Source organism: Streptomyces sp. NPDC037083 (assembly GCF_055606485.1).
In genome coordinates this window covers 341186-398479 of record NZ_JBVJSQ010000005.1, presented here as the reverse complement: position 1 = coordinate 398479, position 57294 = coordinate 341186, and the positions used below count along the sequence as shown (strand labels likewise).

At 73.0% G+C, this 57294-nt stretch carries 47 protein-coding genes and 1 pseudogene (2 of these 48 only partly in view); 33 read left to right on the top strand and 15 right to left on the bottom strand.

From position 1 onward, the window contains the following. Both ACZ7DE_RS16560 and ACZ7DE_RS16555 read right to left on the bottom strand, forming a co-directional pair. Positions 1–166, bottom strand: partial view of a Uma2 family endonuclease gene (locus ACZ7DE_RS16560; protein ID WP_470761697.1) — the 5' end (the start) only. The gene continues 398 nt to the left of window position 1, outside the view; 166 of the gene's 564 nt are visible here — the first part of the coding sequence; it begins with the start codon at positions 164–166; the stop codon falls past the left edge of the window. A 116-nt stretch (positions 167–282) separates the two neighbouring features. Next, the gene (locus ACZ7DE_RS16555; RefSeq protein WP_470761695.1) at positions 283–957 is read right to left on the bottom strand and encodes an SGNH/GDSL hydrolase family protein; all 675 of its coding nucleotides are present in this window, start codon (positions 955–957) and stop codon (positions 283–285) included. 100 nt (positions 958–1057) lie between these two features. Here ACZ7DE_RS16555 and ACZ7DE_RS16550 point away from each other — a divergent pair, with 100 nt between their 5' ends. Beyond that, the gene (locus ACZ7DE_RS16550; protein WP_470761693.1) at positions 1058–2104 is read left to right on the top strand and encodes a WD40 repeat domain-containing protein; all 1047 of its coding nucleotides are present in this window, start codon (positions 1058–1060) and stop codon (positions 2102–2104) included. Positions 2105–2200: 96 nt separating this feature from the next. Here the strand turns inward: ACZ7DE_RS16550 and ACZ7DE_RS16545 are convergent, their stop codons facing one another. Continuing rightward, on the bottom strand, positions 2201–2962 hold the full coding sequence (locus tag ACZ7DE_RS16545) for a TetR/AcrR family transcriptional regulator (protein ID WP_470761691.1): 762 nt from the start codon (positions 2960–2962) through the stop codon (positions 2201–2203). A gap of 99 nt (positions 2963–3061) precedes the next feature. On the opposite strand from ACZ7DE_RS16545, the pseudogene ACZ7DE_RS16540 reads away from it, so the two are divergent. From ACZ7DE_RS16540 to ACZ7DE_RS16530, 3 genes and pseudogenes are all read left to right on the top strand, one after another. Further along, positions 3062–3478 (top strand): annotated as a pseudogene (locus ACZ7DE_RS16540) (ATP-binding cassette domain-containing protein); the annotation flags it as partial. A gap of 505 nt (positions 3479–3983) precedes the next feature. Next, a complete protein-coding gene (locus tag ACZ7DE_RS16535) occupies positions 3984–5501 on the top strand; it encodes a cellulase family glycosylhydrolase (RefSeq protein WP_470761689.1) in 1518 nt (505 codons plus the stop codon). A 174-nt stretch (positions 5502–5675) separates the two neighbouring features. Beyond that, a complete protein-coding gene (locus tag ACZ7DE_RS16530; RefSeq protein ID WP_470761687.1) occupies positions 5676–7274 on the top strand; it encodes an alpha/beta hydrolase in 1599 nt (532 codons plus the stop codon). A gap of 76 nt (positions 7275–7350) precedes the next feature. Here ACZ7DE_RS16530 and serC read toward each other — a convergent pair whose 3' ends face one another. After that, complete coding sequence (gene serC, locus ACZ7DE_RS16525; protein WP_470761686.1) at positions 7351–8469, bottom strand: phosphoserine transaminase; 1119 nt, start codon at positions 8467–8469, stop codon at positions 7351–7353. A gap of 184 nt (positions 8470–8653) precedes the next feature. On the opposite strand from serC, the gene ACZ7DE_RS16520 reads away from it, so the two are divergent. From ACZ7DE_RS16520 to ACZ7DE_RS16470, 11 genes are all read left to right on the top strand, one after another. Continuing rightward, positions 8654–11668 (top strand): FAD-binding and (Fe-S)-binding domain-containing protein, encoded by a 3015-nt coding sequence (locus tag ACZ7DE_RS16520; protein WP_470761684.1) that lies wholly within the window; start codon positions 8654–8656, stop codon positions 11666–11668. A gap of 206 nt (positions 11669–11874) precedes the next feature. After that, entirely contained in the window at positions 11875–12852 is a 978-nt protein-coding gene (locus tag ACZ7DE_RS16515) for an EamA family transporter (RefSeq protein ID WP_470761683.1), read from the top strand. Positions 12853–13118: 266 nt separating this feature from the next. After that, a complete protein-coding gene (locus ACZ7DE_RS16510; protein WP_470761681.1) occupies positions 13119–13949 on the top strand; it encodes a TIGR03084 family metal-binding protein in 831 nt (276 codons plus the stop codon). Continuing rightward, positions 13946–15634, top strand: coding sequence for an acyclic terpene utilization AtuA family protein (locus ACZ7DE_RS16505; protein WP_470761680.1), 1689 nt, complete (start codon positions 13946–13948; stop codon positions 15632–15634). The genes ACZ7DE_RS16510 and ACZ7DE_RS16505 overlap by 4 nt, the downstream gene beginning before the upstream one ends. Next, a complete protein-coding gene (locus ACZ7DE_RS16500; RefSeq protein ID WP_470761678.1) occupies positions 15631–17229 on the top strand; it encodes an acyl-CoA carboxylase subunit beta in 1599 nt (532 codons plus the stop codon). The genes ACZ7DE_RS16505 and ACZ7DE_RS16500 overlap by 4 nt, the downstream gene beginning before the upstream one ends. Before the next feature lie 5 nt (positions 17230–17234). Further along, entirely contained in the window at positions 17235–19112 is a 1878-nt protein-coding gene (locus tag ACZ7DE_RS16495; protein ID WP_470761676.1) for an acetyl/propionyl/methylcrotonyl-CoA carboxylase subunit alpha, read from the top strand. Between the two features lie 61 nt (positions 19113–19173). Continuing rightward, a complete protein-coding gene (locus ACZ7DE_RS16490; protein WP_470761674.1) occupies positions 19174–20313 on the top strand; it encodes an acyl-CoA dehydrogenase family protein in 1140 nt (379 codons plus the stop codon). Between the two features lie 74 nt (positions 20314–20387). Next, on the top strand, positions 20388–21956 hold the full coding sequence (locus tag ACZ7DE_RS16485; RefSeq protein WP_470761672.1) for a 4-coumarate--CoA ligase family protein: 1569 nt from the start codon (positions 20388–20390) through the stop codon (positions 21954–21956). Further along, positions 21953–22702, top strand: a complete 750-nt coding sequence (locus ACZ7DE_RS16480) for an enoyl-CoA hydratase family protein (RefSeq protein ID WP_470761670.1) — start codon at positions 21953–21955, stop codon at positions 22700–22702. The genes ACZ7DE_RS16485 and ACZ7DE_RS16480 overlap by 4 nt, the downstream gene beginning before the upstream one ends. Continuing rightward, on the top strand, positions 22690–23310 hold the full coding sequence (locus tag ACZ7DE_RS16475) for a TetR/AcrR family transcriptional regulator (RefSeq protein WP_470761668.1): 621 nt from the start codon (positions 22690–22692) through the stop codon (positions 23308–23310). The genes ACZ7DE_RS16480 and ACZ7DE_RS16475 overlap by 13 nt, the downstream gene beginning before the upstream one ends. A 34-nt stretch (positions 23311–23344) precedes the next feature. After that, on the top strand, positions 23345–23893 hold the full coding sequence (locus tag ACZ7DE_RS16470) for a hypothetical protein (RefSeq protein WP_470761667.1): 549 nt from the start codon (positions 23345–23347) through the stop codon (positions 23891–23893). A gap of 37 nt (positions 23894–23930) precedes the next feature. On the opposite strand, the gene pdxH is transcribed toward ACZ7DE_RS16470, so the two are convergent. Further along, complete coding sequence (gene pdxH, locus ACZ7DE_RS16465) at positions 23931–24629, bottom strand: pyridoxamine 5'-phosphate oxidase (RefSeq protein ID WP_470761665.1); 699 nt, start codon at positions 24627–24629, stop codon at positions 23931–23933. Positions 24630–24869: 240 nt separating this feature from the next. Between pdxH and ACZ7DE_RS16460 the strand changes: the two genes are divergently transcribed. Beyond that, the gene (locus ACZ7DE_RS16460) at positions 24870–25970 is read left to right on the top strand and encodes a citrate synthase 2 (protein ID WP_470761663.1); all 1101 of its coding nucleotides are present in this window, start codon (positions 24870–24872) and stop codon (positions 25968–25970) included. 15 nt (positions 25971–25985) lie between these two features. Here the strand turns inward: ACZ7DE_RS16460 and ACZ7DE_RS16455 are convergent, their stop codons facing one another. Continuing rightward, complete coding sequence (locus tag ACZ7DE_RS16455; protein ID WP_470761662.1) at positions 25986–27023, bottom strand: isopenicillin N synthase family dioxygenase; 1038 nt, start codon at positions 27021–27023, stop codon at positions 25986–25988. A 668-nt stretch (positions 27024–27691) separates the two neighbouring features. Here ACZ7DE_RS16455 and ACZ7DE_RS16450 point away from each other — a divergent pair. Continuing rightward, positions 27692–28150, top strand: a complete 459-nt coding sequence (locus ACZ7DE_RS16450) for a GNAT family N-acetyltransferase (RefSeq protein ID WP_470761660.1) — start codon at positions 27692–27694, stop codon at positions 28148–28150. 103 nt (positions 28151–28253) lie between these two features. Continuing rightward, entirely contained in the window at positions 28254–29717 is a 1464-nt protein-coding gene (locus ACZ7DE_RS16445) for a PAS domain-containing protein (protein WP_470761658.1), read from the top strand. A gap of 23 nt (positions 29718–29740) precedes the next feature. Here the strand turns inward: ACZ7DE_RS16445 and ACZ7DE_RS16440 are convergent, their stop codons facing one another. Next, positions 29741–30496 (bottom strand): SIS domain-containing protein, encoded by a 756-nt coding sequence (locus ACZ7DE_RS16440; RefSeq protein ID WP_470761656.1) that lies wholly within the window; start codon positions 30494–30496, stop codon positions 29741–29743. Between the two features lie 300 nt (positions 30497–30796). Here ACZ7DE_RS16440 and ACZ7DE_RS16435 point away from each other — a divergent pair, with 300 nt between their 5' ends. Both ACZ7DE_RS16435 and ACZ7DE_RS16430 read left to right on the top strand, forming a co-directional pair. After that, entirely contained in the window at positions 30797–31489 is a 693-nt protein-coding gene (locus ACZ7DE_RS16435) for a metal-dependent transcriptional regulator (protein ID WP_470761654.1), read from the top strand. Between the two features lie 580 nt (positions 31490–32069). Beyond that, positions 32070–32975 (top strand): alpha/beta fold hydrolase, encoded by a 906-nt coding sequence (locus tag ACZ7DE_RS16430; RefSeq protein WP_470761653.1) that lies wholly within the window; start codon positions 32070–32072, stop codon positions 32973–32975. 76 nt (positions 32976–33051) lie between these two features. Here the strand turns inward: ACZ7DE_RS16430 and ACZ7DE_RS16425 are convergent, their stop codons facing one another. From ACZ7DE_RS16425 to ACZ7DE_RS16415, 3 genes are all read right to left on the bottom strand, one after another. Further along, entirely contained in the window at positions 33052–34686 is a 1635-nt protein-coding gene (locus tag ACZ7DE_RS16425) for a transporter (RefSeq protein ID WP_470761651.1), read from the bottom strand. After that, entirely contained in the window at positions 34683–35453 is a 771-nt protein-coding gene (locus ACZ7DE_RS16420) for an ABC transporter ATP-binding protein (protein WP_470761649.1), read from the bottom strand. The genes ACZ7DE_RS16425 and ACZ7DE_RS16420 overlap by 4 nt, the downstream gene beginning before the upstream one ends. An 80-nt stretch (positions 35454–35533) precedes the next feature. After that, positions 35534–36196 carry a bifunctional DNA primase/polymerase gene (locus ACZ7DE_RS16415; RefSeq protein WP_470761647.1) on the bottom strand — a complete coding sequence of 221 codons (663 nt, stop codon included), beginning with the start codon at positions 36194–36196 and terminating at the stop codon, positions 35534–35536. 333 nt (positions 36197–36529) lie between these two features. Here ACZ7DE_RS16415 and ACZ7DE_RS16410 point away from each other — a divergent pair, with 333 nt between their 5' ends. Together ACZ7DE_RS16410 and ACZ7DE_RS16405 are read left to right on the top strand one after the other, a co-directional pair. Further along, entirely contained in the window at positions 36530–37915 is a 1386-nt protein-coding gene (locus ACZ7DE_RS16410) for a transcriptional regulator (protein ID WP_470761645.1), read from the top strand. Positions 37916–38126: 211 nt separating this feature from the next. Then, positions 38127–40055, top strand: coding sequence for a hypothetical protein (locus ACZ7DE_RS16405; protein WP_470761644.1), 1929 nt, complete (start codon positions 38127–38129; stop codon positions 40053–40055). 67 nt (positions 40056–40122) lie between these two features. Here the strand turns inward: ACZ7DE_RS16405 and ACZ7DE_RS16400 are convergent, their stop codons facing one another. Further along, positions 40123–41487, bottom strand: coding sequence for an ABC transporter substrate-binding protein (locus ACZ7DE_RS16400; protein ID WP_470762052.1), 1365 nt, complete (start codon positions 41485–41487; stop codon positions 40123–40125). Positions 41488–41605: 118 nt separating this feature from the next. Between ACZ7DE_RS16400 and ACZ7DE_RS16395 the strand changes: the two genes are divergently transcribed. Further along, positions 41606–42106 (top strand): SCO4402 family protein, encoded by a 501-nt coding sequence (locus tag ACZ7DE_RS16395; protein ID WP_190150010.1) that lies wholly within the window; start codon positions 41606–41608, stop codon positions 42104–42106. A 99-nt stretch (positions 42107–42205) separates the two neighbouring features. Continuing rightward, positions 42206–43090 carry a formyltetrahydrofolate deformylase gene (gene purU, locus ACZ7DE_RS16390; RefSeq protein ID WP_470761642.1) on the top strand — a complete coding sequence of 295 codons (885 nt, stop codon included), beginning with the start codon at positions 42206–42208 and terminating at the stop codon, positions 43088–43090. Positions 43091–43252: 162 nt separating this feature from the next. On the opposite strand, the gene ACZ7DE_RS16385 is transcribed toward purU, so the two are convergent. Continuing rightward, positions 43253–44737 carry an anti-sigma factor family protein gene (locus ACZ7DE_RS16385; RefSeq protein WP_470761640.1) on the bottom strand — a complete coding sequence of 495 codons (1485 nt, stop codon included), beginning with the start codon at positions 44735–44737 and terminating at the stop codon, positions 43253–43255. Then, on the bottom strand, positions 44734–45324 hold the full coding sequence (locus ACZ7DE_RS16380; RefSeq protein ID WP_470761638.1) for a sigma-70 family RNA polymerase sigma factor: 591 nt from the start codon (positions 45322–45324) through the stop codon (positions 44734–44736). The genes ACZ7DE_RS16385 and ACZ7DE_RS16380 overlap by 4 nt, the downstream gene beginning before the upstream one ends. 325 nt (positions 45325–45649) lie before the next feature. Between ACZ7DE_RS16380 and ACZ7DE_RS16375 the strand changes: the two genes are divergently transcribed. Continuing rightward, positions 45650–46030: an STAS domain-containing protein gene (locus tag ACZ7DE_RS16375; protein ID WP_470761636.1), complete on the top strand. Its 381-nt coding sequence runs from the start codon at positions 45650–45652 to the stop codon at positions 46028–46030. A gap of 214 nt (positions 46031–46244) precedes the next feature. Further along, entirely contained in the window at positions 46245–46757 is a 513-nt protein-coding gene (locus tag ACZ7DE_RS16370; protein ID WP_470761634.1) for an EF-hand domain-containing protein, read from the top strand. On the opposite strand, the gene ACZ7DE_RS16365 is transcribed toward ACZ7DE_RS16370, so the two are convergent. Further along, the gene (locus tag ACZ7DE_RS16365; RefSeq protein ID WP_470761632.1) at positions 46736–48295 is read right to left on the bottom strand and encodes a class I adenylate-forming enzyme family protein; all 1560 of its coding nucleotides are present in this window, start codon (positions 48293–48295) and stop codon (positions 46736–46738) included. The genes ACZ7DE_RS16370 and ACZ7DE_RS16365 overlap by 22 nt on opposite strands. 176 nt (positions 48296–48471) lie before the next feature. On the opposite strand from ACZ7DE_RS16365, the gene ACZ7DE_RS16360 reads away from it, so the two are divergent. The 4 genes from ACZ7DE_RS16360 to ACZ7DE_RS16345 all read left to right on the top strand — a co-directional run bounded on the left by ACZ7DE_RS16360 (position 48472) and on the right by ACZ7DE_RS16345 (position 52793). Beyond that, positions 48472–49668, top strand: a complete 1197-nt coding sequence (locus ACZ7DE_RS16360) for an amidohydrolase family protein (RefSeq protein WP_470761630.1) — start codon at positions 48472–48474, stop codon at positions 49666–49668. A gap of 33 nt (positions 49669–49701) precedes the next feature. Beyond that, positions 49702–50838 (top strand): acyl-CoA dehydrogenase family protein, encoded by a 1137-nt coding sequence (locus ACZ7DE_RS16355; protein WP_470761628.1) that lies wholly within the window; start codon positions 49702–49704, stop codon positions 50836–50838. A gap of 10 nt (positions 50839–50848) precedes the next feature. Then, on the top strand, positions 50849–51730 hold the full coding sequence (locus ACZ7DE_RS16350; protein WP_470761627.1) for an acyl-CoA dehydrogenase family protein: 882 nt from the start codon (positions 50849–50851) through the stop codon (positions 51728–51730). A gap of 550 nt (positions 51731–52280) precedes the next feature. Then, positions 52281–52793, top strand: a complete 513-nt coding sequence (locus ACZ7DE_RS16345) for an ATP-binding protein (RefSeq protein WP_470762050.1) — start codon at positions 52281–52283, stop codon at positions 52791–52793. A 387-nt stretch (positions 52794–53180) separates the two neighbouring features. On the opposite strand, the gene ACZ7DE_RS16340 is transcribed toward ACZ7DE_RS16345, so the two are convergent. Beyond that, complete coding sequence (locus ACZ7DE_RS16340; protein WP_470761625.1) at positions 53181–54107, bottom strand: cyclase family protein; 927 nt, start codon at positions 54105–54107, stop codon at positions 53181–53183. A gap of 102 nt (positions 54108–54209) precedes the next feature. Here ACZ7DE_RS16340 and ACZ7DE_RS16335 point away from each other — a divergent pair, with 102 nt between their 5' ends. The 3 genes from ACZ7DE_RS16335 to ACZ7DE_RS16325 form a co-directional block, all read left to right on the top strand. Then, positions 54210–55124: an SDR family oxidoreductase gene (locus tag ACZ7DE_RS16335; protein ID WP_470761623.1), complete on the top strand. Its 915-nt coding sequence runs from the start codon at positions 54210–54212 to the stop codon at positions 55122–55124. Between the two features lie 102 nt (positions 55125–55226). Further along, positions 55227–56375, top strand: a complete 1149-nt coding sequence (locus tag ACZ7DE_RS16330) for an acyl-CoA dehydrogenase family protein (RefSeq protein WP_470761621.1) — start codon at positions 55227–55229, stop codon at positions 56373–56375. Positions 56376–56394: 19 nt separating this feature from the next. Next, positions 56395–57294, top strand: the 5' portion of a protein-coding gene (locus tag ACZ7DE_RS16325; protein ID WP_470761619.1) for a Zn-dependent alcohol dehydrogenase. Its footprint extends 150 nt past the window's final position; the window shows 900 of its 1050 coding nt (coding positions 1–900); the start codon lies at positions 56395–56397; its stop codon lies off the right edge, out of view.

Here is a 57294-nt window from a genome sequence, read left to right as displayed (position 1 = left end):
TCTCCCAGTGGGTGTCCCGCTGTGGCGACATGAAGACGGTCCCCTCGACGATCTCGACCCTGTATCCCTCGGGGACGGGCATCGTCTCGAGCCGCTCGAACATCTCGTCGAGCGTGATCGTGTTGTCGCTCTCGGCCATCGCGATCCTGTCTTCAAGGACGGTCATCGTGGCGCTCCTGCCCGGCCGCACTCGCTCGAGTGCCGCCGCGCAGTACAACGATACGTACGGCGAGCGGGTCACGGGATGGCGCGCATATGCCAGCAACAAGCGGGGGCGGGCGTTCAGCCCGCGTACTCCCCGCCCAGCTCCCACCCCTGGTGCATCGCCTCCGCGAAGGCCTCCGCCAGGCGGTGCTCGCCGTTCGCGTTCGGGTGGGTGCCGTCGTAGGTGTCGGTGTCGATGTCCCAGGCCGGGGGGATCGAGGCCAGGAGGATGGGGGAGTTCTGTTCGTCCAGGTCGGCTGCCGTCTTCGCCAGGAGTTCGTTGAAGAGGGCGACCTGGGCGGCGAACGGCTCGTCGTTCGCCGCCCGGACGTTGGGGATGACCGGGAGCCACACCATGGCGATCCGGGGGTTCGCCGCGCGGGCCTCGGCGACGAAGGCGCGCGCGTTCGCCGCCGTCTGCTCGGCGTTCGTGTAGAAGCCCAGGTCGATCAGGCCCAGGGAGACCAGCAGGACGTCCGCCCGCGACGTCCGCACCGCCTCCCTGATCAGCGGGGCCATCTGCTGCCAGCCCTCGCCCCATCCCGCCAGGTGGCCGCGGGGGAAGTCGGGGTCGGCGTAGGCGTACGACGTGGGGGCCTGGGCCGTCTTGTCGTAGAGCGTCTCGCGGGGGCCGACCAGTGTGAACGGGCCGCCGTACGTAGCGCACAGGTGGCGCCACATGCGGTGACGCCAGGTGTGTTCGCCCGTGCTGCCGATCGTCATCGAGTCGCCTACGGGCATCAACCTGAGCATCCGCTCATGATGATGGATCAGTAGAGGATCATCGCCGCCGGGGCCGTGTGAGACCGGCCACGAACGGTGAACCACCGGGCGGGATGGCAGTCTTGTGGGCATGCGCCGACCTTTCGCCGTCCGAGCCGGAGCCCTCCTGGCCAGAGCCCTGCCGATCAGAGCTCTCCTGACCGGAGTCCTCCTCTCGGGAGTCTTCACCGTGCTCGCAGGGCCTGCCGCGTCCACCGCGTCGGCGGCCGACGGCGACAAGGGGTTCGCCATCGAGGACCCGCGCATCACAGAGTCCAGCGGTCTCGCCGCCTCGCGCCTGCACCCCGGCGTCTACTGGACCCACAACGACAGCGACGACGGCCCCTACCTCTACGCCGTCGACAGCGCGACCGGGAAGACGGTCGCCCGGGTCACCCTCACCGGCATCGGGACTCCACGTGACGTCGAGGCGATCTCCATCGGCCCGGGCAACGAGATCTGGGTCGGCGACATCGGCGACAACCTCGGCGGCACCTGGCAGTACGTGTGGATCTACCGGCTGGCCGAGCCGAAGAAGCTCGTCGACCAGACCGTGAAGGCCACGCAGTACGTCGTGAAGTACTCCGACGGCCCCCGCGACGCCGAGTCGCTCCTCGTGCACCCCAGGACCGGGCGCGTCTACATCATCGACAAGAAGGAGGACGGCGGGCACCTGTACGAGGGGCCGGCGAAACTCTCCGCCTCCGGGGCGAACGTCTTCAAGCCGGTCGCCGCCGTCGACCTGTGGGCCACCGACGCCGCGTTCTCCCCGGACGGCGCCCGGCTCGCCGTCCGCGGCTACTTCGGCGGCATCGACTACGCCTGGAACGGCGGGAAGATCGAGCGCAAGGGACGGCTCGACGTGCCCCTGCAACGCCAGGGGGAGTCCGTCAGCTACTCCGCCGACGGCGCCAAGCTCATGTACGGGACCGAGGGCTCCGGGAGCACCGTGGTGGCCGAGGACGCGCCCGAGGGCGCCTCGTCCGGCTCCAAGTCCTCGTCCGGGGGCGGAGGTTCCAGCGCCTCGGGCGACGAGGGCGGATCCTCGGCGACCGACGGCGTCAAGGTCGGCGCGCTCGCCGTCGCCGCGGTCTGCGCCGCCTTCTTCGGCCTCCGCCGCCTCCTGCGCCGGAACTGATCCGCGCCGGACACGGCCGAGCCGCGCCGGGACACGGTCGGAGCCGCCTCGCCGGGAGCCGGTTCGGGCAGGGAGGCCGGTTGCGCCCCCTGCGCCTCACTCCTGTCCGGCGCGCCGCACGACCAGGACCTCCAGGCCGTCCAGAATCCGTTGCAGACCGAACTCGAAGTGGTCGAAGACGGGGCTCCAGGTGTCCTCGGCGAGGGAGCCGAGGACGGGGTAGCGGCCGGTGGCCATGATCTTCTCCAGGAACGGTGCCTGCGCCGAGTAGAAGTCGGCGGTCGTCATGCCCGAGGTCCGCTCGGCTGCCTCCTGGTAGACCTGCGTGCGCGCGGCCCCGACGACGTACGCGTCGACCATGATGATCGCCGAGATGAGCTCGGGGTCGGTCAGCCCCATCGGCCGGACGCGGGTGAGCACCTTCTCCATGCCGTCCAGCGCGCTCGGGCCGAGCAGCGGGCGGGTCTGGTTGACCTCCAGCAGCCAGGGATGGCGGCGGTACAGGGCGAGCGTGGCGCGGGCCATGGCCTCCAGGGCGGAGCGCCAGCCGCCGTCGCCGAGGTCGGCCGGGTTCTCGGAGGGGCGCTGGACGCGGTCCAGCATCAGGTCGAGCAACTCGGCCTTGCCGGGGACGTAGCGGTAGAGGGACATCGCGCCCGTGCCGAGCTCCGTGGCGATCCGGCGCATCGAGACGCCGGCGAGTCCGTCCCGGTCCGCGATCTCGATGGCCCGCTGCGCGATCAGGTCCGGCGTCAGGCCCGGTTTGGGGCCGCGGCTCGGCCGCTTGCCGGTGTCCCACAGCAGCTCGAGGGTGCGGTTGATGTCGCCGCTGCCACTGGTGTCCGCACTGCTCGTCATGGGTGCAGCTTAGTTCGGCGGCAAAAAACCGAGTACGGCGTACGCGCAATCGGGTACGGTGTACCCAGTTATAAGGGGAGAGCGAGAGGGAGGGAATCGATGACCGACGGATACGCAGTGCGCGCCGAGGGGCTGGAGAAGCGCTACAGCGACAAGCGCGCCCTCGACGGGTTCGACCTGGCCGTCCGCGAGGGCACCGTGCACGGCCTGCTCGGGCCGAACGGCGCCGGCAAGACGACCGCCGTACGCATCCTGTCCACGCTGGTCCGGCTCGACGGGGGGCGCGCCACGGTCGCCGGGCTCGACGTGGCCCGGCAGCCGCGCGAGGTGCGGGCGCGGATCGGCCTCACCGGGCAGTACGCGGCCGTGGACGAGGTGCTCACCGGCCGCCAGAACCTGGAGATGTTCGGACGCCTGTTCCATCTGGGCGGACAGCGCGCCAGGCTGCGTGCAGCCGAACTGCTGGAGCGGTTCGACCTGACCGACGCCGCCGACAAGGGCGTGGGCGGCTACAGCAGCACGCGCTGCTGATGTCGGCGGTCTGGCCGGCGGCGCTGACGGCCGTCTTCCTGCCGCTGGCCGTGCGCAGGTTCCACCGGCTCGGCCGATGAACGGAGGGCCCCGGGCGGCGGACTCCCTCCGGGGCCCCGGGTGGCGGACTCCCTCCGGGGCCCCGGGTGGCGGACTCCCTCCGGGGCCCCGGGTCGTCCGGTGATCCGAGGCTCCCGGGTGGCGGAGTGCCTCCGTGTCCTGGGACGGGGTGCCTCCGGGCTTCGGGCGGCCGAGTCGCTACAGGCCTCCGGGCCGCGGAGCCCCTGCGGGGCCCTTGGCGGCGAAGCCCCTCCAGGCGCCTCTGGCGGCGCGTCCCTCCCTGCCCCCGCGCGGCAGCGTCCTTCGCGGGGGGCTTCGCCGTTGCCGGAGTTCTTGACGTGGTCATGGAGTGCCAGTTATCTGGGGGTGCGCGGTTATGGGAGCGCTCCCATAAGTTCCGGGCCCGCGCCTCCCGAGAGGAAGCAGCGAGATGTTCCGCAGCTTGCGAAGAGTGCTGTGCGCGGTCGCCGCCGCGCTCCTGATACCGCTGGGCGCCGGCGCGCAGACGGCCCACGCGGCAGACGCCGGAGCCGGGTACTGGCACACCAGCGGCCGTCAGATCCTGGACGCCGCCGGGCAGCCGGTCCGGATCGCCGGGATCAACTGGTTCGGCTTCGAGACCGCCAACTACGTCCCGCACGGCCTGTGGTCCCGTGACTACAAGAGCATGATCGACCAGATGAGGTCGCTGGGCTACAACACGCTCCGCATCCCGTACAGCGACGACATCTTCAAGAGCACGACCGTCCCCAACAGCATCGACTTCTCCGGCGGCAAGAACGCCGACCTGCAGGGTCTGAACTCGCTGCAGATCCTGGACCGGATCGTCGCGTACGCCGGTTCGGACGGTCTGAAGGTCATCCTCGACCGGCACCGCCCGGACTCCGCCGGGCAGTCGGCGCTCTGGTACACCTCCGCCGTGCCCGAGTCGACGTGGATCACCAACCTCAAGGCCCTGGCCACCCGTTACCGGGGCCAGGACGCCGTCGTCGGCATCGACCTGCACAACGAGCCGCACGATCCCGCCTGTTGGGGATGCGGGGACACGGCGACGGACTGGCGGCTGGCCGCGCAGCGCGCCGGCAACGCCGTCCTGTCCGCCAACCCCGACCTGCTGATCTTCGTGGAGGGCGTGCAGACCTTCAACGGAGTGTCCGGCTGGTGGGGCGGCAACCTGATGGGCGTCGGCCAGTACCCGGTGCAGCTGAACGTGCCGAACCGGGTCGTGTACTCCGCCCACGACTACGCCACCAGCGTCGCCCAGCAGAGCTGGTTCAGCGACCCCTCCTTCCCCGCCAACATGCCGGGGATCTGGGACAAGTACTGGGGCTACATCTTCAAGCAGAACATCGCGCCCGTGTGGGTGGGCGAGTTCGGTACGACGCTGCAGGCCACCGTCGACCAGAAGTGGCTGGCGGCGCTGGTGAGCTACCTCCGGCCGACCTCGACGTACGGCGCCGACTCCTTCCACTGGACCTTCTGGTCCTGGAACCCCAACTCCGGTGACACCGGCGGGATCCTCAAGGACGACTGGCAGACCGTGGACACCGTGAAGGACGGGTACCTGGCGAGCGTCAAGGCGCCGGGCTTCCCGGGCGGCGGAGGCGGCGGCGGTGGGGGCGGCGGTGGCGGTGGCGGCGGGAGCACGGCCGCCTGCACCGCCTCCTACACCGTCAGCAGCGACTGGGGCGGCGGCTTCAACGCCGAGGTGAAGGTGACCAACACGGGTACGGCCGCGATCAGCTCGTGGAAGGTGAGCTGGACCTGGAGCGGCTCGCAGAAGATCACGAACATGTGGAACGCCTCGTACACGCAGACCGGCGCGACGGTGACGGCCGTGAACGCCGCCCACAACGGAGCGGTCCCGGCGGGCGGTTCGGCCGGCTTCGGCTTCGGGGGCGCGCCCGGGGGCGGGGGTGCGCCGAGCGTGAGCTGCACGGCGGCGTGACAGCGGTGCCCGGTGGACCGATCACCGGGCACCCCGTCGTAAGTGGCCCGTGACTCAAAGAAGTTCAAAATCTTCGGTCGAAATGCTTCGTGGAGCCGCGCTTCTCCGGAAAGATCCGGCCAGGATCGCGAACCTTCCGGTCCTACCGAACCCCCCATGGTGTGAAGGAACTTCATGAGAAGAAGCACAGCCGTGCTGTGCGGCGCGACCGTCGTGCTGGCCGGGTCGCTCACGGCCGTCCCGGCCGAGGCCACCACGCCCCAGTCCGCGCAGGCCGCCCAGGCGCCGAAGGTGACCTGGAAGAAGTGCGCCACGGAGGACGCTCCGACCCTGCAGTGCGCGACGGTCAAGGTGCCGCTGAACTACGCCAAGCCGCAGGGCCGGAAGATAACCCTCGCCCTGTCCCGTGTCCCGCACACCGCGCGCAAGTACCAGGGCCCGCTGCTGGTCAACCCCGGCGGCCCCGGCGGCAGCGGTCTGTCCCTCGCCGATTTCGTCGCGTCCTCGCTGCCCAAGGCGGTCGCGTCCCAGTACGACGTCATCGGCTTCGACCCGCGGGGCGTGGGCCAGAGCAAGCCCGCCCTGGACTGCAAGCCCGGCCACTTCAACCCGGTCCGCCCGGATTCCGTGCCCAGCACGCACGCGATCGAGAAGGCCAACCTCGAGCGCGCCAAGTCCTTCGCCAAGGCCTGCGGCACCAAGTACGCGGACGTCCTGCCGTACATCAACACGGTCAACGCCGTGAAGGACATGGACGCGATCCGCAAGGCGCTCGGCGCCCAGAAGATCAACTACTTCGGCTACTCGTACGGCACCTACCTGGGTCAGGTCTACGCCAAGCTCTACCCGACCCGGGTGCGCCGCTTCGTGCTGGACTCGATCGTCGACCCCGGTGGGGTCTGGTACGACGCCAACATCTCGCAGGACTACGCCTTCGACGCCCGCCAGAAGGCGCTGATGGCGTGGATCGCCAAGTACGACAGCACGTACAAGCTCGGCACCGACGCGGCCAAGATCGAGGCCAAGTGGTACGCGATGCGGGCGGAACTGGCCAAGAAGCCGGCCGGCGGCAAGGTGGGCGCCTCCGAGCTGGAGGACACCTTCATCCCCGGCGGCTACTACAACGGCTACTGGCCCACCCTCGCCACGGCGTTCGCCGCCTACGTGAACGACAAGAACGCCACCCCGCTCGTCAAGGCGTACGAGGGCATCGCGGCCATCGACGCCTCCGGCGACAACGGCTACAGCGTCTACACCGCCGTGCAGTGCCGTGACGTCTCCTGGCCGCGCGACTGGAACCAGTGGCGCAAGGACAACTGGGCCGTGTACGAGAAGGCCCCGTTCATGGCCTGGAACAACGCCTGGTACAACGCGCCCTGCGCGTACTGGCCCACCAAGCCGATGAAGCCGGTGAACGTCGCCAACAGCAAGCTCCCGCCGGTGCTGCTGTTCCAGGCGACGAAGGACGCGGCCACCCCCTACCAGGGCGGCGTCGCGGTCCACCGTCTGCTCAAGCACTCCAGCCTGGTGGTCGAGCAGGGCGGCGGCAACCACGGCATCACGCTGAGCGGCAACGCCTGCCTGGACACGTACCTGGCCAAGTACCTCACCGACGGCACCGTGCCGCGCGGCAGCGGTGTGGCCGACGCGGTCTGCAAGAAGACCGCCGACCCCAAGCCGGCGGCCGCCGCGGCCTCCGCCCTGGCCGCCGGACAGCCGGCCACCGGGGCACCCGCCGACACCCTGCACGGGCTGCTCGGCTTCCGCGGCTGACCGACCTGCCGCCGAACGGACGACGTGAAGGGCGCCCGGCGATCGCCGGGCGCCCTTCACCTGCGTACGGAAGCGGTCAGAGCTTGTCGATCACGTAGTCGACGCACTTCGTGAGCGCCTCGACGTCCGCCGGGTCGATCGCCGGGAACATCGCCACGCGCAGCTGGTTGCGGCCGAGCTTGCGGTAGGGCTCGGTGTCGACGATGCCGTTGGCGCGCAGGACCTTGGCGACGGCGGCCGCGTCCACGTCGTCCGTGAAGTCGATCGTGCCGATGACCTGGGAGCGCTTGGCCGGGTCGGCGACGAACGGGTTCGCGTACTTGACGTCCTCGGCCCAGCCGTACAGCGTGCGCGCGGAGGTGGCGGTGCGGCGCACCGACCAGTCCAGGCCGCCCTGGCCGTTGATCCACTCCAGCTGCTGGTTCAGCAGGAAGAGGGTGGCGAGGGCCGGCGTGTTGTACGTCTGGTTCTTGCGGGAGTTGTCGATCGCCGTCGGCAGGCTGAAGAACTCCGGGATGTGACGGCCGGACGCGTGGATCCGCTCGGCGCGCTCGATCGCGGCCGGGGAGAACACGCCGATCCACAGACCGCCGTCGGAGGCGAAGGACTTCTGCGGGGCGAAGTAGTAGACGTCCGTCTCGGCGATGTCGACCGGGAGGCCGCCGGCGCCGGAGGTCGCGTCGACCAGGACCAGCGCGCCCTCGTCGGCGCCCTGGACCCGCTTCAGCGGGGCGGCGACGCCGGTGGAGGTCTCGTTGTGGGTGAAGGCGTAGACGTCGACGCCCGCCTCGGCCGCCGGCTCGGGGTGCGTGCCGGGCTCGGAGGAGATCACGGTGGGCTCGGCCAGCCACGGCGCGAGCTTGGCGGCCTTCGCGAACTTCGAGCTGAACTCACCGAAGGTGAGGTGCTGCGACTTGTTCTCGATCAGGCCGTGCGTCGCGATGTCCCAGAACGCGGTGGAGCCGCCGTTGCCGAGGACGACCTCGTAGCCCTCGGGGAGGGAGAACAGCTCGGAGATGCCCTCGCGCACCTGACCGACCAGGTTCTTCACCGGGGCCTGGCGGTGCGAGGTGCCGAGGAGGGACGTACCGGTGGCGGCCAGGGCGTCCAGCGCCTCCACCCGCACCTTGGAGGGGCCCGCGCCGAATCGACCGTCGGCGGGCTTGATGTCAGAAGGAATCCGGATCTCAGCCACGGAAGGGAGGTTAGCCGGTGGGGGAAACCTGGGTGAAACGAAGTCCGTCGGATGAGACGAGTGCGTGTCGGCGCAGGAGGTGCACCCGGCGGGCAGAAGCTGCGGAGGCGCACCCGGGGGCTGAACGTGCGGAGGCGCACCCGGAGGGGCTGAAGGCGCGGGCGCTTGCTGGTTTGCTGAAGCCATGACGGATCTCGAGGCCGAACTGCGCAAGGCCGTCCGGGGTGACGTCGGCTTCGACGTCACCTCCCGGGCGCTCGTGACCATGGACGCCTCCAACTACCGGCGTGTCCCGCTCGGGGTGGTCGCGCCCCGGGACGAGGACGACGTGGCGGCCGTGCTGGAGGTGTGCCGGGCGCACGGCACGCCGGTGGTGGCGCGGGGCGGCGGGACGTCGATCGCGGGACAGGCCACGGGGACGGGCGTCGTGCTGGACTTCACCCGGCACATGAACCGGCTGGTCTCGCTGGACCCGCGGACGCGCACGGCCGTCGTCCAGCCGGGGCTGGTGCTCGACCGGCTCCAGGAGGCCGCCGCCCCGCACGGGCTGCGCTTCGGGCCCGACCCCTCCACCCACAGCCGGTGCACGCTCGGCGGGATGATCGGCAACAACTCGTGCGGCTCCCACTCGGTGGCCTGGGGGACGACGGCGGACAGCGTGCGCGAGCTGGACGTCGTCACCGGGCGCGGGCGGCGGCTGCGGCTCGGCCGGGGGTGGGCGGGAGCACCGGACGGGCTGCGTGCCCTGGTGGACGGTGAGCTCGCCCGGCTGCGCACCGGCTTTCCCGAGCTGCCCCGCCGTATCTCCGGTTACGCGCTGGACGCGCTGCTGCCGGAGAACGGCGCGGACGTCGCCCGCTCCTTCTGCGGCAGCGAAGGCACCCTGGGCGTGCTGACCCAGGCCGTCGTACGGCTCGTCGAGGCGCCACGCGCGCGTGCGCTCGCGGTGCTCGGGTACGCCGACGAGGGCGCCGCCGCCGAGGCCGCGGCCGGGCTGCTGCCGTACGGGCCGCTCACGGTGGAGGGGATGGCCGCCGACCTGGTGCCCCCGGGAACGTCCGGACTGCCGCGCGGCGGGGCGTGGCTGTTCGTCGAGACGGGCGGCGAGTCGGAGGGCGAGGCACGCGCGCGTGCGCAGACGATCGTGCGCGCGGCGGACGTCGTGGACGCGCGGGTGGTCAGGGACCCGGCCGGGCAGCGGGCGCTGTGGCGCGTCCGGGAGGACGCGAGCGGGACGGCGACCCGGATGCCGGACGGCTCCGAGGCCTGGCCCGGCTGGGAGGACTGCGCGGTGCCGCCGGCCCGGCTCGGCGCGTACCTGCGCGACTTCAGGGGGCTGCTCGCGCGGCACGGTCTGCGCGGCGCCCCGTACGGGCACTTCGGGGACGGCTGCATCCACGTCCGCATCGACTTCGACCTGCTGACACCGGCCGGTATCGGCCGCTTCCGCCGCTTCTCCGAGGAACTGGCCGAACTGGTCGTCGCGCACGGCGGCTCGCTCTCCGGCGAACACGGCGACGGGCAGGCCCGCGCCGAACTGCTGCCGCGCATGTACGGGACGGAACTGGTCGCGCTGTTCGAGCGGGCGAAGGGGGTCTGGGACCCGGACGACCTGCTCAACCCGGGGATGCTGGTGCGGCCCGCGCCCCTCGACGCCGGCCTGCGTTTCTCCGTCCTGCCCCGCGAACCGGTGGACGTCGCCTTCGGATACCCGTCCGACGGCGGCGACTTCTCGGCGGCGGTGCGGCGGTGCGTGGGGGTCGCGAAGTGCCGGACGACCACGGCGGCGGGGGCGGGGGTGATGTGTCCGTCGTTCCGCGCCACGGGGCGGGAGGAGCACTCCACGCGCGGGCGTGCCCGTCTGCTGCACGAGATGCTGGCCGGCGAGCTGGTGACCGGCGGCTGGCGTTCCACCGAGGTCCGGGACGCACTCGACCTGTGCCTGTCCTGCAAGGGCTGCCGCTCCGACTGCCCGGTCGGGGTCGACATGGCCACCTACAAGGCGGAGTTCCTGCACCACCACTACGAGGGACGCCGCCGCCCGGCCGCCCACTACAGCATGGGCAGGCTGCCGACGTGGCTGCGGTGGGCGGCGCGGCTGCGGGCGGCGGCCGTGCTGAACGCACTGGCCCGCGTCCGCCCCCTGGCGGGACTGGCCAAACGCCTGGCCGGCATCACACCGGAACGCGACATCCCCCACCTGGCCCGGGAGACCTTCAGCACCTGGTGGCGTCGCCGACCCGCCTCCGACACGGGCACGGGCACGGACACGGACACGGGCACGGGCACGGGCACGGGCGCTGAGCCCGGCGACGGTGCGGGTGGCCTCGTCGTGCTGTGGCCCGACACCTTCACCGAGTTCCTCTCGCCGTCCGTGGGGCGGGCCGCCGTCCGGGTGCTGGAGGCGGCGGGCCTGCGGGTGGCGCTGCCGCCGACGCTGCGGATGCGGGGCCGCCCGGTGGGCGACGGCCGCACGAGGAGCGCTGCCGCGCTGCTGACCGCCCGCCGGGGCCGGGTCTGCTGCGGGCTGACCTACGTGTCCACCGGTCAGCTCGACCACGCGCGCACCGTGCTGCGCCGCACGCTCGACCTGATGGAGCCGGTGCTGGAGACGGCCGCGCCGGTGGTCGTCCTGGAGCCGAGCTGTGCGGCCGCCCTGCGCACCGACCTGCCCGAGCTGCTGCACGACGACCCGCGAGCGGCCCGTCTCGCCGCCCGCGTCCTCACCTTCGCGGAGGTCCTGGAGCGGCACGTCCCCGACTGGAGGCCGCCCCGGCTCGACCGTCCGGCGGTCGGCCAGACCCACTGCCACCAGCACGCGGTCCTGGGCGACGCGGCGGAGCGGCGGCTGCGCGAGGCCGCGGGTCTCACCGGCGGCCTGAGCGGCGGGTGCTGCGGCCTGGCGGGCGACTTCGGCTTCGGGAAGGGCCACTTCGAGGTGTCGGCGGCCTGCGCGGAGGAGCAGTTGCTGCCGGCCGTGCGGGACGCCCCGGCGGGGGCGGTGGTCCTGGCGGACGGGTTCTCCTGCCGCACGCAGCTCGAGCAGCTGGCGGGGGTGCGGGGCAGGCATCTGGCGGAGGTGCTGGCAGCGGGGCTGGAGGCGGGAACGGAGGCCGGGCTGCAGGCGGGAGTGGATCCCGGGCCGGATGCCGGGCTGCAGGCAGGGCTGGAGGACGAGGACGGTTCCGCGTCCGCGTAGGGGAGGCGCGGACGCGGCCGGGCTCCGGACCCGCCGGCGACGACCGTCTCCCGGGCGCCCCAGTGCCCGGGCCCGGCCCCGTACGCGACCGATGTCTCGCAGCCTGAGACAGAGGCAAAAAGGGTTCACACACCTGACGAGGTCCATTAACCTGGACCAGGCAGTACATCGTGATGAACGAACCGAACCGAACACCTGGACCGCCCGTGACCACCCCTGACGCAACAGGCGCAGCCACCACGGCCCCCGTCAGCGCCTCACCGCGACCCTCGGCCGACGCCCCCGCGGGAGGCCCGGGCCGGTTCGGCTCGCTCGGCCCGGTCGGCCTCGTGGTCGCCGGAGGGGTCTCGGTGCAGTTCGGCGGCGCGCTGGCGGTGACGCTGATGCCGAGGGCGGGCGCCCTGGGCGTGGTGTCGCTGCGGCTGCTGGTGGCCGCGGTCGTCCTGCTGGTCGTCTGCCGGCCGCGCCTGCGCGGCCACTCGCGCGCCGACTGGGGCACGGTGGTCGTCTTCGGCGTCACGCTGGCGGCGATGAACGGCCTCTTCTACCAGGCCCTGGACCGCATCCCGCTGGGCGCGGCGGTGACCCTGGAGGTCCTGGGCCCGCTCGCCCTGTCGGTCGTCGCCTCGCGCCGCGCCCTGAACCTGGTCTGGGCCGCGCTGGCGCTCGCGGGCGTCTTCCTGCTCAGCGGCGGGGGCGGCGGAGAGGGCGGCGCGGGCTTCGGCGCCCTCGATCCGGTGGGCGTCGCCTTCGCGCTGGGGGCCGGCGCCATGTGGGCGACGTACATCGTGTTCAGCGTCCGCACCGGCCGCCGTTTCCCGCAGGCGGACGGTCTGGCGCTGGCGATGGCGGTGGGTGCGCTGCTCTTCCTCCCCCTGGGGCTCGCGGAGTCGGGCACGAAGCTGGCGGACCCCGTGACGCTGGGGCTGGGCGCGGGGGTGGCCATGCTCTCCTCGGTCCTCCCCTACACCCTCGAACTGCTCGCCCTGCGACGCCTGCCCGCCTCCACCTTCGCGGTCCTGATGAGCCTGGAACCGGCCCTCGCCGCCGCCGCGGGCTTCCTCGTCCTCGACCAGGCCCTGACCACCACCCAGGCCGCCGCGATCGCCCTGGTCATCGCGGCCAGCATGGGCGCGGTCCGCACCCAGGCGGGCCGCGCGAAGACGCCGACACCGGAGGCGTGAGCCGGGCGCGGCACGCCGACGCGGGAAACCCCGAGACAGGCCGGGAGCGCTGACGCGGACACGCCGAGCGAGGCCGGGAGCGCTGACGCGGACACGCCGAGACGGGCCGGGAGCGCTGACGCGGACACGCTGTCGCGGAAACACCGAGCCAGGCGCGGGAGCGCTGACGGGAAACGCCGAGCGAGCTCCGAGCGGGGGCGCGGCCCTCGCAGAAATTCATGCAAGCATGCTTGATTGTTTATTGGGGCGCTGCCATGCTCCACCCCATGGCCGACCCGACCCCCGTGCTCGACGACCTCCGTGCCGAAAGCGACGAACTCGACCGGCTCGTGGCCGAGTTGAGGCCGGAGCAATGGACGCTCCCGACCCCCGCCACCGGTTGGACCGTCGCCCACCAGATCGCGCATCTCGCCTGGACCGACCACTCCTCCGTGCTGGCCGTGACCGACCAGGACGCCTTCGCCCGCGAGGTCGAGAAGGCGCTGGCCGCCCCCGGGGACTTCGTCGACAACGGCGCCGAGGAGGGCGCGCGCAAGCCCCCCGCACAGCTGCTCGCGGACTGGCGGACCGGGCGCGAGGCTCTGGACAAGGCGCTGCGGGAAGCGCCGGCCGGGGCGCGTTTCCCCTGGTACGGCCCGCCGATGGCCGTCGCCTCCATGGCCACCGCCCGCCTCATGGAGACCTGGGCGCACGGGCTGGACGTGGCGGACGCGCTGGGCACGGCGCCCGTGCCCACCGACCGGCTCCGGCACATCGTCCGCCTCGGCGTCCGTACCCGTGACTTCGCCTTCGGCGTGCACGGACTGCCCACGCCGTTCGAGGAGTTCCGCGTCGAACTCCGCAGCCCTTCGGGCCGGTTGTGGACGTTCGGACCCGAGGACGCCACGGACCGCGTCACCGGCCCCGCCCTCGACTTCTGCCTCCTGGTCACCCAGCGCGCCCACCGCGACGACCTCGCCCTGCGGGCCGAGGGCCCCGACGCCGACCGCTGGCTGGACGTCGCCCAGGCCTTCGCCGGCCCGCCCGGCAGCGGCCGCCCGCCGAAGGAACCGAACGAACCGAAGGAGCCGAAGGAGCCGAAAGGGCCGGCGTCGTGAGCGTGCTCCGCGTCGGGAACGCCTCCGGGTTCTACGGCGACCGCTTCGACGCCTTGCGCGAGATGCTCACCGGCGGCGAGCTCGACGTCCTCACCGGCGACTATCTCGCCGAGCTGACCATGCTCATCCTCGGGCGCGACCGGTTGAAGGACCCGGCCGCCGGGTACGCCCGCACCTTCCTGCGCCAGCTGGAGGAGTGCCTCGGCCTCGCCCACGACCGCGGCGTGCGGATCGTCACCAACGCCGGCGGTCTCAACCCCCGCGGACTCGCCGACGCCGTGCGGCGGTTGGCGGACCGGCTGGGCGTCCCCGTGCGCGTCGCGCATGTCGAGGGCGACGACCTCGGCCCCCGGTACCCGGACAGCCTCACCGCGCACGCCTACCTCGGCGGCTTCGGCATCGCCGCGTGTCTGCGCGAGGGCGCGGACGTCGTCGTCGCCGGGCGGGTCACCGACGCGGCTCTCGTGACCGGCCCCGCCGCCGCCCACTTCGGCTGGGAGACGACGCAGTACGACCGGCTCGCGGGCGCCGTCGTCGCCGGTCACGTGCTGGAGTGCGGGACGCAGGCCACCGGCGGCAACTACGCCTTCTTCGCCGAGGACGGCGGCGGCCGCGACGTCCGGCGGCCCGGCTTCCCCCTCGCGGAGATCCACGCCGACGGCGGCTGCGTGATCACCAAACACCCCGGCACCGGCGGCTTCGTCGACGTCGGCACGGTCACGGCCCAGCTGCTGTACGAGACGGCCGGCGCCCGGTACGCCGGGCCCGACGTCACCGCCCGTCTGGACTCCGTGCGGCTCGCCCAGGACGGCCCGGACCGGGTGCGGATCCACGGCGTGCGCGGCGAGGCCCCGCCCCCGACGCTCAAGGTCGGCCGCACCCGGCTCGGCGGCTTCCGCAACGAGGTCGTCTTCGTGCTCACCGGTCTCGACATCGAGGCCAAGGCCGCACTGGTGCGGGAGCAGATGGCGGACGCCTTCGCCAAGTCCCGTCCGGAGGAGGTCCGCTGGGAGCTCGTGCGCACCGACCGGCCGGACGCGGGCACCGAGGAGACCGCGAGCGCGCTGCTGCGGCTCGTCGTGCGCGACCCGCAACAGACGGTCGTGGGACGTGCGTTGAGCGGAGCCGCCATCGAACTGGCGCTGGCGAGCTACCCCGGCTTCCATGTGCTCGCCCCGCCCGGAAAGGGCTCCCCCTACGGGGTGTTCGAGGCCGCGTACGTCCCCCAGGGCGACGTCGAGCACGTCGCCGTCCTCGACGACGGCCGTCGCCTGCCCGTCCCCCCGGCCGCCGGCACCCGCGTACTCGAGCCGACGGAGCAGGAGGACCTGCCGGAGCCGCTGCCCCCGGGGCCCGTACGGCGCGCCCCCCTCGGGCTCGTCGTCGGCGCCCGCAGCGGGGACAAGGGCTCGGACGCCAACGTCGGGGTGTGGGCCCGCACGGACGAGGCCTGGCGCTGGCTCGCCCACGAGCTGACGACCGACCGGTTCCGGCAGCTCCTACCCGAGTGCCGGACGCTGACCGTCACCCGCCACGCCCTGCCCCGGCTGCGCGCCCTGAACTTCGTCGTCGAGGGCCTCCTCGGCGCCGGCGTGGCCGCCCAGCACCGCTTCGACCCGCAGGCCAAGGCGCTCGGCGAATGGCTGCGCTCCCGCTGCCTGGACATCCCGGAGGCCCTCCTTTGACGGTCATCACGTCCACCCTGGACACCCACGGCCCCGACTACCGCGCGCACCGCGAGACCATGCTGGCCAAGCTCGCCGACCTCGACGCCGAGCACGCGAAGGCGCTGGCGGGGGGAGGGGAGAAGTACGTCGCCCGGCACCGCGCACGCGGCAAGCTCCTCGCCCGCGAGCGCATCGAACTGCTCCTGGACCCCGACACGCCGTTCCTGGAACTGTCGCCGCTGGCCGCCTGGGGCAGCGACTACACGGTCGGCGCGTCCCTCGTCACCGGCATCGGCGTCGTCGAGGGCGTGGAATGTCTGATCACCGCGAACGACCCGACCGTGCGCGGCGGCGCCAGCAACCCCTGGTCCCTGAAGAAGGCCCTGCGCGCCAACGACATCGCCCTCGCCAACCGGTTGCCCTGCATCAGCCTGGTGGAGTCCGGCGGGGCCGACCTGCCCTCGCAGAAGGAGATCTTCATCCCGGGCGGGGCCGTGTTCCGCGACCTGACCCGGCTCTCCGCCGCAGGGATCCCGACCGTCGCCGTGGTCTTCGGGAACTCCACCGCGGGAGGCGCGTACATCCCCGGCATGTCCGACCACGTGATCATGGTCAAGGAGCGGGCGAAGGTGTTCCTCGGCGGGCCGCCCCTGGTGAAGATGGCCACCGGCGAGGAGAGCGACGACGAGTCGCTGGGCGGCGCGGAGATGCACGCGCGCGTGTCGGGACTCGCCGACTACTTCGCCGTCGACGAGCGGGACGCCCTGCGGCAGGCCCGGCGCGTCGTGGCCCGCCTCAACCACCGCAAGGCCCACCAGGACCCCGGTCCGGCCGTACCTCCCCGGTACGACGAGGAGGAGCTCCTGGGCATCGTCCCGGGGGACCTGCGCACTCCGTTCGACCCGCGCGAGGTGATCGCCCGGATCGTCGACGCCTCCGACTTCGACGAGTTCAAGCCCCTGTACGGAACGAGCCTGGTCACCGGCTGGGCGACGCTGCACGGCTACCCCGTGGGCATCCTGGCCAACGCCCGGGGCGTCCTGTTCGGCGAGGAGTCGCAGAAGGCCGCCCAGTTCATCCAGCTCGCCAACCAGCGCGACATCCCGCTGCTCTTCCTGCACAACACCACCGGCTACATGGTGGGGCGCGAGTACGAGCAGGGCGGCATCATCAAGCACGGCTCGATGATGATCAACGCGGTCTCCAACTCGAAGGTCCCGCACCTGTCCGTGCTCATGGGCGCGTCGTACGGCGCCGGCCACTACGGCATGTGCGGGCGCGCCTACGACCCCCGCTTCCTCTTCGCCTGGCCCAGCGCCAAGTCGGCGGTGATGGGCCCGCAGCAGCTCGCCGGGGTCCTGTCGATCGTGGCCCGGCAGTCGGCGGCCGCGAAGGGACGGCCCTACGACGAGGACGCCGACGCCGCCCTGCGCGCGATGGTGGAGCAGCAGATCGAGTCCGAGTCGCTGCCCATGTTCCTGTCGGGCCGGCTGTACGACGACGGAGTCATCGACCCGCGCGACACCCGCACCGTTCTCGGCCTGTGTCTGTCGGCCGTCCACACGGCTCCGTACGAGGGCGCCCGCGGCGGCTTCGGCGTCTTCCGGATGTGAGGCTCATGATTACTTCCGTTCTGGTGGCCAACCGCGGCGAGATCGCCTGCCGCGTCTTCCGGACCTGCCGCGAGGCGGGCATCCGCACCGTCGCCGTGCACTCGGACGCCGACGCCGACGCCCTCCACACGCGTGTGGCCGACACGGCGGTGCGGCTGCCCGGCAGCACGCCCGCGGACACCTACCTGCGCGCCGACCTCGTGGTGAAGGCCGCGGTCGCGGCGGGCGCGGACGCCGTGCACCCCGGCTACGGCTTCCTCTCCGAGAACGCCGGCTTCGCGCGCGCCGTCCTGGACGCGGGGCTCGTCTGGATCGGGCCGCCGCCCGAGGCGATCGGGGCGATGGCCTCCAAGACGCGCGCGAAGCAGCTCATGGGCCTCGCGCCCCTGGCCCCGCACGAGGTGACGGAGGCCGATCTGCCGGTGCTGGTGAAGGCGGCCGCGGGCGGCGGCGGGCGCGGGATGCGCGTCGTGCGCCGCCTGGAGGAGCTGGGCGCCGCGCTGGACGGCGCCCGGGCCGAGGCCGCGAGCGCCTTCGGCGACGGCGAGGTGTTCGTCGAGCCGTACGTCGAGAACGGCCGCCATGTCGAGGTGCAGATCCTCGCCGACGCGCACGGCACGGTGTGGGCGCTGGGCACCCGGGACTGCTCCCTCCAGCGGCGGCACCAGAAGGTCGTCGAGGAGGCGCCCGCGCCCGGACTGCCGGACGAGGTCGCGCAGCAGCTGCGCACGCTGGCCGTGCGCGCCGCGCACGCCGTGGACTACGTCGGCGCCGGCACCGTGGAGTTCCTCGTCGCCGACGGCCGGGCGCACTTCCTGGAGATGAACACCCGCCTCCAGGTCGAACACCCCGTCACGGAGGCCGTCTTCGGCCTCGACCTGGTGGCCGAGCAGATCCGGATCGCGGAGGGCGCGGCACTGGCCCCGCAGCCGCCGTCCGCGCGCGGTCATGCGGTCGAGGCCCGCCTCTACGCCGAGGACCCCGCGACCGGCTGGACCCCGCAGACCGGCATCCTGCACCGCCTGACCGTCCCGGACGGCGTCCGCCTGGACACCGGTTACGCCGACGGCGACGAGATCGGCGTCCACTACGACCCCATGCTCGCCAAGGTCGTCGCCCACGCCCCCACGCGCGCGGAGGCGATCCGCAAGCTCGCGGGGGCGCTGGAACGCGCGGTCCTGCACGGCCCGGTCACCAACCGCGACCTGCTGGTCCGCTCCCTGCGCCACGACGAGTTCACGTCCGCCCGCATGGACACCGGCTTCTACGACCGCCACCTCGCCGAGCTGACCACCGCGGTCCGCGACCCGTACGCCCCGCTGGCCGCGGCGCTCGCCGAGGCCGGCGGCCCCTCGCGCTCCCGTTTCGGCGGCTGGCGCAACCTGCCGTCCCAGCCGCAGACGAAGCGGTACGCGGTCGCGGGCGAGGAGACCGAGGTCCACTACCGCCACACCCGCACCGGCCTGACGGCCGAGGGCGTCCAGGTCGTGCACGCGGACCCGGCGTCGGTCGTCCTGGAGATCGACGGCGTACGGCGCCGCTTCGAGATCGCCCGCCACGGCGACCAGGTCCACGTCGACGGCGCCGTCCTCACCGCGCTGCCCCGCTTCCCCGACCCGCAGGCCCAGCACGCGCCGGGCTCCCTGCTGGCCCCGATGCCGGGAACGGTCGTCAAGCTCGCGGACGGCCTCATCACCGGAACGGGTGTCCGGGCCGGTGAACCGCTGCTCTGGCTCGAAGCGATGAAGATGCAACACGTCATCGCGGCCCCGGCGGAGGGCACGGTGACGGCCCTGCACGTGACGCAGGGGCAGCAGGTGGAGGTCGGAACGCTCTTGGCAGTGGTGGAGAGCAGCCGGCCTCAAGGGGCGCGGGACGCATGAGCACGCGGCCCCGCCGAGCGAGCGCGACCAGCCACACGAGCCCGCAGACGAAGGAGCCACAGTGACCACCCTCATCGAATCCGACGAGCACAAGGCACTCCGAGCAGCGGTGTCGGCCTTCGCGAAGAGCCACGCTCACGACTCCGGGAGCAGCGCCCTCTGGCAGGCCGCCGCCAAGCTCGGCTACATCGGCGTCAACCTCCCGGAGGCCTACGGAGGGGGCGGCGGCGGCATCACCGAACTCTCCCTGATCCTCGAGGAGCTGGGCGCCGCGGGAAACCCGCTCCTCATGATGATCGTCTCCCCGGCGATCTGCGGCACGGTGATCGCCCGCTTCGGCACGGACGCCCAGAAGCAGGAGTGGCTGCCCGCGCTGGCCGACGGCAGCCGCCTCATGGCGTTCGGCATCACCGAGCCCGACGCCGGTTCCAACAGCCACCGCATCGCCACCACCGCCCGCCGCGACAGCGCGAGCGGGGACTGGCTGCTGACCGGCCGCAAGGTCTTCGTCTCCGGCGTCGACATCGCCGACGCCACCCTGATCGTCGGCCGCACGGAGGACGCACGCACGGGCCGCCTCAAGCCCTGCCTGTTCATCGTCCCGAGGGACGCTCCCGGCTTCGGCCGCCGCCGCATCGACATGGAACTCAACAGCGTGGAGAAGCAGTTCGAGCTGGTCCTGGACGACGTCCGGCTCCCCGCCGAAGCGCTCGTCGGCGACGAGGACGCGGGCCTGCTGCAACTGTTCGCCGGCCTCAACCCCGAGCGCGTCATGACGGCCGCGTTCGCGATCGGCATGGGCCGCCACGCGCTCGCCCGGGCGGTCGAGTACGCGCGCGACCGCACCGTCTGGAACACCCCCATCGGCGCCCACCAGGCCATCGCGCACCCCCTTGCCCAGGCCCACATCGAACTCGAACTGGCCCGCCTGATGATGCAGAAGGCGGCCCGCCTGTACGACGCGGGGGACGACGTCGGCGCGGGCGAGGCCGCCAACATGGCCAAGTACGCGGCCGGGGAGGCCTGTGTGAAGGCGGTCGACCAGGCGGTGCACACCCTCGGCGGCAACGGCCTCACCCGTGAGTTCGGGCTCGCCAGGCTGATAACGGCCTCGCGGGTGGCTCGCATTGCTCCGGTGAGCCGGGAGATGATTCTCAACTACGTCTCCCACCAGACCCTGGGCCTGCCCAAGTCGTACTGAACCGTCCGAGCCGTCCGAGCGGCCTGAAGTGCCTGGGCCCGCACACCGTCGTGCCCCGCGAGCGAGGAGGAACCATGTTCCGCAGCGAGTTCGCAGACGTCCCGCCCGTCGAACTGCCCATCCACGAGGCCGTGCTGGGCCGTGCCGCCGAGTTCGGCGAGCTGCCCGCGCTGGTCGACGGCACGGATGGCGCCACCCTCAGCTACGAGCAGGTGGACCGGTTCCACCGCAGGGTCGCCGCCGCGCTCGCCCAGGCCGGGGTCCGCAAGGGCGACGTCGTGGCCCTGCACAGCCCGAACACCGTCGCGTTCCCCATCGCGTTCTACGCGGCCACCCGCGCGGGCGCCACGGTCACCACCGTGCACCCGCTCGCCACCGCCGAGGAGTTCGCCAAGCAGCTCGGCGACTGTGCCGCCCGCTGGATCGTCACCGTCTCCCCGCTGCTGGACACCGCCCGTCGCGCCGCCGAACTCGCGGGCGGGGTCCAGGAGATCCTCGTCTGCGACAGCGCGGCCGGACACCGCTCGCTGATCGACATGCTCGGCTCGGACGCCCCCGAACCCCAGGTGGACATCGACCCGGCCACGGACGTGGCGGTCCTGCCGTACTCCTCGGGCACCACCGGCGTCCCCAAGGGCGTGATGCTCACACACCGTCAGATCGCCACCAACCTCGCCCAGCTCCGCGCCGTGATGTCCGCCGGCCCCGGCGACCGCATCCTCGCCGTGCTGCCCTTCTTCCACATCTACGGCCTGACCGCCCTGATGAACGCGCCGCTGCGGCAGGGCGCCACGGTCGTCGTCCTGCCCCGTTTCGAGCTGGAGACGTTCCTCGCGGCCGTCCAGGAGCACCGCATCACCGGCCTGTACGTGGCCCCGCCCATCGTCCTCGCCCTCGCCAAACACCCGGCCGTCACGAAGTACGACCTGTCGTGCCTGCGGTACGTCGTCAGCGCGGCCGCTCCACTGGACGCCGACCTCGCCGAGGCCTGCGCGAAACGCCTGGACCTGCCGCCCGTCGGCCAGGCCTACGGCATGACGGAACTGTCCCCGGGCACCCATGTCGTCCCCCTCGACGCCATGCGCGAGGCGCCCGCGGGCACCGTCGGCAAACTCATTCCCAACACCGAGATGCGGATCGTCTCCCTCGACGACCCCGGCCGGGACCTCGACGCCGGCGAGGCGGGCGAGATCCTCATCCGCGGCCCCCAGGTCATGAAGGGCTACCTCGGGCGCCCCGACGCCACCGCCGACATGATCGACGGGGACGGCTGGCTGCACACCGGCGACATCGGACGAGTCGACGGGGACGGCTGGCTGTTCGTCGTCGACCGCGTGAAGGAACTCATCAAGTACAAGGGCTTCCAGGTGGCCCCGGCCGAACTGGAGGCCCTGCTGCTCACCCACCCCGGCATAGCGGACGCGGCCGTCATCGGCGTTTACAACGACGACGGCAACGAGGTCCCGCACGCCTTCGTGGTCCGCCAGCCCACCGCGCCCGGTCTGTCCGGGGGAGAGGTCGCGATGTTCGTCGCCGAACGGGTCGCCCCCTACAAACGCGTCCGCGACGTCACCTTCGTCGACGCCGTGCCGCGTGCCGCCTCCGGCAAGATCCTGCGCCGCCTGCTCAGGGAGCGCGTATGACGCCGGCGAGGACCTCCCTGGTCGGACGGACCCGGGACCGAGGCGTCGAGACCCTCAGCCTCGACTCGCCCGCCACCCGCAACGCCCTCTCCTCGGCGCTCGTCGGGCAACTCGCCGAGGCGCTGGCCGACTGCGCGGGGGACGCCGACGTCCGCGCCGTCGTCCTCACCCACACCGGCGGAGCCTTCTGCGCCGGCGCCGACCTGCGCGACCCGCCCGACCCCGACGCGTTCGTAGGCCTGCTGCGGCAGATCGTGGAGCTGCCCAGACCGGTTCTCGCCCGGGTCACCGGCCATGTCCGCGCCGGCGGACTGGGTCTGCTGGCCGCCTGCGACATCACGGCCGCCGCGACCGGGTCGACCTTCGCGTTCACCGAGGTGCGCATCGGCGTGGCGCCGGCGGTGATCTCCCTGCCCCTGCTCCCGCGCACCGACCCGCGCCCCCTCGCCCGCTACTACCTCACCGGCGAGCGCTTCGACGCGCACGAGGCGGCCCGGATCGGCCTGCTGACCGAGGCAGGCGACGACGTCGACGCCGTACTCGCCCCCGTCCTGGACGGTCTGCGCAGATCCGCCCCACAGGGGCTGGCCGAGACGAAACGGCTGCTCACGGCTAGGGTGCTGGAGACATTCGACCGGGACGCCGCCGACCTCACCGCGCTCTCGGCCCGGCTGTTCTCCACCGCGCAGGCCCGCGAGGGGATGACGGCCTTCCTCGAACGACGGGATCCCGCATGGGTGCTGTGAGCGCGGTCGACCGCGACCGCTCCCCCAAGCAGGACCGCAGCCGGGCCACCCGGCAGCGGCTCCTGGAAGCCGCCGTGTCCTGTCTCGCCGAACGCGGCTGGGCGGGCTCCACGGTCTCCGTCGTCGCCGAACGCGCCGGCGTCTCCCGCGGCGCGGCCCAGCACCACTTCCCCACCCGCGAGGACCTGTTCACCGCGGCCGTCGAGTACGTCGCCGAGGAACGCTCGCTCGCGATGCGCGCACTGTTCCCGCAGGGCGCCGCGGGCGGCTCCACGGGCGACCGGCGCGCGGTCGTCGCCGCCCTCGTGGACCTGTACACCGGCCCCCTGTTCCGAGCCGCCCTGCACCTGTGGGTCGCCGCCTCCAACGAGGAACAGCTGCGCACACGCGTGACCGAGCTGGAGGCACGTGTCGGCCGCGAGACCCACCGGATCGCCGTGGAGCTCCTGGGCGCCGACGAGTCCGTGCCCGGGGTCCGCGAGAGCGTCCAGGGCCTCCTCGACATGGCCCGCGGCCTCGGCCTCGCCAACCTCCTCACCGACGACGGCGCCCGCCGGGAACGGGTCGTGGCCCAGTGGGCGGGACTGCTGGACGAGAAGCTGGGCTGAGGCCGTTGTCGGTGCCCAGGCTTACGGTGCGGGCATGGGGGACACCTTTCAGACGATCGTCGACCGCGACGCGGGCCCGCAGGACGCGTCCTCTCTGGGCGAGCGCGTGGTCGACTGGCTCGTCGCCGAGGGCATCGTGCTCGCCGGGGCGGAACCGGGCTGGGGGCTGGGGGACAAACCGGCCCACCCGCCCGGCCCGCACTGGCACAAGGCGGTGACGCACGCCCGCTGGGGCTCGCCGGAGGGCGTCGTGGTGTACAGCGAGCGCCGCGTCTTCCACGGCGACTCCGGCGACAGGGAGACGTCTGCGACCTGCCCGCGCTGCGCGACGGTCACCGGCGACACGTCGTACCTCTCGCCCGCGATCGGCCGGTGGCTCGAGACCGGCGAGGCGCACGTCGCATGCCCCACCTGCGGCGAGAGCGTCCCGCTGCCCGCCTGGAACTGGTCCGACGACCACCTGGCCTTCGTCCACCTCGGCTTCCGGTTCTGGAACTGGCCCCGGCTCGACGACGGGTTCCGCACCCGGATGACGCGGCTCTTGGACGGACACCGGACGGCGTACCTCTCGGGCAAGATCTGAAGTCCCGGCGAGCCTGCCTCGTCCCGGCCGGGACCCGTCACGGGCTGAGCCGCTCCACCCGCCAGCTCCCGTCCGCCTGCGCCATGTACCGCAGCCGGTCGTGCAGCCGGTTCAGGCGGCCCTGCCAGAACTCCACCGACTCCGGCGCCACCCGGAATCCGCCCCAGTGCGGCGGCACCGGCACCTGCTCGCCCTCCGGATAGCGGGCGGCCAGCTCGGCGTACGAGGCGTCGAGGTCGGCGCGGGAGGCGATCACCGACGACTGGGCGCTGGCCCAGGCGCCGAGCTGCGAGCCGTGCGGCCGGGTGCGGAAGTAGGCGGCGGTCTCGTCGCGTCCGGTGCGCCGGGCCACGCCCCGCACGACGACCTGGCGGGCCATCGGATGCCACGGGAAGAGCAGCGAGACGTACGGGTTCTCGGCGAGGTCGCGGGCCTTGCGGGAGTCGTAGTTGGTGTAGAAGACGAACCCCTGCTCGTCGAAGTGCTTGAGCAGCACGGTGCGGGAGCTGGGCCGGCCCTCGGCGTCCGCGGTGGCGACGACCATGGCGTTCGGCTCGAAGAGATGGGCCTCGACGGCCGCGTCCTTGAACCAGCGGGCGAACTGCTCCACGGGCGAGGCGGCCAGATCGGCCTCGGAGAACCCCTCGGCCCGGTACTGCTTGCGCATGGCGGCGGGGTCGGGGACGGGCCCGGGGGAGACGGCGTCTGCGTCGGTCACCCGGCCATCTTGCCGCATGGCCCGCCGGCACGGACCACCCACCGTGGGTGGCACTGAGTGCCGCCACCACTCCCCAAAGGTGGCACTCGGGGATATGGTGCAGATGCCGTCCCTGTTGGGTGACCGCCGGCCCGACGGGGCATCACTGGGGTGACCGCCCAGGACCGCGAGTCCTCCCCGGGACCGTGGAGCCGCCGGCGCGGTCGTCCCGCACCCGCTGTCGCCCGTCCTGCCGTACACATCACGAGGAGCCGCCCGATGTCCGACTTCGTACCCGGACTCGAAGGAGTCGTCGCGTTCGAAACGGAGATCGCCGAACCGGACAAGGAGGGCGGCGCCCTGCGATACCGGGGCGTCGACATCGAGGACCTGGTCGGCCACGTCTCCTTCGGCAACGTCTGGGGCCTGCTCGTCGACGGCGCCTTCAACCCAGGCCTGCCGCCCGCCGAACCGTTCCCGATCCCCGTCCACTCCGGCGACATCCGCGTCGACGTCCAGTCCGCGCTCGCCATGCTCGCGCCCGTCTGGGGCCTCAAGCCCCTCCTCGACATCGATGCCGAGCAGGCACGCGCCGACCTCGCCCGCGCGGCCGTCATGGCCCTCTCCTACGTCGCCCAGTCCGCGCGCGGCCAGGGCCGCCCGATGGTCCCGCAGCGGGAGATCGACAAGGCCCGGTCCGTCGTCGAACGGTTCATGATCCGCTGGCGCGGCGAGCCCGACCCCAAGCACGTGAAGGCGGTCGACGCCTACTGGACCTCCGCGGCCGAGCACGGCATGAACGCCTCCACGTTCACCGCGCGCGTGATCGCCTCGACCGGCGCCGACGTCGCCGCCGCCCTCTCGGGCGCCGTGGGAGCCATGTCGGGCCCGCTGCACGGCGGCGCCCCCTCCCGCGTCCTCGGCATGATCGAGGAGATCGAGCGCACCGGCGACGCCGACGCCTACGTCCGGCAGGCCCTCGACAAGGGCGAGCGCCTCATGGGCTTCGGCCACCGCGTCTATCGCGCCGAGGACCCCCGCGCGCGCGTGCTGCGGCGCACCGCCCGCGAGCTGGGCGCCCCCCGCTTCGAGGTGGCCGAGGCCCTGGAGAAGGCGGCCCTCGCCGAACTCCACGCCCGCCGCCCGGACCGGGTCCTGGCGACGAACGTCGAGTTCTGGGCGGCCATCGTCCTGGACTTCGCCGAAGTCCCCGCGCACATGTTCACCTCGATGTTCACCTGCGCCCGCACGGCCGGCTGGTCGGCGCACATCCTGGAGCAGAAGCGCACCGGCCGCCTGGTCCGTCCGTCGGCCCGCTACGTCGGCCCCGGCTCGCGCAGCCCGCGCGAGATCGAGGGCTACGACGACATCGCCGACTGAGCCGGGCCGCGCCCGTCACGCGGGGCTGAGCAGCTCCGCGTGATGCCGCTCGGCCACCAGCGGGTGGGCGCGCAGCTTGCCCTTCAGCTCGTTGAAGCCGTACTCCGCGAAGAGCGGATTGGCCGGATCGTCGGTCACGCCGGGCGCGGCGGAGGCGTGCGGGAAGGGCAGCGGCTCCACCCGCGCGTCCAGGCGGGGGTTGTAGAAGAACGGCACGGAGAACCGCTCGACGGCGCTCGGCGGTGACACCACCCGGTGGTTGGTGGCGACGAGGTACCCGTTGGTGGCCACCTCCAACAGCTCGCCGAGGTTGACCACGAAGGCGCCCGGCAGCGGCGGCACGTCGTGGAACGCGCCGTCCTCGCGCTGCACCTGGAGGCCGCCCACCTCGTCCTGCAGCAGCAGGGTCAGGAAGCCGTAGTCCTTGTGCGCGCCCACCCCCTGGCCAGCCCCGTCCCCGGAGCTGCCCGGATACCGCACGAGCTTCAGATGCGGATGCGCCCGCTCCCCGAAGACCGGGTCGTAGAAGTCCACGGGCGCGCCGATCGCGGCGAGCAGCTCGTGCAGCAGCTTCTCGGCGACGGCGCTCAGCCGCTCGATCCACGCGAGGGCGGCCGTCCGCAGCTCGGGCAGCCCGTCGGGCCACTGGTTGGGCCCCTGGAGCCACCAGTAGGCGGGCTCGCCCGGGCCCGGCGTCCGCGCGGGCCGCTCGGCCCCGATGTCGAGCTGGTCGCGCCAGTCCCGCCGTCCGCCGGTCCGCTCGTCGCCGGTGCGGGTGTAGCCCCGGAAGTGCGGCGAGTTCACGTTGTCGAGGGCGAGCCGCTGCTCCTCGGGCAGTGCGAAGAAGGCCCGCATGGCGGACAGCAGCTCGTACGTCTCCCGCTCACCGACACCGTGTCCGACCAGCTGGAAGAACCCCACGTCGTGCGCGGCGCTGTGCAACTGGGCGTGCAGCAGGGCGCGCGCCTGGGGCCCGCGGTCGGCGGCGGAGAGATCGATGATCGGGAGCTGCCGGTAGGACGGGTTCGTCGCGAGGGGTGTCACGTTCGTCATGGTGCGTCCGTGGGTGTGCGGTGGCCCGCGGCCGGCGTCGGGTGGGACGGCGCACGGGTGCCAGGTGGGCGGGGAGGTGGGGCGAGCGCGAAAAACGCGGGCGGCTGTGAACCGCGAGGGGGCCGGAAGGCTCAGAAGGAGCGTCGACAGCCCATGCTCGTGACGCGGCCGTAGTCCACATGACGGCGTCGAACGAGCGGAAGCATGCGCTCAGAGTACTGCCTGGCGAAAGATCCGTGCGTAACGCGGATCACGCGCCGCAAACCCTGCGGGCAAAGGACCGGAAATGCAGACGACCCGCGAGTCTGGTCCTCACGTGGGAGGGCCGGCCGGACGTACCGGCGACTCGCGGGTCGGGTGACTGCGTTGAATTGGCCGGTTGCGTGCGACTCGCACACGCCGGTCCGGCACCGCACTCAGTGGGCGACGGGCCACTAGCCCGCAGCCACCTCCGACGTCCGGTGTGCATACATGCTTCGGACCACCTCCTTTCCTTCGGTACGCCACACCTTAGGAACCCCTTCACGGTGACTCAAGTGTTTTTTCCGGGATGCCGGCGCCGACGCCTCCGGCATCCCGGCGGCGACGCCCGCGCCCGGACGCGACGGCCCTGCCGGATCGACGCGCGCCTGTTGACGCGCGCGTCGCGGTCGGGGTTCGCTGGCCCAGTGAATGATCTTCGTCTCCGCATCGAGGCGGTCGTCGGCGAGGCCGCGCTCGAACAGTGGCGGCATGTGCACAACGTGATCGTGCCGCCGGCCGCGATGTCCCTGGACGAGGTGCGCGAGCGGGCCGGGCGCTTCCGGCTGCGGAACGCCTATGCCGGGGACGTCCTGGTCGGCTGCTCGACCGTGCGGCCGCCGCAGGGCGAGGAGGCCGTGGCGACCGTCATCGCACGCGTGCTGCCCGAGCACCGGCGGCGCGGGTACGGATCCGCGCTGCACGACGACGCTCTCGCCCAGGCGCGCGTGCTCGGCGCCCGGGCGGTCGAGACGTGTGTGCTCGCGGCCAACGAGGACGGTCTGCGTTTCGCGCGGACACGGGGGTACGCGGAGGTCGAGCGGTACGTGCTCGACGGCGAGACGGCGGAATGGGTCGACCTGAGGCTCCTGTCCCACCAGGGCTGAGGCGCGGCACAACGATTCCTCTGCAATCTTGCGCGAACCATATGTGGGCTGCGTCACGTTCGAGTTGAATGAGGGCAAGTGAGCGAACCTGCAGGGGGTCCAGGTGAGTGCTTCCCGGCGTAGTGGGACCACCGACGAGCTGGGGCCGGACGAGCCCGAGCGGGCCGGGCGGACGGGCGACGACGGCCCGAAGACCCCGGACGGCGCGGAACACGTGGTCGGCCCCGCCGGCGCCGACCTCCTCGCCGCACTGCTCGACGGCATGGACGCGGCCCTGTGCGCCTTCGACGGCGACGGTGTCGTCACGCACTGGAACCGCGAGGCCGAACGCATCCTCGGCTGGAGCGCCGGGGAAGCCGTCGGCCGGCACGGTTTCGCCGGCTGGGCGGTGCGCGAGGCCGACGCGGAGGACATCGAGGGGCGCCTGATGTCCGCCATGCACGCCCCCGGCCGCCAGGTGCACGAGTTCGCGCTGCTGACGAAGGACGGCGGGCGGGTGCTGGTGCGCACCCAGTCGGCCGCCGTGCCCGGACCGGACGGCAAGCCCGCCGGGCTGTACTGCGCCTTCAGCGAGGTGCACGCCCAGATCGACCTGGAGCGCTCCATCGCGCTCAGCGAGGCCCTCTTCGACGACGCCTCCTGGGGTGTCGTCCTGGTCGACGCCGACCTGCGCCCCGCCGTCGTCAACGCGCACGCCGCCCGCGCGCTCGGCACCGGTCGTACGGCCGTCCTGGGCCGCCCGCTGGGCGAGCTGCTCACCCGGGGCGTCGAGGAGCTGGAGAGCGCGCTGACGCACGTCCTCGCCGAAGGCGCCCCGCCGGCCCCCGCCGAGCTGTGGGTCGGGGTGCGCACCGCGGACGGCGAGAAGCGGCGCTGCTGGCGCAGCGGCTTCCTGCGGCTGGCCTCGCCGCTCGCCGAGGAGCCGGTGCCGCTGGGCGTCGGCTGGATCTTCCAGGACGTCACCGAGGCCAAGCAGGGCGAGCAGGAGGCCTCGCTGCTGCGGTTCCGCGCCAACCAGTTGCACCGCGCCGCCCGCGCCGCCGCCGAGTGCGAGGACCCCGCCGAGGCGGCCACGGTCCACCTCGACTTCGCGCTCGCCGGATTCGCCGACCACGCGCTGGTCGACCGGGTGATGGGGGACGCGGAGGGAGCCGGGCCGCTGCGGCTGATGCGGGCCGCGGCCACCCCGTCGGGCGGCCCGGGGCCCAGCACGCTCGCCGGACACGCGGGCCTGCCGGTCCGGTACGGCGAGGGGCACCCGGCGCTGCAGTGCGTCGCGAGGGCCGGTTCGGTGCGGGCCGGGGCGGGCTCGGCGTCGGCCGACGAGGCGCGGGAGTGGGCGCGGACCCGGCAGTGGCCCGAGGACACGGTGCACGCGCTGTGCGCGGTGCTGCGCAGCCGCGGCCGCACCCTGGGCGTGGTGACGTTCCTGCGCGGCGGCGGCCGGGCCGCCTTCGAACGCTCCGACGCGAACTACGCCGAGGACGTCGCCGTGCGCATCGCCTCGTCCCTGGACCTGGCGGACCTGACGGCCGCCGCCGACGCGGCCGGGCGGGGCGGCGGCTGACCCGCGCGCGGGCGGGCGTGCGCTCAGCGGCGGTAGAAGATCCGGTCCCGGTACTCCTCCATGATCCGGCCGTTCCAGTCGTGGCCGCCGTCGACGTTGCCGGAGCGCAGCAGCGGCGGTTCGACGCCGCGCTCGGCGAGCGCCCCGGCGGCGGTGGCCATGACGGCCTGGAGGAGGGCCGTGGTGACGACCGTGGAGGCGGGCGCGAAGGGCGCGGGCACGGTGTCGAGGGTGAGCTCGGCGTCGCCGACCGCGATCTTCGAGTCGAGGACGACGTCGCAGTGGTCCTTCAGGAAGGTCCCGCTGACGTGCCGGGACGTCGTCTGCGCCGCGTACGCCAGCGACGTCACGCCGATGACCTTCACCCCCAGGGCGCGGGCGTGGAGGGCCATCTCCACGGGCAGGGCGTTGCGGCCGGAGAGCGAGACGACGACGAGGGCGTCGCCGGCGCGCAGGGGCGAGGTGTCGAGGACGGCGCTCGCGAGGCCGTCCACGCGCTCCAGGGCGGAGCCGAGGGTGGCGGGGACGACGTCGACGCCGACCACGCCGGGTACCGCCAGCAGGTTCATCAGCGCGAGACCGCCGGCCCGGTAGACGACGTCCTGGGCGGCGAGCGAGGAGTGGCCGGCGCCGAAGGCGAAGAGGCGTCCGCCGGCGGCCACGGTGTCGGCGAGGAGCGTGCCGGCGGCGTCGACGGCCTCGGCCTCCTCGTCGCGGACCCGCTGCAGCAGGGCGGTCGCGGCGTCGAAGAACTGGGCGGCGAGCTTGCGGTCGCTCATCCGGGGAGCCCCTTTGCCGTGTGGGTGTCCGGTGTCCGGCGTCCGTGTCGGATGTCCGGGTCCGGTGTCCGTGTCGCGGATCACCGTGCGGTCTGGACCAGTGCGCTGTCAATACGGCCGGTGGGGGCGGGGCGGCGGGGACGCCGGCCCCGTCCCGTGACGCCCGTCCGTGCCCGGATGCGGCCTCTCGTTTCGACGGCGCGGCACGGTTGTCGGTGGTATCCGGCAGAATTGGGTGCAGGGCCAGCGCACGCGCCGTAGAGCGGTCGAGCTTTCGGCAGAGCTAATCGAGGGGCACGAATGTCCGGACTGATCGACACCACGGAGATGTATCTCCGCACCATCCTCGAACTGGAAGAGGAAGGCGTGGTCCCCATGCGTGCCCGGATCGCCGAGCGGCTCGACCAGAGCGGTCCGACGGTCAGCCAGACGGTGGCCCGCATGGAGCGCGACGGCCTGGTCGCGGTGGCCAGCGACCGGCACCTGGAGCTCACCGACGAGGGCCGCCGGCTGGCCACGCGCGTGATGCGCAAGCACCGCCTCGCCGAGTGTCTCCTCGTCGACGTGATCGGCCTGGAGTGGGAGCAGGTGCACGCGGAGGCCTGTCGCTGGGAGCACGTGATGAGCGAGGCCGTCGAGCGGCGGGTGCTGGAGCTGCTGCGGCATCCGACCGAGTCGCCGTACGGCAACCCGATCCCGGGCCTGGAGGAGCTGGGCGAGAAGGACGGCGCCGACCCGTTCCTGGACGAGGGCATGGTCTCGCTGGCCGATCTCGACCCGGGCACCGAGGGCAAGACGGTCGTCGTGCGCCGCATCGGCGAGCCGATCCAGACGGACGCGCAGCTGATGTACACGCTGCGCCGCGCGGGAGTGCAGCCCGGCTCGGTGGTGAGCGTGACGGAGTCGGCGGGCGGTGTGCTGGTCGGCAGCGGCGGCGAGGCCGCGGAGCTGGCGTCGGACGTCGCGTCGCACGTGTTCGTCGCGAAGCGGTAGCGGCCACCCGACCGCCGACCCGGCACGACTCGGCCCACCCGACACGGCCCGAGTCCCATCCGACACGGCCCGGCGCGGCCCGACCGCGGTCCCCGGGGCGCCGCCGGGCCACGCCGAAACACTGAGCCTTGTTCAACTCCCGGGGGTGACGGGGAAGTTGTCGCGTTCTGCCGATCTTGTCGAATCGGAGGTTCACTGTGTCGAATCGCAGCGCTCCGGCGCTTCACGTGCCAGGCTGTCGCGTGAGGCATATGACCTGAGGGGGCAGATGATGTGCCGCGGAGCAGCGGAGGGCCCCGGCGCCGTGCGGCGCCGGGGCCTGTCCTCCCCTGTGCTGACCCGGAGCCCCGAGCTCTCAGGGTCATTCCCGTCGGACCGTTGTCCCCGAGCGGTCCGCCTCCCGCTGAAGATCTCCCCTCGGCGGCGAGGATCATTCCTTGAGCGAGGTCACTCGAACGAGGGGTGTTGTGCGCGGAGAGTGCATTTCTCGAAAGGGTATTCGATAGCCTGCGGGTGATTGAAGACGGTACGAAGGCATCGGCAGCGCAGCGGTACGACGGCTAGGGGGGTGCCAGGATCCATGGCGCGACGCATCGACGTGACCGGGGCGGGCGGCGTACGACTGGCGGCCTGGGAGTTCGGCGACCCGCCCAAGGGGATCCCGGCGCAGTCCTCCGGCGGACGGCAGCGCCCAGCGGAACCGGAGCGGACCTCAGGGGTCCTGTTACTGCACGGCCTGATGGGCCGGGCCTCCCACTGGGCGTCCACCGCCCGCTGGCTCTCCGAGCGCCACCGGGCGGTCGCCCTCGACCAGCGCGGCCACGGGCAGAGCGAGAAGCCGCCGCGGGCCGCCTTCACCCGCGAGGCCTACGTGGAGGACGCGGAAGCCGCCCTCGAGCAGCTCGGCCTCGCCCCGGCCGTCCTCATCGGCCACGCCATGGGCGCGCTCACCGCCTGGCAGCTCGCCGCCAAACGCCCCGACCTCGTGCGCGGCCTGGTCGTCTGCGACATGCGGGCCTCCGCGCTCGGCGCGGCCTCGCAGCGCGAGTGGGCCGACTGGTTCGCGTCCTGGCCGGTCCCCTTCGCCACCCTCGCCGACGTCCGCAAGTGGTTCGGCGAGGACGACCCCTGGGTGGAGCGCCCGAACCCCTCCCGGGGCGAGTTCTACGCCGAGGCGATGCACGAGTCGCCCGACGGCTGGCGTCCCGTCTTCGAGCCCGAGCAGATGCTCAAGTCCCGTGAGACATGGGTCTACGACGCGCACTGGGAGGAGCTCACCCAGGTCCGGTGCCCGGCCCTGGTGGTGCGCGGCCTGGACGGCGAGCTGGGCCGCGCCGAGGCCCAGGAGATGGTCCGCGTCCTGCCGCGCGGCGAGTACGCCGAGGTCGCCGACGCCGGACACCTCGTCCACTACGACCAGCCGGAGGGATGGCGCACGGCGATCGAGCCCTTCCTGGACGCGGTCCTCAGCCCCGGAACACCCTGAGGGCCGCGACCCGCCCGACCGTCCCCGCCCGGCCGTCACCCCGTCCTCGCGGCCCGAACCCGTCACCTCTCGGCCGTCACCCCTTGCTCACCGCCGCCAGGATCTCCGGCAGGCGCGTCGCGGTCCGGGGAGCGGCCAGCCGCAGCCCCAGCAGCGTCACGCCGGCCCCGTACACCGCGCCGCCGGGCAGCAGCAGCCAGGTCCATGCGTCGCCGCCCGCGCTGACGTTCAGCCAGATCGTCACCGCGATGACGGGCGCGCACAGCAGGGCCGCCGCGACCATCCCGCCGAAGATCGCGATCCAGGCGAGGCCCGCCTGCCCCGGAGCGACGTTCTTGTAGCCCTCCTGCGGGATCGAGTAGGGGAAGCGGGCCGAGGTCCAGGCCCCGGTCGCCAGCATCGCCCCGAGCAGCGCGAGGGACAGCCCCAGCGCCTCGGGCAGCCTCGCCCAGTCGCCGAGCATCGCCGTCGTCACCACGGTCACCAGCGTCGCGTACGGCAGGGTGATCAGCAGCAGGGCCAGCGCACGGGCGCGCAGCTCGTCGTAGGCGTCCCGCGTCGACGAGATCGTCATGGCGACCATCCAGAACGCGGAGGTGTCCTGCCCGAACTGGTTGTACATCTGGATGCCGAGCATCCCGGCGGCGAAGCAGGCGAAGTAGATCGAGCCGGTGCCCTGCAGCGCGTTGAAGACCGGCACGATCAGACCGATGGCCAGCGACGTCACCCAGGCCGCCTTCGTCTTCGGGTCACGCCAGATGTAACGCAGGCTGCGTTCCATCACGGTGCCGGTACGGCCGCCCGGAAGCAGTCGTGCCGGTCCCGGCCGGCCGCGCCGCTCCCGCTCGGCCGGCACGGCGGCCTGCAGGGTCGAGCCGTCCGGCGAGGTCATCAGCCGCGTCAGACTCCGCGCCCACGCCCTCACCAGCAGGGCCAACGCCCCCGCGCTGACGGCCAGCTGGAGCGCGGCGACCCCGTAGTCCCCCTCGCTCACCGAGTCCACCGCGCCGACCGCCGAGGCGGGGGGCAGCCACCGCAGCACCGCCGCCACCGGATCGAGCTCACCCAGACCGGCCGTCCCGAGCCGCTGCGCCCCGAAGTTCACGACCTGCGCCCCGATCGCGATCACCAGCCCGCTCAGCACCGCCAGATCGCGCCCCTTGCGGCTGGTCAGCAGACGGATGTTGGCGGCGGCCACGGCCCGCGCCAGCGCCACGCACACCAGCAGGGCGAGCACCACGGCGAACACCCCCACCGCCCACGCCGCGGCCCCGTGCGCCAGCGACACCACCGACCCCGCCAGCAACAGCAGCGTGAACAGCGGACCGATGCCCACCAGCGAGGCCGCGAGCAGCGCCCGCACCAGCGGCCGGGGGCGCAGCGGCAGCATCACCAGCCGGGTCGGGTCCAGGGTCTCGTCGCCGCCGGGGAAGAACAGCGGCATCACCGCCCACCCCAGCCCGAGCACCGCGACCAGCAGCACCACCAGTGACACCGCGTGGTCGTGGCCCCGCAGGACGATCAGCCCGAGCAGCTGCAGCGCGGCGAACAGCAGGGTGACGACGGCGGAGGCGATGTACGCGGCCCGCCGCCCGCCCGACTGCCGCAGGCCGTTGCGCAGCAGCGACAGCTTCAGCCGGACGACGGTGGCGACGAGGCCCGGCGCGAAGGCGGCCGGAGAGGAGACGGGCGCGGCCGTCGGCGCGCTCACCGGCCCGCCCCGCCGCCCAGCCAGTCGAGGTCGGAGCCGGTGTCCCGGCCCTGCGCCCCGACGAGTTCGAGGAACGCCCGCTGCAACGAGGGCGCCGAGCCCCGCACCTCCTCCAGCGTGCCGTGGGCCCGGATCCGTCCCGCCGCCATCACCGCCACCCAGTCGCACAGCGACTCGACGAGCTCCATGACGTGGGAGGAGAAGACGACCGTCGCCCCGGACGCCGTGTACCGCTCGAGCACGCCCCGGATGATCTGCGCGGACACCGGATCGACGCCCTCGAACGGCTCGTCGAGGAAGAGCACTTCGGGGTTGTGCAGCAGTGCGGCCGCGAGCCCGATCTTCTTGCGCATGCCGGTCGAGTAGTCGACGACGAGCTTGTGCTGGGCGCCGGCCAGGTCGAGGACGTCGAGCAGCTGCGTGGCCCGCTTGTCGACCTCTGCGCCGGGCAGCCCCCGCAACCGCCCGCTGTAGCCGAGGAGTTCACGCCCCGACAGCCGCTCGAACAGCCGCAGCCCCTCGGGCAGCACCCCGATCCGCGCCTTCACCTCCACGGGATCCCGCCACACGTCGTGCCCGACGACCTCGACCGACCCCTGATCGGGCCGCAGCAACCCGGTCACCATCGACAGGGTGGTGGTCTTCCCCGCCCCGTTGGGCCCGACGAGCCCGATGAACTTCCCGGACGGCAGATCGAGATCGATCCCGGCGACGGCGACCTGCTGACCGAAGCGCTTCCAGAGGTTACGCACGCGTACGGACGTCATGCGTGAACCCTACGGTGCGCGACGCCCCCCGGAGAGGGGCGGGACTGTGTCCGACATGCGGCTCCGCCGCGTGGGGGCGTCTACCGGTCGCGCCCGCAGGCGTAGGCGAGCGGCGAGATCAGCTCCTCGGCGTCCGGCAGCCACCGATTGGCGGCGGTGGGCCGGCAGGCCCACTGCACGGCGCCCCGGGACCCGAACCGGGTCGGCGGCGCGGCCACGTAGGTGCCCTCGCCGAGGGTCACGAGATCAAGGGCCCCCAACGACCAGCCCAGTTTGCGCACCAGGTCCGGCACCTTCGCCGACGCGCCCGGCAGCACGAAGAACTGCATCCGCCGGTCCGGCGTCAGCGTGACGGGTCCGAGTGTCAGCTCCATCCGCTCCATCCGTGCCAGAGCGAGAAACCCGGCGGTCTCCGGAACGGAGATCGCGTCGAACGTCCGCCCGGTCGGCAGCAGGATCGAGGCGGTCGGCTGTTTCTGCCACATGCGGCGCGCGACGGTCGCGCTCCCGGTGGCCTGCGTCGCCCAGTCCGGCCGGGAGGGATGCGCTCCCGGGGCCGCACACGCACGGTCGCCGCAGGAGCAGCGCTGCACCCCGTCGACGGCTTCCAGCCAAGTGCCGGGGAACACGTCCCAATGACGTTCCTCGGCGTAGCGAACAGCGGTCTCGAGCAGCGATTCCCCGCGCTGCTTCGGGATTTGAGTGGCTTCGGCGCCCGCGATGGTCTCTTCCACGATGAACACAACTCTAGCGGTCACCAGGGGTTACGCCCGCCCGAATGCGCGGGGGAGGAGCATCGATTCGGCGTCCGGGGCGCATGGGTGCATGTGCGGGGGCGCGCGGGAGGAACGGGCGCGGGAGAGGGTATCCAGGTAGCGGGGGCGGCTTCCGTCGGTAACCCGGCAATTCTCCGTATTGCTCGGCAATCATCAGCAATCCTCACATGCCTCGCATTTTCGCTCGGTCTGTGGGGCATTGATCTTCTCGGCCGGAACTTTTCGGTGGAAGACACGTCAACTCGGTGTGTGGGCAGGCACCCGCCGCCCCGGTCACCGCAGCCACAGGGGGTAGTGCCCATGGCCGCAAGGCCGCTAGTCGCGCGGCAGCCGAACGAACGGCTGCAGGCGCTCATCCAGGAGGCGGGGTGCTCGAACGCCGGGCTCGCCCGCCGCGTCAACATGTGCGGCGCCGAGCACGGCCTCGACCTGCGCTACGACAAGACGTCCGTGGCCCGTTGGCTGCGCGGACAGCAGCCGCGCGGACGCGCTCCGGCGATCATCGCCGAGGCCCTGGGCCGCAAGCTCGGCCGGACGGTCACGATCGACGAGATCGGCATGGCCAACGGCAAGAACCTCGCCTCGGGCGTGGGTCTCCAGTTCTCGCCGACGGTGCTGGGGGCCATCGAGCAGGTCTGTGAGCTGTGGCGCAGCGACGTGGGCCGGCGCGACTTCCTGTCCGGCTCCTCCGTGGCCGCCTCGGCGCTGGTCGAGCCGAGCCGTGACTGGCTGATCTCCTCACCCGACGCGCAGGTCGCGCGCTCGGCGGGGCCCCGGGTGGGCCTGTCCGACGTGGCGGCCGTCAAGGCGATGACGCAGGCGCTGGTCGACCTGGACCACCAGTACGGCAGCGGGCATGTGCGCCCGGTCGTCGTGCACTACCTCAACAGCGTCGTCTCGGGCCTGCTCGCCGGCTCCTACCGGGAGGCGGTGGGGCGTGAACTCTTCGCGTCCGTGGCCCGCCTGACCGAACTCGCCGGGTACATGGCCGTCGACACCGGCCAACCGGGCCTCGCCCAGCGGTACTACATCCAGGCGCTGCGGCTGGCCCAGGCGGCCGGCGACCGAGGGTACGGCGGGTACGTCCTCGCCGCCTCGATGAGCCACCTGGCCGCACAGCTCGGAAACCCGCGCGAGATCTCCCAGTTGGCGCGAGCGGCGCAGGAGGGGGCGCGGGGGCGGGTCACCCCGCGCGCGGAGGCGATGTTCCTCGCCGCGGAGGCGCGCGGGCACGCCCTGATGGGCGACGTGCGCGGGACGCAGGCGGCGACCGCGCGGGCGGTGTCGGCGCTGGAGGCGGCCGATCCGGCCTCGGGGGACGACCCGGCGTGGATCGCGCACTTCGACGAGGCCTATCTGGCCGACGAGTTGGCGCACTGCCACCGCGACCTGGGTCAGGCCGAGGCGGCGGCGCGCTGTGCCGAGCAGTCCCTGGCCGGCCATCCGCCGGGCCGCGCGCGCCGGCGCGCGATCGGGTACGTCCTGCTGGCCACCGCTCAGGTGCAGCAGCGGGAGATCGAGCAGGCCTGCAACACCGGCCTGAAAGCGGTGGAGTTGCTCGAGACGCTCCGCTCCAACCGGGGCGCGGAGTATCTCGACGACCTCCAGCAGCGGTTGGAGCCGTTCCGGGACGAGTCGGTGGTGAGGGAGTTCGGGGCGCGGCTGGAGTTGCAGACCGCGGCGTGAACGGACGGGGCGCCGCTGCGTGAACGTGCGGGGAACGACGTCGGTCCGCACGGCGGGCGAAGCGACTGCGCACGGCGCTCCGGATCCGTGGCCGACGTCACTGTCCACCGCCCGGAGGGGAGATCACGTTCTGAGCTGCGTGGCACGGGGTTCCGGGGACCCGGTAGCGTGAACCGACGATTCCGAAGGTCCCCCATCAGTAGGAGTCCCGGTGACGCAGAGTGGACAGGGCGAGGAGCCCTCGGCGCAGCCCGCGCGCGAAGGCATCGTGCTGCCCTCCGACGGCGGGGAGCCCCTGCTGCCGGGAATGACGGCGAACGCGCCACGGCCGGGGTCCCGGCCCGGCCCGCAGCCCGGCCCCCAGCAGGGGGAGAACTCCGGCCAGTACGGCGCCCAGCAGTACGGGCAACCGGACCAGAGACGGCCGGACCAGGGCCCGCAGGGCTACGGACAGCCGGACCACGGACAGCCGGAGTACGGACAGCCGGACTACGGCCGGCAGCAGTACGGGCAACCGGAGTACGGGCAGCCGGAGTACGGACAGCAGGCGCAGCCCGGTCGGCAGGACTACGGGCAGCAGGACTACGGGCAGCAGGACTACGGCCAGCAGGCGCCGGCCGGCGGTCAGACCTGGGAGCAGCCCTGGGGTCCCGGCGGGCAGACGTCCGCCCCGCAGCAGCCGGACCAGGGCTGGCCGCTCCCCGCGGACCAGACCGACCGGGCACGGCAGCAGGGCCAGGCGCAGCAGGACCAGTGGAACGCCCCGCAGGGCTCCTGGAACGGCGGCGGCCAGGCGGGCGCGGGCCCGCTCCCGCCGGAGGGCGCACCCGCCCCGGCCGGCCCGACGTACGGCCAGGGCGCGCCGGGCGCACCCCTGCCGCCGGCCGTGTCCTCCGCCTCCGCGGCCGACGAGGGCGCGACGCAGTACATACCGCCGGTCCCGGCCTCCGCGGCCGACGAGGGCGCGACGCAGTACATACCGCCGGTCCCGGCCTCCGCGGCCGACGAGGGCGCGACGCAGTACATACCGCCGGTTCCCGCCGCCCCCGCCGACGAGGGCGCCACCCAGTACCTGCCGCCGGTCGCGCCGGGCGCCATGCCGCCCGAGAGCCCGGCCGAGTCGACCCACTTCCTGGGCCGCTCGCCGCAGAACGCACCGGGACCGATGTCCGCCCGCGGCGCACAGCCGGATGCGCACCCCGACTCCGAGCCCACGCAGTTCATCCCGCCCGTCCCGGCGCAGGGCAGCGGGGAGCGGCAGCCGCCCGCCGGGTTCGAGAACCTCTTCCGCGGCGGCCCGGGCAGCGACGGCCAGGCCGGATCCACTCAGCAGCTTCCGCGCTTCTCCGAGCAGGACGCCCCCGGCCGCGGCCCCCGGCAGGGTTACGGCGCCGGGCCCGCCGCCCGTTCCCCGCAGCCCGCGTACGCCCCGCCCGGCGACCCGGCGGCGGGTGGGCGACGCGGGACGCGTGACGACGACGGCGGCGGCCGGGAAGGCCGTACCCGCTCACGGGTGCCGTTGTTCGCGGCGATCGGCGTGGCGCTGGCGGTCGTCGGCATAGGCGCCGGGGCGATGCTCGCGGGCGGCGGGGGTGACGGCGGCCAGGACGACGGCAACCAGACCGTCGCCGCGTCGGCCCCGGCGGCCGGGGGCTCCGCGTCGTCGGGTTCCACCGATGCCGCAGAGCAGCAGGCCGTCGAACTGGACAAGCTGCTGGCCGACAGCGGCAGCAGCCGGGCCAGCGTGATCAGCGCGGTGGCCGACGTGAAGGCGTGCGACAACCTCTCCCAGGCGGCCACGGACCTGCGGGACGCGGCGAAGCAGCGCAACGAGCTGGTCACGAAGCTGTCGGCGCTGAAGGTCGACCGGCTCGCGGACCACGCGGCGCTGACCACCGCGCTGACCAAGGCGTGGCAGGCGTCCGCGTCCGCCGACGACCACTACGCGGCCTGGGCCGACCAGGTCGCCGGCGACCGGAAGAAGAACTGCAAGAAGGGCTCGGCCCGCACCACCGCCGAGACGCAGGCCGGCAACCGGGCGAGCGGCACCGCCAGCGCGCAGAAGAACCGGGCCTCGAAGCTCTGGAACGAGATCGCGAGGAAGTACGACCTGACGCAGCGCCAGCCCACCCAGCTGTAGCGCAGGGCAGGCGGGCGCCGTCGCCCCCGGCCGGCCCGGTGCCGGCGCGGGCGGGGGCGCCCTGCGGTCAGTCGACGTCCGCCTTCTGCAGGGTCTTCGTCATGTCGACGAACCCCTTCTTGGCGGCCACCAGCCGGCCCTTGCGCACGGTCTGGAGGGTGACGTCGGCGTTGACCAGACGGGGGAAGCCGATGGAGGCGAGCTGGTCGGAGAACTGCCAGTGCAGCGTCGGCGTGAGCCCGCCCGTGGTGATCTTCAGACCGTCGTCCAGGGCGCCGCGCACGGTGTCGGCGGTCACGTCGCCGCCGTCCAGCGACTCCACGGCCTGCCGGAACACGGTGTAGGCGATCCAGGTGGTCTGCACGCCGGTGTCGGTCGGGTCGATCCGGGTGTCGGAGAACGCCTGCTCGCTGATCACCTTCTTCATGGGCGCCCAGGCGGGGTCGCTCGCCTCGGGGTACCAGCCGGTGACGTACGCCCCCTCGAAGGGGCCCGCGCCGGCGCCGGCCGCGTTGATCACCGTCTGGTCGACGCTGCCGAGGACGGTGGCGGTGCGCACGTCGGGGTGGTCCGCGCGGGTGCGGCGGAAGGAGTCCATGAAGGTGCTGGTGCGGTCCCCGAGCGCGGTCACCACACAGCCCTTGCCGCTGCCCCGTCCCTTCCCGCTGCCGGTCGCGCTCCGCGTTCCGCCCCCGCCGTCCGTCGCGTGCTCCAGGGCGGTCGCGGCCTGCGTCGCGTACTCGGCGGCGTCCTCCGGGGCCCGCTGGTCGTCGGCCTTGTCGTGCCCGCCCGCCGTCAGTCCGGCGTCGAGCATGGTGGGCAGCGCGTCCCCGGCGATGGTGTCGGGGCGGACGAGCGCGACGGGACCGCAGCTCGCGGCCAGCTCCTTGCCGAGGCCGGCGAGCAGCGAGGGCTGGCCGCCGTTGACCGGGTAGGACAGCGGGCTGGTGAACTCGTCGTTCGTGACGCCGTAGCCGCCGATGTACGGGATTCCGGCGCCTTCCAGATGCGGCAGGAAGGAGTCGGAGTGCTGGCTGTAGGAGCCCACGACGGCGACCGCGTTCTCCTTCACGGCCTGCCGGGCGCACTTCGCGGCGGCCACCGTGTCGTTGTGGTCGTTGCAGGTCAGGACCTTGAGCTGGCGGCCGTTCAGGCCACCGGTCGCGTTGACCCAACGGGCGTAGGCGCGGGCGAAGGCGGGCATGCCCGGCTTGTTGGTCGCGGACGTCCCCTCGGGGGCCCACGTCATCACGACGATCGGGCCGTCCCCCGAGCCCCCCGTGGCACCGGGGACGGCCCCGCATCCGACGGCGAGCGACGCACAGGCGGCCAGGGCGCCCGCCGAGAGGGCGATGGCTCTGACGGACCTGGGGAGGCGGAAGGACCTGGGGAGGAGGGTGCCCCGCGTGAACGTGCGCCGCATGCCGGTCATGGACACGCACGATTCCGTCACATCACTAACCTGGGAGTGACCCTCGGTCGACACGTGGTGACGTCGAGGTGAATTACAGGGGCCCCCGAGGCTCCTGGAAGGAGGAAACGTACGATCGATGACCGTGCAAGGTTCGGAGAACTCTTCCCGTCGCGGCCGTCGCTCGTTCACCATGGGCGGCATGCCACTCAACGACATGCCGTGGTGGCGCTGGCGCAGCAATGTGCGCTCCGCGCTGCACATGCTCTCCGATCCGGCGTTCCAGCAGAACGTCTGGCTGGCCGGCGTCGAGGGGTACGGGGACGTCACCGACGCCGTGTACCGCCTCGTCGAGGACACCTGGCTCGACAACTGGTCCGCCGAGAAGTACGTCGGCACGATCTTCCGCGACTCGCAGGAGGCGGCTCTCGTCGACACGGCCGTGCTGCGCGTGCTGCGGATCATGCACCAGGTCGGGCCGGACGCCCCGGTCTCCGCGTACGTCGACCACCAGGCGTGGCCGGACGCGGTGCGGGCGGCGCGGGACGCGCACGTGCGCATGGCCGCGAGCGACGGCGACGACCCCGACGCACCGCCGCGGACGCTGGAGGTCCTGCGGATCATGACGCGGGCGGCGTAGGGCGGCGTAGGGGGCGGACGTGGGCGCGGGGACGGCCGCCCTGTTCCGTCCTGCGGGACGGTTGCCCACAGCGGTGGGCGGTATGCGACCCTGTCGGGCATGAACGCGCAGTCCAGCCGAGCCGCGGCGAGCCCCGCCGACCAGTACGTCCTCACGCTCTCCTGCCCTGACAAGCAGGGCATCGTGCACGCCGTGTCGAGCTACCTCTTCATGACCGGCTGCAACATCGAGGACAGTCAGCAGTTCGGCGACCACGACACGGGCCTGTTCTTCCTGCGCGTCCACTTCTCGGCCGAGCCGCCGGTGACCGTGGACAAGCTGCGGGCGAGCTTCGCGGCGATCGGCGACTCCTTCCACATGGACTGGCAGATCAACCGGGCCGACGAGAAGATGCGCATCGTCCTCATGGTCAGCAAGTTCGGGCACTGTCTGAACGACCTGCTGTTCCGCGCGAGCATCGGCGCGCTGCCGGTGGAGATCGCGGCCGTGGTGTCCAACCACACCGACTTCGCCGAGCTCGTGGGCTCGTACAACATTCCCTTCCACCACATCCCGGTGACGAAGGAGAACAAGGCGCAGGCCGAGGCGCAGTTGCTGCAGCTGGTCCGGGAGCAGAACGTCGAACTGGTCGTCCTCGCGCGGTACATGCAGGTCCTCTCCGACGACCTGTGCAAGCAGCTCAGCGGCCGGATCATCAACATCCACCACTCGTTCCTGCCGAGTTTCAAGGGCGCGAAGCCGTACCACCAGGCGCATGCGCGGGGCGTGAAGCTGATCGGGGCGACGGCCCACTATGTGACCGCCGATCTCGACGAGGGGCCGATCATCGAGCAGGAGGTCGAGCGGGTGGGGCACGGCGTCACGCCGGACCAGCTCGTGGCCATCGGGCGGGACGTGGAGTGCCAGGCGCTGGCCCGGGCCGTCAAGTGGCACGCGGAACGGCGGATCCTGCTCAACGGGCGGCGGACGGTCGTGTTCCCCTGAGGCCCCAGGGGTAGGTGAGCCCGTGTCGTGGGGCGGCCGCGGATGACGCGCGGCCGCCCGCGCCGTTTCCCGGCCCTGACAGGGGCCCGCCCGCGCCGTTTCCCGGGCCGCCGACTGCGGCCGCCCGCGCACGCATCCGCGAGCCGTCCCTGTCCGCCGCCTCTACATCCGGCTCAGGCTCGCCGCCGCGAACAGCACGTCGCGGATCGCCTCCCGGTCGCCCAGCTGGCCCGCGGCCGCCTCCTCCGGTGAGACATGGCCGGCGGCCAGACGGCAGAACTCCACGTCGTCCAGGGCGACATGGGCCACCTCGTGGTCGGCGGAGCCCACCGCGCCCGGCGAGTCCAGGGGGATCAGCCACTGGCCGCCGCCGGAGCCCTCGATCTCCAGGCGCAGGCTGCGGCCGGGGCGGCCGGCGGGCACCAGGTGGCGCGTGTGGTGCGAGGGCGCGGCCAGTCCCGCGCGGCGGCGGGCCGCGAGCGTCTCCGGCAGCATCCGGGCGGCCAGGTCGATCATGCCGTGGAGGTGGCGCGGGGCGGGCGGCGCGTAGGGGTAGTCGACCGCTTCCGCGATGTCCTCGGCGTGCACCCAGCACTCGAAGGCACGGTCCAGCATGGCGTCCCGCAGGGGCAGTTCGAAGCCGCCGTAGGACACCGGCATGGCGTCGTGTCCCTCCCCGCCGGCGAAGGACACCGTGCGCACCAGGGCGTGGGTCTGTTCGCGCCAGGGGCCGCGCACCGCGCGGGTGGGCGGGTAGTGCGAGCCGGCCCAGAAGGCCTCGGTGCGGCGGGCCGGGGTGTCGAGCGGGCCGTCCGCCCCGCCCGGGTACTGCGCCCTGCCGCCCGTTTCCAGCGGGTCGTCCAGCCCCAGGGCGAGGGCGACCAGGCCGTCCACCGCCAGCAGATGGGCGATGACCCCGGCGACCGTGGTCCGGCGGCTCGTGGCCTCCTGGCCGCGGAACCAGCGCAGTCGCACGGGGGCGTGCCACTCGGCGTCCCCGAAGTCCTGGAGCAGGGCGTCGAGCCGCGCGGTCTCGGCGTCGTAGGGCCGGGCCCAGGCGGGCACCGGGATGCGGGGCGGACGGCGGTCCAGGCAGCCTTCGAGGACGCGGTGGCGCAGACCGGGGTCGAGGTCGAGGCTCTCCGGGCGCTGGAGCAGTCCGACCGCCTCGCGCAGTCGCCGTGCCTCGTCCGCGCAGGCGCCGCAGTCCCCGAGGTGCTCCTCGACGGCCGCCGTCTCCTCGGCCGAGCAGGCCGCCAGCGCCCACGCGCCCAGCAGGGACTTGAGCACCGGGTGTTCGAGCCTGAGCGGCTGCGGCCCGGCCGGCTCCCGCGGTACGGGCAGCGGCAGACCGCCGTCCTCGACGGACGTGCGGGGCAGCGGGATGCGGGGCGGCCGGTCGGGCTCGGGGGACGAGGGGACGCCCCTGCCGTCGTCGCCGGGGCCGTCGCCGTCGTCTCCGGGGCCGCCGGGCCCGCTCGTGCCGTCGGGCCCGGTCAGGCCCGCGGGCGCCGTGTCGTCGCCGTACGCCTGCTCGTGGTCCGTGTCCCCTCGGCCCTTCTCCGGCTCGCTCGACCGGCTGCCGTCCCGTTCCTCGTCCTTGTCGCCTCCTCCGTCGTACGACGGCCAGGGGTTCGTGTCGCTCACGCGGCACCCCCGTACCCCGGCGGCGCTCCGGGGGCCGTGACGTCGTGGGCGGTGGACAGCAGTTGCAGGCCCAGGCGGAGCCGGCGGCGGGCCTCGTCCTCGGTGACGCCGAGGTCGGCCGCGGTCTGGCGGTAGTCGCGGCGCTGGAAGTAGGCCAGCTCCAGGGCGGCGCGCAGGGGGGCGGGCATGGCCTGGACGATGTAGTCGGCGCGGGCGGCGACGGACGCGTGCCGCACCCTGCGCTCCAGTTCCTCGGTCGCCGCGGCCGAGCCCCGGCCGGCCTCGGCCAGCGCGGCGGTCTCGGTGGCGCGCAGCCGCTGCACGGCGAGGCGGTGGGTCAGGGCCGCGACCCAGGTGCGCAGCGGGCCCTGCTTCGGGTCGTAGGCGTCGGGGTGCTCCCAGACATGGGCGAAGACCTCGCGGGTGATGCCGTCGGCCGCTCGTTCGTCTCCGAGCACCCGGTGGGCGAGACCGTGCACGAGCGAAGCGAACCGGTCGTAGAGCTCGCCGAGGGCGGCCGCCTCACCGCGCGCGAGCCGCTGCTGCATCTTGCGGTCCCAGCGGGGCGGTGCGTCCTTCTTCGCCATGCGACCCCCTCACCCGTGGCCCTGCCTGTGCCTGTGCCTGCGCCCGTGTCCAGCGTGCGTCCACCGTCACCTCGAATGTAGTCGGCACCTACGACCGTGCACGCCCCTTTGTTTCAATGTGCGCCCCCTGTCCGCGACGGGGTGGTATGGGCCGCGCGTATCCGACAGACAAGGATCGAACCGGACTGCATATGACGGAAACAAGCCTCTTTCCTTTGCTTTCTGTTTTTCCCCTTGTGTTTCGGGGCACGGCCGCTGGGCAGCCGCGCTGCAAGGAAGCGAAGGGGCAGCTTCCTTTTCCAGCCAGCTACAGCGAGCGAAAGGCGTGGTGGTGGCCTTCAATGTGACCGGCGGCGAGCAGGGCGGTTGGGCCGTGCTCCACGTGTCGGGCGAGCTGGACCTGGTGACGTCGCCGGTGCTGCGTCAGCGGATCCACGACGAGGTGGCCGAGGGTCGCCACAGTCTCGTCCTGGACCTCTCCGAGGTGTACTTCTGCGACTCCAGCGGCGTCGGCGTCCTGATCGCCGCCCGCCGTCTGATCCGCTCCTGCCGGGGACGGCTGCGGCTGATCCTGCCCGCGCGGGGCGCGGCCGAGGGCTCGCACGTCAACCGGGTGCTGGGGGCGCTGGGCGTCCGCCGTCTCTTCGACGTCTACGGCGATCTCGCCGACGCCGTGGACGACGGGACCGAGCCGCTCTCGGCGTGAGCGGTGCGCTGTTTCGCCACACGCTCGTCCCGAAATTCCCCCGGTCTCGGCACAGGCGTCGCCTTCCCGCCACCCGGGCGTCGGCGGCGTCGTACGCTCCCTGCCGGAAGCACTCTCAGACGCATGCCGGGAACGCTCCGGGGAGCACCCTCGGAGCACTTCCGGCAGCAACGCACACCTCACCACGTGACGACGTAAGGCGGCCCGAGTAGACATGATCAGCAGTGAGTACGAACGCAGGATCGCCGCCCGGTTCGCCACCTTCGACCAGGACGGCAACGGGTACATCGACCGGGCGGACTTCGCCGCGGCCGCCAAGGCGGTCCTCGCCGAGTTCGCGACCGCGGCCCGCTCCGACAAGGGCCAGGCCCTCTACGCGGGAGCCGAGGCGTTCTGGCAGGGCATGGCCGGCATCGCGGACCGGGACGGCGACCAGCGCATCACCCGGGACGAGTTCGTGAACAGCGCGGTCAAGCGCCTGCGCGACAACCCGGAGCGGTTCGCCGAGATCGCCCGCCCCTTCCTGCACGCCGCCCTGAGCGTCGCGGACGCCGACGGCGACGGCCGGGCGACGGTCGAGGACACCGTACGGGTGCTGCGCGCCCTCGGAGCGCCCGACGAAGTCGCCCGGCCCGCGGCCGCCGTCCTCGACGCCGACGCGGACGGAAAGGTCGGCGAGGCGGAGATCGTCCCCGCCTTCGCGCGCTACTTCACGGTCCCCGAGTAGCCTTCGGGGGCCGCCGGCCCGGCGGCCTCGGAGTAGCGTTCGCGCAGCTTGTACTTGAGGACCTTCCGCAGCGTGTCGTTGCGCGGAAGGGCCTCCACCACCTCCAGCCGCTCCGGCAGCTTGTGGACCGACAGCCCGGCGGCGCGCAGATACGAGGTCACCGCCGCCAGGGTCGGCGGCTCCCCGGCCGCCGGCGCCCGTTCCACCACGGCGCACACCAGTTCGCCGCGCTCCGCGTCCGGCAGGCCGATCACCGCCACGTCCCCGACGGCCGGGTGGGCGGCGAGCAGGTCCTCGATCTCCTTCGCGGACACGTTCTCGCCCTTGCGGATGATCACGTCCTTCAGCCGTCCGGTGAGGACCAGGTGGCCGCTGTCGGTCACCCGCCCGAGATCGCCGGTGCGCAGGAAGCCGTCCGCGTCGAACGCCTCGGCGGTCTGGCCGGGGTCCAGATACCCCTGGCACACGGCCTCCCCGCGCAGCCGCACCTCGCCGTCGACCACGCGTATCTCCATGCCCCGCGGGGGCCGTCCCTCCGTCGTCGCGAGGTTCTCCGCGGTGTCGTCGGGCGCCCCCATGGTGATCATCGGCACCTCGGTCATGCCGTACCCGTGGGTGAGCTGCACGCCCATTTCGCGCACGACGGCGTGGTACACCTCGGGCGGCTTGGGCGCTCCGCCGCCCGCGAGGAGCCGCAGCGTGGGGATCACGGGGACGCCCGGCCGCTTGCGCTGCTCGGCGAGGAACATCGAGTAGAACGCCGTCGACCCGCCCGCGACGGTCACCCCGTGCCGCCGGTACTCCGCCAGCGCGTCCGGCAGCGCGAAGTGCTCGAACATCACCGCCGGAAAGCCGTACAGCAGCAGCATGACGGTGTAGTCGGGGCCGGCGATGTGGGCGTAGGGGAACGCCATCGAGCCGACGTCGTCCGGGGTCAGCCGCAGCGCGTGGGCGAGGCAGGAGCCGCCGGCGATGAGCGAGCGGTCGGTGTGCAGCACGCCCTTGGGGTCGGAGGTGGTGCCCGAGGTCCAGTAGATCCAGCGGACCGAGCCGCCCTCGGAGGGCGGCTCGGGGAGCACCGCCGGGTCACCCTCGGGCAGTTCGTCGTACGCCTCGAAGACGCCCTTCGCGCCGAGCCGCCGTGCCATCTCGCCGTGGTCGAAGCCCCGCCAGACGCCCGGCACCGCGAAGAACTCCGCCTTCGACTCGCGCAGCGCGAAGCCGACCTCGCGGTCGCGGTAGAAGGGGATGACGGGCGACTGCACGGCTCCCAGGCGGGCCAGGGCGAAGGACAGGACGGCCGTCTCCGGACGGGTGGGCAGCTGCCAGGCGACGACCGTGCCGGGGCGCACGCCCATGTCGTGCAGCCCGGCCGCGACCCGCTCCGCGCGCTCGCGCAGCTCGCCGAAGGTCAGGGCGCGGTCGTCCTGGAGGAGGACCCGGCGGCCGGGGGTGAGGTCGGCGCGGCGGGCGAGCAGCTCCCAGAGCGTGCGGGACGCGCTCAGCTCGTGGGCGGTGGCGGTGGCGGTGTCGTTCACGTCGGCCCCCTGGCATAACTGACGGACAGTCAGATTTGGGCAGAGCGTAGGCCTGGTCGCCTTGTCGGTCCAGGGGGCGCGGACTAGCCTGCTGGGGAGAACAGATCTGACGGTCCATCAGATAGCGCACCGGAGCGCACCGGACAACTGGCGTACCGCCAGGCGGAGGGGAAGCCATGAGCACCGAACTGCCGCGCATCGTCAGCGTCGACGACCACGTGATCGAGCCCGCGCACCTCTTCGCGACCTGGCTGCCGCGCAAGTACCGCGACCGGGGGCCGCAGCCCCTCACCGCCGGGATCGGCGAGCTCGCCTACGTCGCCGGGAAGTACCGGATCACCATGGACCCGGACGGCCAGCCCACCGACTGGTGGATCTACGAGGACCTCAAGTTCCCGTACAAGCGCAACATCGCAGCCGTCGGCTTCGACCGCGACGAGATGACGCTCGAGGGGATCACCCGGGAGGAGATGCGGCGCGGGTGCTGGGACCCGAAGGCCCGGCTGGCGGACATGGACCTCAACCACGTCGAGGCCTCGCTCTGCTTCCCGTCCTTCCCCCGCTTCTGCGGGCAGACCTTCGCCGAGGCGCACGACAAGGAGGTCGCGCTGGCCTGTGTGCGCGCCTACAACGACTGGATGGTCGAGGAGTGGTGCGGCGGCAGCGGCGGCCGGCTCATCCCGCTGTGTCTGATCCCGCTGTGGGACGTCGCCCTGGCGGTGGCGGAGATCCGGCGCAACGCGGCCCGCGGGGTGCGCGCGGTGACCTTCTCCGAGATCCCCAGCCACCTCGGGCTGCCGTCGATCCACTCGGGCTACTGGGACCCGTTCTTCGCGGTGTGCGAGGAGACCGGGACGGTGGTGAACATGCACATCGGTTCGTCGTCGCAGATGCCGGCCGCCTCGCCCGACGCGCCCCCGGCCGTCCAGGCGTCCCTGTCGTTCAACAACGCGATGGCCTCGATGATGGACTACCTCTTCAGCGGCGTCCTGGTGCGGTTCCCGCGCCTCAAGCTGGCCTATTCCGAAGGGCAGATGGGCTGGATCCCGTACGCCCTGGAGCGCGCCGACGACGTCTGGGAGGAGCACCGCGCGTGGGGCGGGGTCAGGGATCTCATCCCCGAGCCGCCGTCCACGTACTACTACCGGCAGATCTTCTGCTGCTTCTTCCGCGACAAGCACGGCGTCGCGTCCCTGGACGTGGTGGGACGCGACAACGCGACCTTCGAGACCGACTACCCGCACGTCGACTCGACCTTCCCGCACACCAAGGAGGTCGCCCTCGACCACGTCAAGGGCCTCGACGACGAGACCGTCTACAAGCTGATGCGGGGCAACGCGATCCGCATGCTGGACCTGGACCTCGACAAGTAGCCGGGCCGGGACCAGGGCAGGGGGATCAGGACCATGGACCTCTCCGACAGCCCCGAGGACGCGGAGTTCCGCGCCCGGTTGCGCGAGTGGCTGGCCAAGGCGCTGCCGGCGCTCCCGCCGAAGCCCTCCCCGGACGACTGGCCCGGCCGTCGCGCCTACGACCTCGGCTGGCAGCGGACGCTGTACGACGCCGGGTACGCCGACGTGCACTGGTCGGCCCCGCCCGGCGTCCGCCTGATCTTCCTGGAGGAGACGGAGAAGGCGGGCGCCCCCTACGTGGGGGCCGGATTCGTCGGGCTGCTGCACGCGGGACCCACGATCGCCGCCGAGGGGACGGCCGAGCAGCGGGCCCGCTGGCTGCCGCCCGTCCTGCGCGGCGAGGAGGTCTGGTGCCAGGGCTTCAGCGAGCCCGACGCCGGGTCCGACCTCGCGGCGCTGCGCACCCGCGCACGGCGCGACGGCGACGACTACGTGGTGAGCGGGTCGAAGATCTGGACCTCCCACGCGGAGGTCGCCGACTGGTGCGAACTGCTCGTCCGCACGGACCCGGACGCGCCCCGACACCGGGGCATCACCTGGCTCGCCATGCCGATGGACGCCCCGGGCGTCACCGTGCGGCCGCTGCGCACCCTCGCCGGGTCCGCCGAGTTCGCCGAGGTGTTCCTCGACGAGGTGCGCGTGCCCGTCGCCAACCGGGTGGGCGAGGAGAACGACGGCTGGCGGGTGACGATGGTGACGCTGTCCTTCGAGCGCGGCACCGCGTTCGTGGGCGAGGTCGTCGCCTGCCGGCGCGTGCTGGGCGAACTGGCCGAGGAGGCCCGCCGCAGCGGACGCTGGGACGATCCCGCCCTGCGACGGCGGCTGGGCCGGCTCAACGCCGAGTTCCGGGCGCTGTGGCGGCTGACGCAGTGGAACGTGAGCGAGGCGGAGGCCGCCCGCGGCGGGGTGCCCGGCGTCGGCGGCTCGGTGTTCAAACTCAGGTACTCGCAGGCGCGCCAGGAGCTGTACGACGCCGCCGCCGAGATCCTGGGGGACGCGGCCCTGGACCTCGACCGTCCCTGGGTCCGCGACCGGCTCTCCTCGCTGTCGTACACCATCGCGGCCGGCACCTCGCAGATCCAGCGGGACATCGTGGCCGAGCGGCTTCTGGGCCTGCCGAAGGGGAGGTGAACCGTCCGCCATGCGATTTCGACTGACGGACGATCAGCGCGCGCTGCGGGACGGCGTGCGCACACTGCTGGCGCGCCGCTTCGACCGGGAGGCGCTGCGGGCCGCCGTGGACCGGCCGGGGCGACTGGACCGGGCGCTGTGGCGCGAACTGGGTGCGGCCGGGTTCTTCGCACTGCGGCTGCCCGAGGCGGACGGCGGTGTGGGACTCGGGCTGCCCGAGGCGGTGTTGGCGTTCGAGGAGGCGGGGCGGGCCCTGCTCCCGGGGCCACTGCTGGCCACACACCTCGCGGCGGGCGAGGTGCCCGGTGCGGCCGACGGCGAGACGGTCGTGGCCGCCGTCGACGGCGGCGGTCTGGTGGAGTGGCTGGCGCAGGCGGACGTCGTGCGCGGCGACGCCGACGGGGCCGTCGCGCTGGACTCGGTGGACCCGCTCACCCCCCTGCACCGGGTCCCCGCGCGCGGGACGGCCGATCCCGCCGCGGTCCTCCTCACCGCGGCGGAGCAGCTCGGCACCGCCACGCGCGCGTGCGAGCTGGCCGTGCAACACGCCCGGGCACGTGAGCAGTTCGGACAGCCGATCGGGGCCTTCCAGGCGGTCAAGCATCTGTGCGCGGAGCTGCTGGTGCGGGTCGACACGGCCCGTGCGGCGGTCTACGCGGCCGCCGTGACGGGCGACCCGGCCGACGTCGCGGCCGCCCGGCTGCTCGCCGACGAGGCCGCCGTGCGTGGTGCGCGCGACTGCCTCCAGGTGCACGGCGGCATGGGCTTCACCTGGGAGGCGGACGTCCATCTGCTGCTGAAACGCGCCTGGGTGCGCACCCGTCGTGCGGGGGGCGGCACGCAGAGTGAGGAGCTGCTCGCCCGGGATCTGCTGTCCGGGGCGGGTGGTTAGCGGGCTCTGCCTGCGGGGACGGCCGGGGCGGCGGACGGCCGCCGAGTGGATGTCGCGGATTGTGGCATACCGGAATCACGGAGCGTTGATATCGGGTTGTGTCCGATGCGTGACCCGTCACGGCCCGGAGTCGGCGCGTCGCTCCGGTACCTTCTGTGGGATGCGAGTGGTTCCGAGCATGAGCCATGCCGGCGGTGCCCCTGGGGCGATGCCGGATCCGGCGGTGCGCGCCGCCGCTCGCAGGGCGGACGGGCTTTTCGCCGCCGCCTGTTCGACTCCCCGCAACGAGCGTCGCACAGTATGCCGCACGGGTACTCCTTCGCGATGGAATATGCCCGAAGCGCTTGTTGGGGTGACTGTATGTCAACCAAGCTGTCTCCTCAGGGATTCACGTTCCGTCACCCTGCCTCTGGCTGTTGTTCTGGCCATGCAGAAAATGGCTACGATCGTGGCCCCCGTCGTCATGGTGCACACGCGGCTCGCGTGGCTCGCGTGGCGCACGGCCATGTGTCCGCCGGTTCGGATGGTGTGAGCGGTGCAGGTGCTTCAAGTGCAGCTGGAGATCCGGCCCGACCCCGCTGAGGTGGGGCGCGCCCGCAGGTGGGCCCGTTCGCGTCTCGCCGGGTCCGGGATAGGGGACGAGGAGCCGCTCGCCGAGACGCTGATCCTGCTCGTCTCCGAGCTGGTCACCAACGCCGTGGTGCACACCGGCTGTCCGGCCGTGCTGCGGCTCTCCCTGCCGGGGACGGCGGCCGAGCCGTCCGTCGTCCGCCTGGAGGTGGCCGACGCCAGCGACCGGGCCCCCGTGCCCCGGTGTGCCGGCGACGAGGCGACCGGCGGCCGCGGTCTGGCCCTCGTCGACGGGCTGGCGGACCGCTGGGGCTGGAGCGTCGAGGGGGCGGGCAAGCGCATCTGGTGCGAGCTCGACCGCTGCCCGGCGCCGGGCGAGGCGGAGGCCGGCCGTGGAGGCGCGGCCGAGTGCGGTGTCGTCGCCGAACGGATGGGCGCGGTGCGGGTGAAGCCCGAGCCGGCCTACGGGGGGCTTGCCTACGAGGTGGTGTGACGGACCGACGGCGCACGACCGCGAAACGCCCGGCAGGGTGCGGTGCACGGATGCAGAAAGCGCTGTCGATCCTCGCCCGCCGGGGTTCGGTGCGCCTGGCTGTGCTTCCGTGCGCGCCCATTGCAAATGGGGCGTAAGTAATAATTCCCCCTCCGGGTGTTGACGTGACGTGTCCGTTTGATCACGCTTGTGGTCAGCGATTCGCCGTGAGGGGACGGCGAGGGCTTCGGTGACGGGAGCCCTTGCCGAGCGTGGGTCGTGATTCGGCGTCGACGGCTTCCTCAGGGCCGAGGGGAGTCGATGGGGGTACGCCGGAGTCGGATGGCGGTGCGCGGTGCCGTGCTCGGGGCGGGCAGCCGCGCGCCGCCGGCCGACGTCTTCCAGGGCTCAGAGAACGGCCACGGGGGCCACCGGAGTTCCCGTGCCGCCGACGAACGGCTCGGGCGTCGCCGACAGCAGGAAGGCGTAGTGGCCCGTTTCTCCACAGGCTGTGGACAACTCTTCGAGATTCCAGTTCTGGCCCTGCAGCATCCCCATCTCGACCAGATCGAGCGCGTGCACGGGCAGCCACAGGTCCTCGATCTCCGGCGGGAAGATCTCGAACGTCAGGGTGTCGTTGGCGACGGCGGCCACGTCACGCGCGTGGAACCACTCCGGCGTGCGCACCGACAGCCCCGGGGACGGATGGCCGTAGCCGTGCTTGTCGCCGCTCAGATAGACCTGGATCTGACCGGTCCGCACGAGCACGACGTCGCCCGCGCGCACCCGGGTGCCCGCCAGTTCCTCGGCCGCCTCCAGGTCCTGCGGCGTGACCGCGTGACCGCCCTCCAGTCGGTCGACGCCGTGCGCGCGTGCCACGTCGAGGAGCACCCCGCGCGAGACGACGTGCCGCACCTTGTCGATGCCGCTGAACTCGGCTCCGCCGTGCGCGGTGACGGTGGCGGCCGGACGGCCGTTGTAGAGCCTGCCCGAGTGCGAGACGTGGGTCAGCGCGTCCCAGTGGGTGGCGGCCTGCAGGCCCATCGTCACGACGTCGTCGCTGCACGCCACCGTGCCCGGTCCGAAGATCTCCTGGTTGATCTGCACCATGGAGTGCAGGGGGTTGACCCGCCCCGGGATCAGCCCGGTCTGCACCCCGTCCTCCCGCAGCGGCAGGGCCAGCGGGACCCGGCGGCCGGTGCGGATCTCGGCGGCCGCCGCGCGGACGACGTCCTCGGTGACGAGGTTCAGCGTGCCGATCTCGTCGTCGGCGCCCCAGCGCCCCCAGTTGTTGACGCGCTTGGCGATGTCGTGGAACTCGGCCGGCAGTGTCATTCCGTGCCTCCCCGGGGCTTGTCCCCGACTGTCCGACAGGTCAATCTGGTCCTCGTATCTCGAATCTAACGGTCCGTCAGAAACTGCGGGAGGGGGCTCGGCATGGGGAACTTCCTGGCCGGCAAGTCCGTCGCCGTCACGGGCGCGGGGCGGGGCATCGGGCGGGCGGTGGCGCTCGCGGCCGCGTCGCAGGGCGCGCGGGTCGTCGTCAACGACTACGGCGTCGCCGTGGACGGGGCCGCACCCACCAGCGAGGTCGCCGAGACCGTCGTCAAGGAGATCGAGGCGGCCGGCGGAGAGGCCGTCGCCGTCGCCGACGACATCTCGACCATGGCGGGAGGCCAACGGGTCGTGGACACGGCACTGGAGGCCTACGGACGGCTCGACGGGGTCGTGTGCGTGGCGGGGATCCTGCGCGAGCGGATGCTGTTCAACATGTCCGAGGAGGAGTGGGACCCGGTCGTCGCCACGCACCTCAAGGGCACGTTCACGGTGTTCCGGGCGGCGTCGGCGGTGATGCGCCGCCAGCGCGCCGGCACGCTGATCGGCTTCACCAGCGGCAACCACCAGGGCTCGGTGTCGCAGGCCAACTACAGCGCGGCCAAGGGCGGGATCATCTCGCTCGTGCGCAGTGCCGCGCTGGGCCTGCACAAGTACGGGGTGACGGCCAACGCGGTGGCCCCCGTGGCCCGTACGAGGATGTCGGCGGGCGTGCCCATGGAGCTGGCGGAGATCGGCGAGCCGGAGGACGTGGCCGCCTTCGTGGTCTACCTGCTGTCGGACCGGGCGCGGGAGGCCGGGGTCACCGGGCAGGTGTACACCGTCGCGGGGCCGAAGATCGCGGTGTGGGCGCAGCCGAGTGAACTGCGTTCGGCTTACGCGGAGGGGGGTTCCTGGACGCCGGAGCGGATCGCGGAGGTGTTGCCGGGGACGGTGGGGGTGGATCCGATGCCGATGCTCGCGCGGCTGGAGGAGATGGCCCGGGCCGCGCGCGAGGGGAGCCGGCCCAACGCCTGAGCGTGCTTCGTGTGGTCTTTCGGGTGCGGGTGTCTGTGGCCGGTCGCGCAGCTCCCCGCGCCCCTTCGGTCGGGCAGCTTGCCCCCGACGTGAGGCGGTGCCGTGGATTTCGGATCAAGTCCCCTGGACGAGGAGTTCCGGGCCGAGGCCCGGGCCTGGCTCGCCGAGCACGCCCCGCACGCCTCCGATCGCCGGGCCTGGGAAGGCGTCCTCGGCTCGGCCGGGTGGATCGGGATCGGGTGGTCGGAGGGCGGGTTCGGGAACCGGACCGGGACCCTCGCCCAGCAGGTCGCCTGGGCCGAGGAGTACGCGCGGTCGGGTGCGCCGGCCCGGTCGGGGCACATCGGCGAGAACCTGCTCGCGCCGACGCTCCTCGCGCACGGCACGGCGGAGCAGAAGGCCCGCTTTTTGCCGCCGATCGCGGCCGGGGCCGAACTGTGGTGCCAGGGCTACAGCGAGCCGGGCGCCGGCTCCGATCTGGCCGGTGTGCGGACGAGGGCGGAACGCACCCCCGACGGACGGTCCTACCGCGTCACCGGGCAGAAGATCTGGACCTCCCTCGCCCACGAGGCCGACTGGTGCTTCGTGCTGGCGCGCACCGACCCGCACTCGAGACGTCACCACGGGCTGAGCTTCCTTCTCGTGCCCATGGACCAGCCGGGACGGATCGAGGTGCGGCCCATCCGGCAGCTCACCGGCACGAGCGACTTCAACGAGGTCTTCTTCGACGGGGCCCACGCGCGCGTGGAGCACCTCGTCGGCGCGGAGGGCGACGGCTGGCGGGTCGCGATGAGCCTCCTCGGTTTCGAACGCGGGGTGTCGACGCTCGCCCAGCAGATCGGCTTCGCCGCGGAGTTGGGGCGGGTGGTGCGCACGGCCGTGCAGACCGGCGCGGCCGACGACCCCGTCGTGCGCGAGCGGCTGGTACGGCTGTGGGCGGAACTGCGCACCATGCGGTGGAACGCGCTGCGGACGCTGGGGGGTTCGGGCGGCCCGGGCGCGCCCAGCGTGGCCAAGCTGCTGTGGGCGGGCTGGCACCAGCGGCTGGGGGAGGTCGCGGTGCAGGTGCGGGGGGCGGCGGGGAGCGTCGGCCCGGCGGACTGGTCGCCCTCCTCACCGTACGAACTCGACGACGCACAGCACCTGTTCCTGTTCTCGCGGGCCGACACGATCTACGGCGGCTCGGACCAGGTCCAGCGCACGATCATCGCCGAGCGCGTGCTCGGCCTGCCCAGGCAGCCCAAGGGATGAGGCAGAGGGGAGCAGCGTGATGCGAGGCGTGGTGTTCGACGGGAAGCGGGCCGAGGTCGTCGACGATCTGGAGGTGCGCGACCCCGGGCCGGGCGAGGTGCTCGTCGCGATCTCGGCGGCCGGGCTGTGCCACAGCGACCTGTCGGTCGTGGACGGGACGATCCCCTTCCCGACGCCGGTGGTCCTCGGGCACGAGGGCGCGGGGGTGGTGGAGGCGGTCGGCGCGGGGGTCGCGCACGTCGCGGCGGGGGACCACGTCGCGCTGTCCACGCTCGCCAACTGCGGTGCCTGCCCGGACTGCGACCGGGGCCGGCCGACGATGTGCCGGCAGGCCATCGGACGGCCCCGGAAGCCGTTCACGCGCGCGGGGCGGCCGCTGTTCCAGTTCGCGGCCAACTCGGCCTTCGCCGAGCGCACGGTCGTCAAGGCCGTGCAGGCGGTGCCGATCCCGAAGGACGTGCCGCTGACGTCCGCCGCGCTGATCGGGTGCGGGGTGCTGACCGGGGTCGGCGCCGTGCTCAACCGCGCGCGGGTGGGCCACGGCGAGAGTGTCGTCGTCATCGGGACGGGCGGGATCGGGCTCAACGTGCTGCAGGGCGCGCGGATCGCCGGAGCGCTGCGGATCGTCGCCGTCGACGCGAACCCGGCGAAGGAGGCGGTGGCGCGGCGGTTCGGGGCCACGCACTTCCTGACGTCGGCGGACGCCGTGCGGGAGGTGCTGCCGACGGGCGCGGACCACGTCTTCGAGTGCGTGGGCCGGGTCGAACTGATCCGCACGGCCGTCGACCTGCTCGACCGGCACGGTCAGGCGGTGCTGCTCGGGGTGCCGCCGGCGACCGCCGAGGCGTCCTTCCTCGTCTCCTCCCTGTTCCTGGACAAGTCGATCCTGGGCTGCCGCTACGGCGCCGCCCGGCCGCAG

What these genes read in the sequence shown, in the direction of transcription:
- ACZ7DE_RS16555 (WP_470761695.1), bottom strand. Translation starts at nt 957, where the DNA reads ATGCTCAGGTTGATGCCCGTAGGCGACTCGATGACGATCGGCAGCACG.
- ACZ7DE_RS16550 (WP_470761693.1), top strand. Translation starts at nt 1,058, where the DNA reads ATGCGCCGACCTTTCGCCGTCCGAGCCGGAGCCCTCCTGGCCAGAGCC.
- ACZ7DE_RS16545 (WP_470761691.1), bottom strand. Translation starts at nt 2,962, where the DNA reads ATGACGAGCAGTGCGGACACCAGTGGCAGCGGCGACATCAACCGCACC.
- ACZ7DE_RS16535 (WP_470761689.1), top strand. Translation starts at nt 3,984, where the DNA reads ATGTTCCGCAGCTTGCGAAGAGTGCTGTGCGCGGTCGCCGCCGCGCTC.
- ACZ7DE_RS16530 (WP_470761687.1), top strand. Translation starts at nt 5,676, where the DNA reads ATGAGAAGAAGCACAGCCGTGCTGTGCGGCGCGACCGTCGTGCTGGCC.
- ACZ7DE_RS16520 (WP_470761684.1), top strand. Translation starts at nt 8,654, where the DNA reads ATGACGGATCTCGAGGCCGAACTGCGCAAGGCCGTCCGGGGTGACGTC.
- ACZ7DE_RS16510 (WP_470761681.1), top strand. Translation starts at nt 13,119, where the DNA reads ATGGCCGACCCGACCCCCGTGCTCGACGACCTCCGTGCCGAAAGCGAC.
- ACZ7DE_RS16495 (WP_470761676.1), top strand. Translation starts at nt 17,235, where the DNA reads ATGATTACTTCCGTTCTGGTGGCCAACCGCGGCGAGATCGCCTGCCGC.
- ACZ7DE_RS16485 (WP_470761672.1), top strand. Translation starts at nt 20,388, where the DNA reads ATGTTCCGCAGCGAGTTCGCAGACGTCCCGCCCGTCGAACTGCCCATC.
- ACZ7DE_RS16480 (WP_470761670.1), top strand. Translation starts at nt 21,953, where the DNA reads ATGACGCCGGCGAGGACCTCCCTGGTCGGACGGACCCGGGACCGAGGC.
- ACZ7DE_RS16475 (WP_470761668.1), top strand. Translation starts at nt 22,690, where the DNA reads ATGGGTGCTGTGAGCGCGGTCGACCGCGACCGCTCCCCCAAGCAGGAC.
- ACZ7DE_RS16470 (WP_470761667.1), top strand. Translation starts at nt 23,345, where the DNA reads ATGGGGGACACCTTTCAGACGATCGTCGACCGCGACGCGGGCCCGCAG.
- pdxH (WP_470761665.1), bottom strand. Translation starts at nt 24,629, where the DNA reads ATGCGGCAAGATGGCCGGGTGACCGACGCAGACGCCGTCTCCCCCGGG.
- ACZ7DE_RS16460 (WP_470761663.1), top strand. Translation starts at nt 24,870, where the DNA reads ATGTCCGACTTCGTACCCGGACTCGAAGGAGTCGTCGCGTTCGAAACG.
- ACZ7DE_RS16455 (WP_470761662.1), bottom strand. Translation starts at nt 27,023, where the DNA reads ATGACGAACGTGACACCCCTCGCGACGAACCCGTCCTACCGGCAGCTC.
- ACZ7DE_RS16440 (WP_470761656.1), bottom strand. Translation starts at nt 30,496, where the DNA reads ATGAGCGACCGCAAGCTCGCCGCCCAGTTCTTCGACGCCGCGACCGCC.
- ACZ7DE_RS16435 (WP_470761654.1), top strand. Translation starts at nt 30,797, where the DNA reads ATGTCCGGACTGATCGACACCACGGAGATGTATCTCCGCACCATCCTC.
- ACZ7DE_RS16430 (WP_470761653.1), top strand. Translation starts at nt 32,070, where the DNA reads ATGGCGCGACGCATCGACGTGACCGGGGCGGGCGGCGTACGACTGGCG.
- ACZ7DE_RS16420 (WP_470761649.1), bottom strand. Translation starts at nt 35,453, where the DNA reads ATGACGTCCGTACGCGTGCGTAACCTCTGGAAGCGCTTCGGTCAGCAG.
- ACZ7DE_RS16410 (WP_470761645.1), top strand. Translation starts at nt 36,530, where the DNA reads ATGGCCGCAAGGCCGCTAGTCGCGCGGCAGCCGAACGAACGGCTGCAG.
- ACZ7DE_RS16400 (WP_470762052.1), bottom strand. Translation starts at nt 41,487, where the DNA reads ATGACCGGCATGCGGCGCACGTTCACGCGGGGCACCCTCCTCCCCAGG.
- ACZ7DE_RS16395 (WP_190150010.1), top strand. Translation starts at nt 41,606, where the DNA reads ATGACCGTGCAAGGTTCGGAGAACTCTTCCCGTCGCGGCCGTCGCTCG.
- purU (WP_470761642.1), top strand. Translation starts at nt 42,206, where the DNA reads ATGAACGCGCAGTCCAGCCGAGCCGCGGCGAGCCCCGCCGACCAGTAC.
- ACZ7DE_RS16380 (WP_470761638.1), bottom strand. Translation starts at nt 45,324, where the DNA reads ATGGCGAAGAAGGACGCACCGCCCCGCTGGGACCGCAAGATGCAGCAG.
- ACZ7DE_RS16370 (WP_470761634.1), top strand. Translation starts at nt 46,245, where the DNA reads ATGATCAGCAGTGAGTACGAACGCAGGATCGCCGCCCGGTTCGCCACC.
- ACZ7DE_RS16360 (WP_470761630.1), top strand. Translation starts at nt 48,472, where the DNA reads ATGAGCACCGAACTGCCGCGCATCGTCAGCGTCGACGACCACGTGATC.
- ACZ7DE_RS16355 (WP_470761628.1), top strand. Translation starts at nt 49,702, where the DNA reads ATGGACCTCTCCGACAGCCCCGAGGACGCGGAGTTCCGCGCCCGGTTG.
- ACZ7DE_RS16350 (WP_470761627.1), top strand. Translation starts at nt 50,849, where the DNA reads ATGCGATTTCGACTGACGGACGATCAGCGCGCGCTGCGGGACGGCGTG.
- ACZ7DE_RS16340 (WP_470761625.1), bottom strand. Translation starts at nt 54,107, where the DNA reads ATGACACTGCCGGCCGAGTTCCACGACATCGCCAAGCGCGTCAACAAC.
- ACZ7DE_RS16335 (WP_470761623.1), top strand. Translation starts at nt 54,210, where the DNA reads ATGGGGAACTTCCTGGCCGGCAAGTCCGTCGCCGTCACGGGCGCGGGG.